Here is a 57,671-nt window from a genome sequence, read left to right as displayed (position 1 = left end):
CTTCGTCGTACGTTCGAGCAAGGCGTGAAAAATTTCTTCCTTGCTTTTGAAGTGGGCATAGATGCCAGCCTTGGACAAGCCCGCGCATTCCGCCAGGCGCTCCATCGACACTGCGTTGTATGTCCGATCCGCGAATTCGACCAGGGCCGCGTCGAGTATTTCCTCTTTCCTGGCGGCAGAGGACAGGTAGCGGCGCTTGTTGTCTGGCGCGTCATCTTTCTTGGGTGGCATTCAAAGGCTCTGTTCAAAGATCTGAGGGGTGTTCCCATGGGCCTGTCACCGGCTCTACCAAGAATCAGGGCCTTCCTTGAACCCAAGCCGGCAGCTCGAATTGACCTGCGGCAATGACCGACGAGCCCGCTGATTGCGGTTCTTGGATTGTAACGTATAATTGAAAGCAACCGCCCAGTTGTTTGTTTTCAGATTTCACAATGCAGATCAACACAGGGCGCGAGTGAACCTGGCACATCGGGTTACGACACAGGAAGAGCGCCCTATCAACCAGCCGGGGAACACGGGGATGCACATATCAACAAGGAGATGAAGTGGGCTTGACAGCACTTGCAAGCAAGAAAGTAGGGCCTGCGGACACCAGCCACGAACCCCGCATTGCGCGGGTGGCAGCCATTCCCTCCTCTGCGACCAGACCCTCTTCAGCCCGATACCTGTACGGAACGTGACCATGCTCCCAACTTCCCCGTTGTTTCCCGCGTTCAGATTGCGCGCTGCCTCGTTGGCCCTGAGCGCCGTCGTCTTGACCGGCTGCATGTCGCTCGCTCCGGCGCCAGACACCCCGCCATTGCCCGTGCCCGAAGCCTGGCCCGCGCATCTTGGATCAGGCACCGACGGCGCCCACGCGGGAGAGCTTGCCTGGCAGGCGTACTTCACCGACCCCCTGCTGCAACGCCTCATCGAGACTGCGCTGGAAAACAACCGCGACCTGCGCGTGGCCGCGCTGCGCGTCGAGGAAGCCAGCGCCACATTCCGCATTCAGCGCTCGGATCGTTTTCCTGCCATGGGCGTGGGCGCCCAAGGTGGACGCGCGCGCGTCCCTGGCGATCTGAACATGTCGGGCCGGTCGCAGGTGGGCGGCGAATATCGGGCCGAGGTGGGTTTGAGCACCTGGGAGCTGGATCTGTGGGGCCGGGTCCGCAACCTGGAAGACGCCGCCCTGCAAAGCTGGCTGGCTTCCGACGCGGCCCGCCAGGCCGTCCACCTGGCGCTGATCGCCCAGGTGGCCGACGGTTATCTTGGCTTGCGCGAGATAGACGAACGCGTGGCTATCGCCCGTCAAACCGTCGCGACCCGCGAGGAGTCCTATCGCATTTTCCGGCGCCGCGTTGAAGTCGGCTCGACCTCGAAGCTGGACCTCACTCAAGTCCAAACTTTGCTGAACCAGGCTCAGGCGCTGCTAACCCAGCTTGAGCAAGCACGCGCCACGCAACTGCACGCGCTGGCACTGCTGGTAGGTGCCGATCCTGGCCCGCTGCCCACCAAGGCACCCTTCGATGAAACAACGGTGCTGGCCGAACTCCGGGCCGGCCTGCCTTCGGAGCTGCTGGTCAGTCGCCCGGACATCATTTCCGCCGAACACCAATTGCGTGCCAGCAATGCCCACATCGGCGCGGCCCGCGCGGCGTTTTTGCCGCGCATTGCGCTGACCGGCAGCTTCGGCACGGCCAGCTCCGACTTGAATGGCTTGTTCGATTCCGGCAGTCGTGCCTGGACCTTCATGCCCACCCTGTCGCTGCCCATCTTCGATGGCGGGCGCCGCCGCGCCAATCTGGAGCTGAGCGAAGTGCGCCGCGACATCGCCGTCGCCGGATACGAAAAAACCATTCAAACGGCCTTCCGCGAGGTGGCCGATGCGCTGAGCGCAAAGCACTGGCTGGCTGAGCAGTTGACGATCCAGAGAGCCAACCTGGAAGCGCAAAGCGAACGCGCACGCCTGGCCAAGTTGCGCTACGACAACGGCTCGGCCGCCTTCTTGGAAGTGCTGGATGCCCAGCGCGATCTGCTGGGAGCCCAGCAACAACTGGTACAGGCGCGCCGCGCGCTGCTGTCCAGCCAGGTGGCGCTGTATGCCGCGCTCGGCGGCGGCACCCTCGCCGCAGCCGGCGAGGCACAGGGTGCGGCCTCGACTCCCGCTTCCACCCCATCAACCCGTTAAGGCACGCCGAACCCATGACTGTCTCCCCCTCTCTCAAGAAAAAACTCCTGGTCGCTTTCGCTGCAGCGGTTGTTGCCGCGCTGGCCTGGTGGAGCTGGACGAGGTTTACCGACAGCGGCCCGGGCGAAGGATTCGTCAACGGCAATGGCCGCATCGAAGCCACCGAGATCGACGTGGCCACCAAACTTCCCGGCCGCATCGAAGACATCCTGGTGCGTGAAGGCGATTTCGTCACAGCCGGCCAGCCACTGGCCAAGATGCGGCTGGAAACGCTGGAAGCGCAGCGCGACGAGGCCCTGGCCATGCGTCAGCAGGCTGAGCATTCGGTGACCGCGGCGCAGGCACAGGTGGCGCTGCGTGAAGCCGACGTGACTGCCGCCTTGGCTCTGGTTGGTCAGCGCGAGTCCGAACTGGACGCCGCGCAACGGCGCCTGACACGCTCCAGCACGCTGTCGAGTGAGGGAGCCGCCTCGATCCAGGAACTGGACGATGACCGGGCGCGCGTACGGGGCGCCCAAGCGACCCTCGCGGCCAGCAAGGCACAGGCCGCCGCTGCCCGCGCCGCGGTCGAGGCCGCCAAGGCGCAGCTCGTCGGCGCGAGGTCCAGCGTGTCCGCTGCCACGGCCAGCATCAACCGCATCGAAGCCGACATACGCGACAGCGAACTGCGGTCTCCGCGCGACGGACGGGTTCAGGTGCGTGTCGCGCAACCCGGTGAGGTGCTGGGATCGGGCGGACGCGTCCTGAATCTTATCGACCTGTCGGACGTGTACATCACCTTCTTCCTGCCCGAAACCGTGGCCGGCCGCGTTGCGCTGGGCTCGGAGGTTCGCATCATTCTGGATGCCGCGCCCGAGTATGTGATTCCAGCCACCGTTTCCTTCGTCGCCAGCGCGGCGCAGTTCACTCCCAAGACGGTGGAAACCGCCAGCGAGCGGCAGAAACTGATGTTTCGCGTGCGCGCGCAGATTTCGCAGGAGTTGCTGCGTGAGCACCTCAATCAGGTCAAGACCGGGTTGCCCGGCGTGGCCTGGATCAAACTCGACGCCAATGCCGAGTGGCCTCAAAACCTCTCCGTTCGCGTGCCGGAGTAAGGTATGAGCCACAGTGCGAGTGCGCAGCCCACGACCGTTGCAAGCGTCCGTCAGGTGCGCTTGCGTTACGGCGACGTCATCGCCCTGGATGGCATCGATCTGGACATTCCCGCCGGACGGATGGTCGGCCTGATCGGCCCCGACGGCGTGGGCAAATCCAGTCTGCTCTCATTGCTGGCGGGTGTGCGCATCATCCAGGAGGGCACGGTCGAGGTGCTGGGTGGCGACATGGCCAGCAAGGCCCATCGCAAGCAGGTATGCCCGCGCATCGCCTACATGCCGCAGGGACTGGGCAAAAACCTGTATCCGACGCTCTCGGTCGAGGAGAATCTGCAATTCTTCGCGCGCCTGTTCGGTCATGGCGCCGCAGAGCGCCGCCAGCGGATCGACGAACTGACTCAGGCCACTGGCCTGTTCAAATTCCTGGAGCGCCCGGCAGGCAAGCTGTCCGGGGGCATGAAGCAAAAACTCGGCCTGTGCTGCGCGCTGATTCATGACCCGGATTTTCTGATTCTCGATGAGCCGACGACTGGCGTGGACCCGCTGGCGCGCGCGCAGTTCTGGGATCTGATCGAGCGCATCCGCGCCGACCGCCCCGGCATGAGCGTGATCGTGGCTACCGCCTACATGGATGAGGCCCAGCGCTTCGACTGGCTCGCCGCCATCGACGACGGCAAGGTCCTCGCCACCGGTACGCCGAAGGAATTGCTGGAGACAACAAACAGCCCGAACCTGGAAGAGGCATTCATCCGCCTGCTCCCGGAAGAGAAAAAGCGCGGACACCAAGCGGTTGTCATTCCGCCTCTGCCTGAGGACGGCGCGGACGATATCGCCATCGAGGCCGAGGGGCTGACCATGCGCTTTGGCGACTTCGTTGCCGTCGATAGCGTGTCCTTCCGCATCCGGCGCGGTGAAATCTTCGGCTTCCTCGGCTCCAACGGGTGCGGCAAGTCCACGACGATGAAGATGCTTACCGGCCTGTTGCCGGCGAGCGAGGGTCGGGCCTGGCTGTTCGGCCATGAAGTGAACCCGCATGATCTGGGCACCCGCCGCCGCGTCGGCTACATGTCCCAAGCGTTCTCGCTCTACAGCGAAATCACGGTACGCCAGAACCTGGAGTTGCACGCCAAGCTCTTCAGTGTGTCCCCGAACGATATTCCGGGCCGCGTGGACGAGATGGTGGAGCGCTTCGGGCTGGTGGACGTCATCGACAGCCTGCCGGCCAGTCTGCCGCTGGGCATACGCCAGCGCCTGTCGCTGGCCGTTGCCATGGTGCACAAGCCCGAGCTGCTGATTCTGGACGAACCGACCTCCGGCGTCGATCCGGTGGCGCGCGACGCGTTCTGGCGGCTGCTCATCGAGCTGTCGCGGCGCGACCGGGTGACGGTCTTCATTTCCACCCACTTCATGAACGAGGCCGAGCGTTGCGACCGCATGTCGATGATGCATGCAGGCAAGGTGCTCGACAGCGATGTGCCTGCCAGGCTGGTCGAGAAACGCGGCGCCAAAACCCTTGAAGAGGCCTTCATCGGCTACCTCGTCGAGGCGGAGGGCGGCACGGTCGCTCCCGCCGGCCCCACCGAGGCCGCCAATACGGCGATTCAGACGCCAGCGACACACACTGAGCACATCGGGCACAACGCTGAAGGCTTCAGCCTGCGCCGCATGCTCAGCTATCTGTGGCGCGAAGCACTGGAACTGCAGCGCGATCCGGTGCGCGCCACCCTGGCGCTGGGCGGTTCGCTGCTCCTGATGTTCGCGATCGGCTTCGGCATCACCTTGGACGTCGAGGACCTGAGCTATGCGGTGCTCGATCGCGACCAGACCACGCTCAGCCAGAACTACACGCTGAACTTGGCCGGCTCGCGCTACTTCACCGAGCACGCGCCGATCATCGACTACGAGGACCTCGACCGGCGTATGCGCAACGGCGAACTGTCGCTGGCCATTGAGATCCCCCCTGGCTTCTCTCGCGATGTGTTGCGAGGCCAGAACGTGCAGATCGGTGCGTGGCTCGACGGCGCCATGCCGCAACGCGCGGAAACCGTCCAGGGCTACGTTCAGGGCATGCACCAGCACTGGCTGCTCGTACAGGCCAGCGAACGCAGCGGTGCCAGCGCCGCAGGCAATGCGAGCGTCGAGACGCGCTTTCGCTACAACCCCGATGTCAAGAGTCTGCCAGCCATGGTGCCGGCGGTGATCCCTCTGCTGCTGCTCATGCTGCCGGCCATGCTGACTGCGCTGGCGGTGGTGCGCGAGAAAGAAACCGGGTCGATCACCAATCTGTACGTGACGCCGGTCACGCGCATCGAGTTCCTGCTTGGCAAGCAACTGCCCTATGTCGGTCTGGCCATGGTGAACTTCCTGCTGATGAGCCTGCTCGCGGTCACCGTCTTCGGTGTGCCGGTCAAGGGCAGCTTCTTCACCCTGGCGCTGGCCGCGCTGATCTTCTCCTTCGCCGCGACAGGCATGGGGCTGCTGGCCTCGGCCGTTACACGCAGCCAGATCGCGGCCATGTTCTTCGCCATGATCGGCACCCTCATACCGGCCACCCAGTTCGCCGGCCTGATCGATCCCGTGTCCTCGCTCGAAGGCTCCAGCAAGTTCATCGGCGAGATCTACCCCGCCACGCACATGATTTCCATCAGCCGTGGCGTATTCAGCAAAGCGCTTGGCCTGGCCGACCTGACAGGGCCGCTGTGGTCGATGCTCATTTCGGTTCCGGTCATTCTCGGCGTGGCTGTTTTGCTACTCAAGAAGCAGGAGCGTTGAGATGCGCAGAAGAAACCTGGCCAACATCTACGACCTTGGTGTCAAGGAGCTGTGGAGTCTTTGGCGCGATCCGATGATGCTTGTGCTCATCGTCTACGTGTTCACCGCGTCGGTCTACACCAAGGCCACGTCCATGCCGGAGACGCTGCACAACGCGCCCATCGCCATCGTCGACGAGGATAATTCGGCGCTGTCCCAGCGGGTTGCCTCGGCCTTCTACCCCCCGCAGTTCACGCCACCGGCCATGATCGACTATGGGGACGTGGACCCGGGCATGGACGCGGGGCTGTACACCTTCGCTCTGGTCATTCCGCCCAACTTCCAGCGCGACGTGCTGGCGGGGCGATCGCCTGCCGTGCAGCTCAATGTCGACGCCACCCGCATGAGCCAGGCCTTCACCGGCAGTGGCCATGTTCAACAAATTTTCACCGGTGAAGTCAACGAGTTCGTCAAGCGTTATCGCAGCACCACCGCGCCACCCGTGGATCTGGCCTTGCGCGCGCGCTTCAACCCCGCCCTCGACAAGGCCTGGTTCGGCTCGGTGGTGCAGATCATCAACCACATCACACTGCTGTCCATCATCCTGACCGGCGCAGCGCTGATCCGCGAGCGCGAGCACGGCACCATCGAACACCTGCTGGTGATGCCCGTGACTCCCGCCCAGATCATGCTCTCCAAGGTCTGGTCGATGGCCCTGGTCGTGCTGATCGCCTCCTTCCTGTCGCTCACCCTCATGGTGCGCGGCGTCCTGGGCGTGCCCATCGAGGGCTCCATCGCGCTGTTCTTCGCCGGTGCAGCGCTCAGTCTGTTCGCCACTACGTCGATGGGCATCTTCATCGCCACGCTGGCGCGCAACATGCCGCAGTTTGGCATGTTGATGATGCTCACCATCCTGCCGCTGCAGATGCTGTCGGGTGGCACTACGCCACGCGAAAGCATGCCCGAGATCGTGCAGAACATCATGCTGGTCGCACCCACCACCCATTTCGTGGAACTGAGCCAGGCCATCCTTTATCGGGGCGCGGGGCTGGAGACGGTGTGGCAGCCCTTCCTGGCGCTGGCCTTGATCGGCGCGGTGCTGTTTTTCCTGTCGCTGGCACGCTTTCGCAAAACGATCGGCCAGATGGCCTGATCGTTTGACCGCCCGATTGGGCATTTCAACCCAAGCAAGGAGTTTGACCATGAGCAATGAAACCATCCCCCTCAACCTCTTCAAGGCGAACCTGGAACTGCAACTGCGCCTGCAGCGCCTGATGCAGGAAAACGGCCAGCAATGGCTGGAGAACGCCACGCGCGCGGGCAGCGAAAACATTGCCGAGTCCGGCACTGAGATCGAAAGCCTGCTCAAGGCCCAGAACTGGCAGGAGTTGGCCACGCTGCCCGCGCAGGCCTTCTGGCGTCAGTTTCAGCACCAGATGGGTGGCGCGCAGGCACTAACGCAAGTCGCAATCAAGAATCAGACCACCTTCACCCAAGGCCTGCAGCAAGCCATTCAGGACTGGCAGAAATCGGTCACGCAGGCCGTAGGCCAGGCAGATGCGATATTGCCGTTCCAGGATATTTTCAAGCAATGGGGAGCGGTGTGGGCCAAGGCACAGGACAAGGACGCACCAGCCAAGACAGGTGGTCGCAATGCCGGCTGAGCAACGCACTGCACTGGTCACCGGCGGCAGCGGCGGCCTGGGCGAAGCCATCGCCCGGGCCTTGCACGATGCGGGCCATACCGTGCTCATCGTCCATTCGCCGGGCAATGCCAGCATTGGCGCGTGGCTGAAAACCCAAGCCGGCGAAGGTTACGACTTCGCCGCCTACGGCGCGGATGTGGCCGACCATGCCCGTTGCCAGGAACTGGCTGACCGCATCCACACAGACGGGCATCGCATCGACATCCTGGTCAACAACGCGGGCATCACGCGCGATGCCACGTTCCGCAAGCTGAGCTACGCCGATTGGGATGCCGTCCTGCGCGTCAATCTCGATTCCGTATTCAACGTGACCCGGCCATTCATCGACGGCATGCTCGACAGGGGCTGGGGCCGGATCATCAACATCTCCTCCATCAACGGCTCCAAGGGGCAGTTCGGCCAGACCAACTACTCCGCCGCAAAAGCCGGCATGCATGGCTTCACAAAAGCCCTCGCACAGGAAGTGGCGCGCAAAGGCGTGACGGTCAACACCGTCTCGCCGGGGTATCTGGACACGAAGATGGTGACGAACATGACCGAGGGCGTGGTCAAGCAGGTGATCGCCGGTATCCCGGTAGGCCGCCTAGGGCGGCCTGCGGAAGTCGCAGCACTGGTGGCATTCATCGCCAGCGAGTCTGCGGGATTCATGACCGGCAGCAACGTCTCGATGAATGGTGGCCAGCACATGTACTGACTGCGGCAGGGCCGCCAGGGCGCTGTGTCGGCGGCTCCTTTCTATTCGTTTTCCTTTTCAGCATACAGGGAGTGCCCATCGCCATGAACCGAGACACCACGACATCTCCAACGACCGATTGGGGGCAGTTGCTGTGGGATCCATTGCGACTCCCGGCGAAGGCAACCGAGTATGTAGTGGATGCCTGGCAGCGGCTAATTCTGTATGCCGACGTTCGCCGCCAACGCGGCAACCAGTACCAGGCGCATTTGCAGGAGCGTATGCCGAACGTACTGGACTTCGCTTGCGAGATCGTCATGTCCGGGCTGGATCTTCCGCGGCCAGTCAACTATGGCCTCGTACGCATCCAGCCGCCAGCCGACACGCCGAGCGATCCCCGCAAGCGACCGTTCGTGGTGGTCGATCCACGCGCGGGCCACGGCCCGGGCATCGGCGGCTTCAAACCCGACAGCGAGGTCGGGGCAGCCCTCAAGGCAGGGCATCCCTGCTACTTCGTTGGCTTTCTGCCCGATCCCGTTCCCGGTCAGACCGTCGAGGACGTCATGCGAGCCGAAGCGGCCTTCGTGCGCAAGGTCGGCGAGCTGCACCCCGACAGCCGCGGCAAGCCGGCAGTCATCGGCAATTGCCAGGCAGGCTGGCAGATCCTGATGGCAGCCGCCGTCTGGCCCGAACTGTTCGGGCCGATCATCGTGGCCGGCGCGCCGCTGTCGTACTGGGCGGGCGACATGCCGATGCGCTACGCAGGCGGCCTCACTGGCGGTAGTTGGTTGACGGCATTGACCAGCGACCTAGGAGCTGGTCGGTTCGATGGTGCCTGGCTGGTTCAGAACTTCGAAAACCTGGACCCGGCCAATACGCTTTGGACCAAACAGTACAACCTGTACGCCAAGGTCGACACGGAAGGCCCGCGCCACCTGCAGTTCGAGAAGTACTGGGGCGGCCACGTCTTCCTGAACGACGTGGAGATGCAGTACATCGTCGACAACCTGTTCATCGGCAACAAGCTGAGTACGGCCCAACTGGTGACGTCCGATGGCGTGCGCATTGACCTGCGCAATATTCGCTCGCCGATCGTGGTGTTCTGCTCCTATGGGGACAACATCACTCCACCGCCCCAGGCCCTGGGCTGGATCACCGACCTGTACCGCAACGACCTGGATGTGGTGGGACATGACCAGACCATCGTCTACGCCACCCATGACAGCATCGGGCATCTGGGCATCTTCGTCTCCGGGAGCGTCGGGCGCAAAGAGCACCGGGAGTTCGCAGCCAACATCGACATCATCGACGTGCTGCCAGCCGGCATCCACCACATGCAGATCGACGAGCATCACGACGACGCCCAGGAAGGCGAACCAGCCAGTGACGCCTACCTGACCCGGATTCGCCGCAGCAACATCGATGAAATCCGTGAGATCGTTCGCCCCGATCCCGAGAGCGATCGCCGTTTTGCCGCCGCTGCGCGGATCTCCGAGATCAACTTGGCCTGCTACCGCAGCTTCGTGCAGCCGTGGGTCCGAGCCCTGGTCACGGATCAGGGGGCGAAGTGGCTGGAGCCGCTGCATCCACTGCGCATGGGTTATGAATTGTGGTCCGATCGGCACCCGCTGGCCGCCGCTGTACAAGAAGCGGCGCAACAGGTGCGCGAACATCGCCAGACCGTCTCCGAGGCCAATCCTTTCCTGCAACTGCAGACGGAGTTTTCCACCGCCGTCGAACAGATGCTGGATCAATTCCGTGATTGCCGCGACCAAATCTACGCACAGGCCTTTGACATGCTGTACAGCCTGCCGCTGGTTCAGGCCATGACAGGACAGAGCCTGCACGACGATGCGCCGCCGCGACCCCATCCTAGCGAGACGCCCGAACATCGCCAGTATCTGGCGCAAGAGTTGACACGGCTCGAAGCGGATATTCACAACGGCGGGATAACCGAAGCCGCCATACGGGCGCTGTTCTTCGTGCTCGCGGCGCGTGGGGAGGCCGACGGGCGGCACTTTCGGCACGCAGAGGAACTGGTGCGCCCTCATTTGACAAATGACTTCGACATGCAGGCTTTCCGCCACCTCGTGCGTCGGCAGGCTTTGCTCATGAGGCTCGATGAGGACGCCATGGTGTCCGCCATCCCCGGATTGCTCAACGGCATAGCGCCTGAGGACATCCGACAGGTAGCGGGAATGATCGTGCAGGTGATTGGCAGCGGTGATGTGCTGTCCGCACACGAGCAAACCCGACTGGAGCAGGTTTCCACCCTGTTCAAGCGGGCGGCGTGCGAGGCGCAGGCGGCTTCGGCGCTCGCGATGGCAAGTCCCGCCAATGAAACGTCCGCTGCAGCCGTGGACGGGAACTCGGCACCCGCCATGCCAAGCTCTGCCGGTGACACTTCCGCTGCGGTTATGGACACGAAACCCCAAACATCCTCGCCAAAGCCGAAGGCGCCTCAGAAGAAAACTGTGTCCAAGACGCCAGTCGCGCTGCGGACAAGTCAAACACGGCGAGGGAAAGGCAAATGACGACCTCGTCCACACCGGTCGATGCCACTGCCGACGCATTGCAGGTTCTGCGCAACCGCACCTTCGACGAGATCGCCATCGGCGACAGCGCCAGCCTCGAACGCGCGTTTTCGCCGCAAGACATCCACATGTTCGCGCTGCAATCAGGCGATGTGGACCCGGAACCTGCTGCGTCCTCAAGCGCTCGGGACACCACGGAGGCCATTTGTGCAAACGTCCTGATCTCGGCTGTGCTGGGAACACGGCTGCCGGGGCCTGGAACCCAATATGTCAGCCAGAGTCTGTGCTTCCTCGGAGCGGTTCGGCCCGGTGACAGGCTGACCGTGCAGATGCAGGTGACCAGCAAGGACACGGCCACCCACCATGTCACGCTGGCCTGCACCTGCACCAACCAGGAGGGGGTAGCGGTTTTCCAAGGCCAGGTAGAGGTCGTGGCGCCCACCGAACGCTTGGAACGAACGCGCACCGTGTTGCCGGAAATCCACCCGAATGCGCAGGGCCGTACAGGCCTGCAAAGCCTGCTGGCGCATGTCGCGCACTTGCAACCGATTCGTGTGGCTGTCGTCCACCCCTGCGATTCTCCCAGCCTGTCCGCTGCGCTCGAAGCGCGCCACGCGGGATTGATCGAGCCGGTGCTGGTCGGGCCACGGGTGCGGCTGGAAGCAGTCGCCGCGGAGGCCGGGCTGGATCTGGCCGACGTCGCCATTGTGGACGCACCCCACAGCCACGCCGCCGCGCAGCAAGCCGTCGCCCTGGCGGCCACAGGTGAAGTCGAAGCCCTGATGAAAGGGAGCCTGCACACCGACGAGCTGATGTCCGCGCTGGTTTCGACTGCGGCAGGGTTGCGCACCAAGCGTCGGGTCAGCCATTGCTTTTTGCTACAGACACCGGCCTATCCGCGCCCGTTCATCGTCACCGATGCGGCGATCAATATCGCCCCGACTCTGGAACAGAAGGCGGACATCATCCGCAACGCCATCGAGCTGGCGCAGGTAATCGGCGTGCGCGAACCCAAGGTCGCGATCCTGGCCGCGGTCGAGACGGTGAGCCCGACGATGACGGCCACGCTGGACGCGGCGGCGCTGTGCAAGATGGCTGATCGCGGCCAGATCACTGGCGGCCTGCTCGACGGGCCGCTCGCCTTCGACAACGCGGTCTCCATCGCCGCTGCGCGTACCAAGGGGATCGTCTCCGAGGTTGCCGGGCAGGCTGACATCCTCGCCGTGCCTGACCTGGAGAGCGGCAACATGCTTGCCAAGCAGTTGATCTTCCTGGGCGGAGCAGCCAGCGCCGGGATCGTCCTTGGAGCCAAGGTGCCGGTCATTCTGACCAGCCGTGCCGACTCGCGCGATACGCGCATCGCCTCATGCGCGATTGCACTGATGCTGGCCCATCACTATCGGCTGTCGCCCCCTTGAGCGGACTTGTTAGCAACTTAACCACCCCTTTGGAGAAAACACCATGCAGTATTCATTCTCTGGCCGCGTAGCCCTGGTCACCGGTGCAGGATCCGGCATTGGCGAGAGCATCGCCCGGCTTCTTGCGAGCAACGGTCTGAATGTCGTGGTCTCGGACGTCAGCGCCGACAATGCGCAGCGCGTCACCAGTCTCATCAACGCCGAGGGCGGCCACGCCGTGGCCAATGTGGCCGACGTGGCACGCATCGATGAGGTCCAGGCTGCCGTGGCCTGCGCGGTCGATGCGTTTGGCGACCTTCATTTTGCCGTCAATAACGCCGGTATCAGTGGCGACCAGAGTCCTGTGGGGGAACTGGACCCTGCCGCCTGGAGCCGGGTGATCGATGTCAACCTGAACGGCGTGTTCTATGGCCTGCGCCATCAGATTCCCGCCATCCTGCGCTCTGGAGGCGGCGCCATCGTCAACGTCTCCTCCATCCTCGGAGTGGTGGGCGACGCAGCGAACCCCGCGTACGTCGCAGCCAAGCATGCTGTTACCGGGCTGACCCGGTCGGCAGCGCTGGCCTATGCCCCCAAGGGAATCCGGATCAATTCGATCCATCCCGGTTACGTACGTACGCCCATCCTGGATTTCCTGGATGAATCGGCCCTCCAAGAGGCCGTTGGCCTGCATCCGATCGGTCGCCTGGGTACACCGGACGAAATCGCCCATGCCGTGGCGTTTTTGCTATCGGAAGGAAGCAGCTTCCTTGCTGGCACCCAGCTCATCGCCGATGGCGGCTACACAGCGCGCTAAGTCTGAAGACGATGAGACCGCAGACAACCGCGCACACCTTGGCGAGGTCGCACGGACGGCGCGCAGAGAGGACGACCTGATGGACGTCACCATGGCCCGCTCTAGGCGCCACGAACACAGACTGATCCTTGTGCTGAACTGCGGCTCATCCAGTATCAAGTTCGCGGTGTTCGATTCCTCGGCCGCGCCACTGCCGCGCCAGGCATTGTGGAATGGCAAGGTGCAGGGAATCGGTGGCGCCAACCCGGATTTCGGAGAGACGGGGGTTGCGCCGTTCCCGATCGAACTCGAAACGGCACATCCGTATCGCGCCGCACTGCGCCTCATCCGCGATCGTGTCAGCCAGCGGCTCGACGGCCGCCGGATCGGTGCGGTCGCCCATCGTATCGTCCACGGCGGCAGTAAATACTTCATGCCCGTGCGCGTGGACGCGAATGTCCTGGCCGACCTCAAGGGCTACATTCCTCTGGCCCCGCTGCACCAGCCATTCGCGCTCGAAGCCGTGGAGATCCTGCTGCGGGAGCAGCCCGATCTGCCACAGATGGCCTGCTTCGACACGGCCTTCCACCACACTTTGCCCCAGGTCGAGAAGGTCCTGCCGTTGCCCTATGCCGCATGGGAGCGCGGTCTGCGTCGGTACGGGTTTCACGGCCTGTCGTATGAGTACATGGCAGTGGCCTTGCCCGAACGCCATGGCGACGCCGCGCGCGGTCGCACCGTCGTTGCCCATCTGGGCAGTGGCGCCAGTCTGTGCGCCATGCGTGGACTCAAAAGCGCGGCCACCACCATGGGCTTCTCCGCGCTTGACGGCCTGATGATGGGCACCCGCACCGGCGCGCTCGATCCGGGTGCGGTGCTCTACCTGATGGAAATCGAGAAGCTCTCACTGGAGCAAGTGGGGCGCGTCCTCTATCACGAGTCCGGCCTGCTCGGCGTTTCGGGAATCTCGGCCGAGCCGCGCGTCATTGTCGGACACGAGAACGATGCAGGCGAAACGGGGGAGCGAGCGCGCTTGGCACTGGCCCTTTACGTGCGCCGCATCGTACGCGAGATCGGGGCCTTGGTCGCCGTGCTGGGTGGCCTGGACATGCTGGTGTTCACGGCGGGTGTCGGTGAACACAATGCGTTCATTCGCGAGCGCATCTGTGCGGCGCTGGGCTTTTTGGGCATTGCCTTGGATACCGATGCCAACGCCAGCCACGCGGCGACGATTTCCAGCGATCACAGTCAGGTCACCGTGGCGGTCGAGCCCACCAACGAAGAGTGGATAGCCGCCAGCCATGCGCTGTCCTGCCTGGACAGGGAGAAGGCGCGATGACGATCGATGCCTTCCATGGATTCACGCTCGCCATCCTGCTGTTGTTCGTGGGCAAGGGCTTGGTTGCGCGTTGGCGCATCTTGCGTCGATACAGCATCCCGGAATCCCTGGTGGGCGGCTTGGCCTGCGCCCTGGTTGTCTTCGCCCTGTACTACGGTGCGGGGATCGTCATCAGTTTCGATCTCGAAGCGCGTGACGCGCTGCTGCTGTACTTCTTTGCGGCCATTGGCCTGGGTACCGACGCCCGCACGCTGCGCCATGGTGGACGGCCCTTGCTGATCCTGTCGGGGTTGGCCATCGGGTTCATGGTGCTGCAGAACCTGGCCGGGATGGAGATGGCACGCGCCTTCGGCCTGGATCCGCGCACCGGGCTGATGGTGGGATCGATTTCCCTGACAGGAGGCGTGGGCACCACCTTGGCCTGGTCCGATCACTTCGTTCACAACCTCGGCATTGCGCAAGCGCAGGAACTGGGATTGGCAGCGAACATGATCGGCCTGATCGCGGCCTGCACCATCGGGGGCCCAGTCGCAAGCTTGCTCATGCGTAGGCATCGGCTTCAAGCCTCTGGGGACAGCGCCCTGGAAATTGGCACGCTGCACAGGGATGAGCAGCATGCCCGCCTGGACTACTACGGCCTGCTGCTGGCATTGCTCTGGCTCAACTTCGCCTTGATGTTGGGATACGGAATCAATGCCTTGGTCGCGCGTACCGCCGTCACGCTGCCCGCCTTTGTGGGCTGCCTGCTGGCCGGAATTCTCCTGCGCATGGCGGCCGACTGGATGAGGCCAAGTGGGCGCGGACGTTTATGGAACTGGCCGAGCATGCAGCCAGGCATCGCCCTGGTTTCCGACATGTCATTGGGCCTGTTTCTGACCATGGCGCTGATGGGACTCAGGCTCTGGGAACTGCAGCCCGTGCTCGCCTTCATCACGGCGGCGATGCTGGTGCAGATTGCCTTGGTCATCGCATTCGTTTTGCTGATTGTTTTTCGGGCAATGGGCAAGGATTACCAAGCCGCCGTGGTGTGCGCGGGTTTCGGCGGTATTGCGCTGGGATCTACCGCCACTGCCATCGCCAACATGACGGCGGTGACTCGGGAGCATGGTGCGGCACGCGAGGCGTTCATTGTGGTGCCCTTGGTATGTGGGTTCGTCATCGATATTGCGAACGCACTGGTAATCAGCCTGATGGCCGGTTAGGCGAAGCGAAACAGCGGAGCGAGCTGGCAGATGGATACATCGCTGACGCGCTGGCGAGGCGTCGTCGCCCAGGAAATCGCAATCGACTCCCGTTTTCAAGCAAGGGGCTCTTTCTACTTGTGCAGAAATAGAGGTAATACGCTTTGACGAATAAAAAGAACGGCAATATCGACTCAGCCATCAATCCGAAGTTGGATGGGGATGCCCATGTCGCTTGGGCACAGGCTTGGTCGTCTATTTCGCCGGAGACATCGTTGCTCGCGTGGGTGGACTGGGCGAGCCATTTAGCAAACAGTCCTGGCAAGCAAGCCGAGCTTTTGGCGTTTGCAGCCTCCCTGTCCGAGCAATGGATGGCCGTATTGAAGAAGAATCCGGCCAACCCGGACCGGGGAGCCACCGCTCCTGACCGGTCACCTGTCAATGACCGCCGCTTCAACGATCCTGCATGGGATCAATGGCCCTACGACCTTTTCCGCAGTTCATTCGTCAATCAGACCAAATGGTGGGAGCAGGCCACGCAGGGGGTGTGGGGAGTGGATCCGAAACACCAACGCCTGCTGGCGTTTGGCGCCAAACAGTGGCTGGAAATGCTTTCGCCCGCCAACGCTGCGGTTTTCAACCCCGTTGTCCTGAAAAGAACCATCGCAGAGCAAGGCGCCAATCTAGCGCGGGGGACGTCCAACTTTCTCGACGACTTGCGTCGGCAACTATCCGGCCAGCCTCCCGCGGGAACGGAGAACTTCGTCGTTGGGCGCGACGTAGCGGTCACGGAAGGAAAAGTCGTTCTGAGAAATCGACTGATCGAACTGATTCAGTACACGCCCACTACCGAGAAAGTCCATCCCGAACCGATCCTGATCATTCCTGCCTGGATCATGAAGTACTACGTACTGGATCTGTCACCGCATAACTCGCTGATACGGTATCTGGTTGCGCAAGGGCATACGGTTTTTTGCATCTCCTGGAGAAATCCGGATGCTGAGGATCGAGATTTGGGCATGGATGAGTACCTGGAGTTCGGCCTGCATGCAGCGCTGGACGCTGTGACTTCCGTCGTCCCCGGGCATGGAGTCCACGCGGCTGGTTATTGCCTGGGCGGAACGCTACTGGCCATTGGTGCTTCAGCCATGGCGCGTGATGGCGATACGCGGCTGGTGTCGGTAAGCCTGCTTGCCGCACAGACGGACTTCAGCGAACCGGGCGAGCTGAGTCTTTTCATCAACGAGAGTCAAGTGGCGCTGTTGGAAGCCAGCATGGCTCAAACCGGTTATTTGACCTCCGACCAGATGAGCGGAGCTTTTCAGCTACTGCGTTCCTACGATCTCATATGGTCTCGCATGATTGACGAATACCTATTGGGCGATCGCCGGGCAATGACCGACCTGATGGCTTGGAATGCCGATGGGACTCGCCTCCCCGCGAAGATGCATTCGCAGTATCTCCGACGCCTTTACCTGAATAACGATCTCAGCGCGGGGCGTTATCCCGTCACGGGTCGCCCCGTTTCAGTGGGAGACATCGCTGTACCGGTGTTTTGCGTCGGCACTGCCTCGGATCATATTGCGCCTTGGCGCTCGGTTTACAAGCTGCATCTCCTGTCTTCGGCCGAGCTGACTTTCGTGCTGACCACTGGAGGACACAACGGCGGCATCGTGAGCGAGCCCGGCCGAGGTAACCGCCAATATCAAATCCATACCCGCGCGGCCGGTGATGGATACATGGCGCCGGATGAGTGGCAAGCGACGATGCAGACGCATCCGGATTCCTGGTGGCCCGCATGGTCGGCGTGGCTGCGAGAGCGTTCCGGTGATGTTGTTGCGCCTCCGCTCATAGGTGCTGAATCCAGTGGATACCCCACTGTTTGCGACGCCCCAGGGGAATATGTACGCAACTGAATAAGCGTATCCCGCGTCCGCTATTGCGACACGGTATACGCAATATCTGTTCGTCATCCCGTTCTACTCTGATAACTGGAGACATTCATGTACTCAAGAATCCTGGTTCCGCTCGACGGAAGTCCTACTGCCGATTTGGCGCTCCACCACGCTGCGGTGCTGGCACGCCTGAATGGCGCAACCATCGTCTTGCTGCACGTCATCGAGGAGATGAAGCATAGCAACGGCTTCGAGAGGCCGAGGATCTATATTGAAGAAGTGAGGCCGGGCTTCCTGGCGGCCGGGCAGAAGCTGCTGGACGAGGCGGCGCTGCGGCTGAGGCAGGGAGGCCTGGTGGTTGAGACCGTCCTTCTGGAAAGCAACGGCGAGCGCGTCTCGGTGCTCATCGCTCAGCAGGCACTGACTACTCAATGCGAGTTGGTGGTGTTGGGTACCCACGGACGCCGGGGCGTGGACAGGCTGCTGATGGGAAGCGATGCAGAGCAGCTCGCTCGCATCGCACCAGTTCCAGTGATGCTGGTGCGCCAGTCCCAATCGGTCATTGTGACTGCAACCCCTGGGCAGGGTGGCACGCCAGCGTGATGAAAGTTCAGTCCAGCGACCCCGCTGAATGGAGGCTGGAAGTCGCAGCCTCCTTGCTGCTGCTATTGCTGAGCGCCTCCGCACAGGCCCAGTCCTGCCACCAGGACAACCCGCTGCGCTCAACGGGAACGCTCAATCTGCGGATCGACAACGACATGTTCGGCGGCATTGGACAAGATCAAGGCTACTCCAATGGATTTCTCGTCAGCTGGGTCTCCCCCAACCTTGTGGACTATCGCGATGACCCTTGCCTACCCCGTCTCGTCCGTGGGCTGAATCGTTTTCTCACGGTGCTGCAACCCGAGGGTTTTGACGAACAGAACATGACCATCGGCTTCGGACAGATGATGTACACCCCCAGCGACAAAACGCGCAGCGATCTGATCAAAGACGACCGCCCTTTCGCCGGCGCAATGATGTTGAGCTTCGGCTACAACGCGCGGCGCGGCGATACGCTGCGTACCTCACAAATCCGCGTCGGTGTTGTGGGCCCCTCCTCCTTGGCCAGGCAAACCCAGAACTGGTGGCATGACACCATCGGCGTCGACAAATTCAATGGCTGGCGACACCAACTGCGCGACGAGCCTGTGCTGCAGTTGCTGCACGAACGCCGAACACGAGTCTTCAGGCAAGAAGACGTCAGCGGTTGGGGCTGGGATCTGACCCGCCACTGGGGTGGCAGCTTCGGCAACTTCGCCACCTACGCGAATGTCGGTGGAGAACTGCGCTATGGGCTGCGCCTGCCTGATGATTTAGGCACGGCACCGCTACGGCCTGCCGGAGAGAACACCTCGCCCGTGCGCACGACCGCTGGCAGCAACTGGAACGGCCACCTCTTCGTGGCGCTAGACGCTCGCTGGGTTCTGCACGACATCACGTTGGATGGCAATACCTTCAAGTCCGGCCATAGCGTTGATAAGCGGCCACTCGTGGCGGATGTCGGCTACGGCGTCGCGATTACCCAAGGCAACTGGCGCATCGCGATAGCCCGCTACCACCGCACACGCGAATTCCGGGGACAAAAAGAAATCCCGGTCTACGGAACGATCACTGTAGGAAGGAAATTCTGATGCCGGTCGATTCCTTCCTCGACTCCATACGGGCCGTCCTGTCGTTGTTCGTCGGCATGGGACTGATTGTTCGTGTAGAGCACCGACACCAACCAAGCATCCGAGTTCGATAAGTAAACAAGGACGACCAATAAGAAAGGAGACAACCGCATGCAACGACTCGCACTTGCCCTTCCAGGCAACGAAGATTTCGCCGGTCGCCTCGCGCAGGCATATGGCAGCGATGTCGGCCGCGTCGAAACACGCCGATTTCCCGATGGCGAGAGCTATGTCCGATTGCATGGCGAACCCGTTGGCCAGATCGTGGATCTGATTTGCACGCTGACCCATCCAGATCCGCAATTCCTGCTTCTGGTTTTTGCCGCGGACGCCGCGCGCGAGCTTGGTGCGCTCGAGGTGAACTTGGTTGCACCCTACCTGGCCTACATGCGCCAGGACAAGCGATTCCATGACGGCGAAAGCGTGACGTCGCGGACTTTCGCACGCCTGGTCTCATCGACGTTCGACAAGCTGCTTACGGTGGATCCACATCTGCACCGCTATCCGACGCTCTCCGCGCTCTACACGATTCCCACCACTACCTTGCATGCCGCGCCGCTGCTGGCCGACTGGATCGCCAATCATGTCGAAAAGCCCTTGATCGTCGGCCCCGATGAGGAAAGCGAGCAGTGGGCCGGCTCCATCGCCTCCCGCATCGGCGTGCCGCACGCCGTGCTTCGCAAGACACGCCATGGCGATCGCAGCGTGGACATCGATGTTCCCGACCTGTCGGTCTGGCGTGACAGAACGCCGGTGCTGGTGGACGACATCGCATCCTCGGGCCGCACGCTCGCTGTCGCGGCGCACAAACTCGCCGAACAAGGAATGCGCAAGCCGGAGTGCGTAGTGGTGCATGCCCTATTCGCCGAAGACGCCTGGAGCCAATTGACGCCGCTGTTCGCTCGGATCACGTCCACCGACGCGGTGCCGCATCCGAGCAACCGGATCGGTCTGGCTTCGCTGATTGCCGGCGCGCTTTCCAGCGGCCAGACCGATCCGCGAGCCTGATCTTCCACCTATCCCGCTATTTTCAAGGAACCCGAAATGCCCTCTCAGGCTAACCTCGCAATCGATTGGCGTGCCGGTTACGGGCCCATCGCGCACCAGTCCGAAACCATCGAACGTATGCAGACCCTCGTGCACCGCATGGTTGCGCAAGGGCGTGTGGCAGATGAAGCCTCGGCCCATGCGCTGCTGGCCGCAGCCGACCGGGTGGCCTGCATGGCCATGAGCGTAGTGGCGCATATGACCTATGCCCGGCGCATCGACCGAAGCGGCCGCCCTCTGGGCTCCGATGATTTCAAACAAACGCCCGAAGGCCACACCGGCGGTTCGCTCGACATGGTGCCGGCTTTCGTGGGTTATCTGTTGGCCAATGCACTGACCGGGACGACACGCGGCTGGCTAATGGGACAAGGGCACTGCGTGGCCGCGATCGAAGCGGTGAACGCACTGACCGGCGATGTGTCCGCCGCCCAGCGTGGACGCTACGACCGCAGCGAGGCAGGCCTGTCACGCCTGATCGAGGATTTCTACTCCTATGCCATCGATAAGCAGGGGCGGCCCGCGGTACCGCTGGGCAGCCATGCCGGGCCGAACACGGCCGGCGCGATCTCCGAAGGCGGCTATCTGGGGTTCGCCGGGCTGCAGTATGTGCACACGCCGTTGCCGGGAGAAAGCCTGGTGGCATTCCTCAGTGATGGCGCTTTCGAGGAGCAACGTGGCTCGGACTGGGCACCGCGCTGGTGGCGCGCCGAGGACTGCGGCTTCGCCGTCCCGATCATGATTCTCAACGGGCGACGCATCGAGCAGCGCACCCAGATCGTGCAGGAAGGTGGCGCTGCCTGGTTAGCCGAAGATCTGCGCCACAACGGCTTTGATCCCGTCATCATCGATGGACGCGATCCAGTGGCGATCGCATGGGCCATTGTCGAATCTGAAGACACGCTGAGCGCTTTCGCCGCACAATCGAACCGGCGCTATCCCGTCAAGTTCCCCTACGTGATCGCCGAGACGGAGAAAGGTTTCGGCTTCCCGGGCGCGGCGACCAATGCCGCCCACAACCTGCCGTTGGACGGCAATCCGCGCGAGCACGCGCAGGCACGCGAGGCCTTCAACGCAGGGGCTGCGGCGCTGTTCGTGCCCGAGAGCGAACTGGAAAACGCGCTCACCGTCCTTGCGAATCACGGCCAGAGCCAGCGCTCGCGCGAAAGCGAGCACCCCATGGCCCTACGCCATCCAGCGAGCCCTCATCTGCCGATGCCGGCCTGGGCGCCAACGGAGGTATCGGGCAGCGCCATGTCCGCACTGGACCGTTGGTTCGTGGAGCTGGTGCAGGCAAATCCACAGTTGCGCATCCGGATCGGCAATCCCGACGAACTGGCCAGCAACAAGATGGGGGCCACTCTGGCGCTGCTCAAGCACCGCGTCAACGTGCCCGAACCCGGCGTCCCGGAATCGACGGATGGCTCGGTGGTCACCGCACTCAATGAAGAAGCCGTTGCGGCCGCCGCCCTCGCCAACAAAGGGGGGCTGAACCTGATCGTCAGCTACGAGGCATTCGCGGTCAAGATGCTTGGATTGATGCGCCAGGAGATCATCTTCGCGCGTCGGCAGAAGGAGCTGGGCCAGCCGCCAGGCTGGATCTCCGTCCCGCTGATCGTCACATCCCACACCTGGGAGAACAGCAAGAACGAGCAGTCACACCAGGACCCGACCATTGGCGAAGCATTGCTGGGGGAGATGTCGGACACCGCACGCGTGTTGTTCCCGGTGGATGAAAACACGGCGTGCGCCGCGTTGCGAGCGGTCTACGCCAGCCGCGGCCAAGTGGCTTGTGTGGTGGTCTCCAAGCGCGACACGCCGAATCACTTCAGTGCCGCCGCGGCTCAATCGCTGATCGAGCATGGAGCAGCCCATGTAGCCGGCGATCCGTCCACCGCACAACTGCAATTCGTAGCGATTGGCGCCTACCAGTTGGAGGAAGCGCTCAAAGCCCATGCCCGCCTGGAGCACCATGGGCTTGCGTCGTGCATCACCGTGGTGGTCGAGCCCGGCCGTCTACGCATTCCGCGAGACGAACTTGAGGCCGCCTTCGTGCTCGGTGACGAATCCCTGCAAGCGCTCTTCCCGCCTCACCTGCCGCGCGTGTTGATAAGCCATACCCGCCCTGAGCCGATGCTGGGCGTGCTTCGCCGCATTGACAGCGGCCCTTCGAAGACGCGGGCTTTGGGCTACATCAACCACGGCGGCACCCTCGATGTGGCTGGAATGCTGATCGCCAATCGATGCACCTGGGTGGATGCCATCTATGCCGCTGCGCAAGTGACCGGCTGGAACAGTTCGCAGGCTGCTGCTGCCGCGACCGACGCGTGAATTTCAAGTGGTTCTGACACGGTCCGCAGTGACCGCGCCAGCTCCTGATTTCACAACCCACCAACAAGCGAGGAGACAACTTCATGCTCTCACTGACCAGCCTGGGCGGTGCCGGTACCGTCACCGGCTCCAAACACCTGATCACATATGGCAGTACCCGCATCCTGATCGACTGCGGACTTTTCCAAGGACTGAAGAACCTGCGCGAGCTGAACTGGCAGCATCTTGTCGTTGAGTCCAAGGACATCGATGCGGTTGTACTGACGCACGCGCACCTGGATCATTGTGGATATCTCCCCCGATTGGTGCTGAACGGGTTCCGCGGGAAGATTTTCTCGACGCCAGCCACACGGGACGTCGCCGAACTCATCCTGCTCGACAGTGCTTGGTTGCAGGAGAAGGATGCCGAGTTCGCCAACCGGAAGGGATTTTCCAAGCACAAGCCAGCCCTTGCCCTGTATCGGGTCCGAGATGCCGAACGCACGCTCTTGCAGTTCAAGCCCGTGCCACTGCATCAGGAGACGGTATTGCCGGGCGGTGCACGCCTGGTTCTACGCAGGGCCGGCCACATTCTTGGAGCGGCGACGGCGCAGATCGACATCGGCGGCAAGCGTTTGGTGTTCTCCGGCGACCTGGGCCGCTATGACGATGCGGTCATGCCTGATCCTGAACCCGTCACGGAAGCGGACTACATCATCATCGAGTCCACCTATGGCAATCGTCATCATGACCGTTCCGATGCCGTCGAAGCGCTAGGCGACATCATCGAGCGTACGACTCGCCGCGGAGGCACCGTAGTGATTCCCGCTTTTGCCGTAGGACGCGCGCAGTCGTTGATCTATGACCTATGGCTGTTGCGACAGCGCGGTCGGCTCCGCAACGTGCCCGTCTATCTGGACAGTCCCATGGCCACCAGCGCAACTGCGCTGCTGCACCGCCATGCCGACGACCACAAGCTCGCTCAACACGATTTCGAGACGGCATTCTCAGAAGTCACATACGTGCGCGACGTTGAAGAGTCCAAGGCGCTATCGGCGAATCGATACCCCAAGGTGATTATTTCCGCCAGCGGCATGGCCACCGGCGGCCGCGTGCTGCATCACATAGAAGCGTTTGGCGGTAGCCATCAGAACACGCTGCTGTTCTCTGGATTCCAAGCAGCAGGTACGCGCGGGCGCAAGCTGCTTGAGGGCGCTCGCGAAGTCAAGATCCATGGACGCTGGATGCCGATCAAGGCAGAGGTCGCCGAGCTTGCGATGTTGTCGGCTCATGCCGACAGCGATGAGCTGATGCGATGGCTGCGCGGCTTTACCAAGGCGCCGGAAAGAGTGTTCATTGTTCACGGTGAATCTGATGCCTCTGAGGCGCTGCGCGAACGTATCCAGCGCGAACTCAATTGGCACGCATCGGTGCCCATGCAAAACCAGGAGTTCGCCCTGTGAGTGCCCGCATCACGCCCCAGACACCCGCCTTGCAAGCATTGCGCATGCGACTGCATGCCCAGCATCAACCCGTCGTCTTGATGCGTACCGATTGCCATGTCTGCCGTGCCGAAGGGCTGGCACCGCGGTCACAGGTACTGATCATTGCCGGCGACCGCACTGTGCAAGCGCTACTGTACCAAATCGACAGCGATCTGCTCAAAACCGGACAGATCGCTCTGTCCGAGGCCGCCTGGGATGCCCTGGACATTCATGAGGGCGATCTTGTGCAGGTTCGGCATCCTCCGCTGCTCGAATCGTTGTCGGCCGTGCGTGCGCGAATTCACGGCCACCGACTGCAAACGACGGAGTTGCAGGCGATCGTCCGTGATGTGGTCGATGGTCGCTATACCGATGTCGCACTTTCGGCCTTCCTGACCGCAACGGCGGTACTGCCTCTGGATATGCAAGAGACCATCCATCTCACCCGTGCGATGGTCGATGTCGGGGATCACCTGCAATGGCAGGCTCCGATTGTTGTGGACAAGCATTGCGTGGGCGGATTACCGGGAAATCGCACCACGCCGTTGGTGGTTGCCATCGCCGCAGCCAATGGATTGGTGATGCCCAAGACCTCATCACGCGCCATCACCTCTCCCGCTGGCACCGCGGACACCATGGAAACGCTGGCTCCTGTAGACCTGGACCTGGATACGCTCAGAAAGGTCGTGGAGAAAGAGGGTGGATGCGTGGCGTGGGGCGGCGCGATGCACCTCAGCCCCGCGGACGACATCTTCGTGCGTATTGAGCGTGAACTGGATATCGACACGCAAGGACAACTGATTGCCTCGGTGTTATCCAAGAAGATTGCAGCAGGGGCGACCCACATCGTGATCGATATTCCGGTTGGGCCAACCGCAAAAGTCCGCAGCCGGGAAACTGCCGAGCATCTTGCGCATCACCTTTCGGAAGTCGCCGCGTCATTTGGCCTTGTATTGCGTTGCCTGTTTACAGACGGGAATCAGCCTGTCGGCAGAGGTATCGGCCCGGCGTTGGAGGCGCGCGACGTGTTGGCCGTATTGCGCAACGAGGCGGATGCGCCGCAAGACCTATGTGACCGCGTGGCGTTGGTGGCGGGCGCGGTGCTTGAGCTTGGCGGCGTCGCCAAAGAAGGGGAGGGACTTCGGTTGGCTCATGAGACGATCAGCAGTGGCCGCGCGTGGGAAAAATTTCAGAGAATCTGCGCGGCTCAGGGGGGATTTCGTGAGCCGCCCCAAGCTCTCTATGTCGAACCGCTTTTGGCAACCACTTCAGGCCGAGCAGTACACATCGACAACCGTAAGCTTTCTCGTTTAGCCAAATTGGCCGGTGCGCCTGAGAGTCCAGCCGCAGGGATTCAATTGCAGGTGCGCTTAGGTGACGAGATAACACGCGGACAACCATTGATGTTTTTGCATGCGCAAACCTCTGGAGAGATGGCCTATGCACTCGCATACGTACAAGGCATTGGGGACATTGTAAAGATTGAACCTTAGCGCCGTGGATAAACAGGGCTCTTGAATGCTCGGTCAAACACAGCCCGGCCTCTCGTTTGGAAAAGTTGAACGCCTACATCTCATGCTCAAGAACATATGAAAAAACATCGCTTAAAAGAAGTTTTCAACCTGCATCGCGTGGAGCAAACAGAAGGAGGTCGTCAGCGCCTGAATAGGAACATTGCTCATGGAACTGCGGCACCTGCGTTGCTTTATCGTTTTGGCCGAAGAACTTCATTTCACACGGGCGGCTGAGCGTCTTCACATTGAGCAACCTCCTCTGTCCCGCGCCATCAAGGAGCTTGAGGACGAGTTAGGCGCTGTGCTCTTCGACCGGGACCGCCGGGGCACCCGACTGACCGCTGCGGGTGCCGTGTTCCTGCAGGACACTCGCCGGCTATTCACCGTCCTGGAGCAGGCCCGCGAGAACGTCAAGGCTGTCGCGGCGGGCTTGCGAGGCACCCTGCGCATCGCCGTATCCGACGGCGCGCTCGATCCCCGGCTGTCGGCGTTTCTAGCCCGTTGCCGTGCCGAAGAACCCGAGATCGAGATACGGATGTCCGAAGTGCCTTTGGCCGAGCAGTTGCGCGGCCTGCGCTCGGGCGACTTCTGCATCGGATTCGCTCATACCGCCGACGTCGGTGATGGCATCGTCGCCGAACCTATCTGGCAGGACCCGCTGGTGGTCGCCTTGCCAGCCCGGCACGCACTGCTCGTCCACAAGGAGGTTCCACTCCATGAACTCCGGGGGCATCCTCTTGTCCTGTGCGATCCCCAGGTGTGCGAAGGCTACTGCCGCGAGTTGGCGCGCCTCCTGCAGACCCAGGAACACAAACTGAATGTCGTTGAGGAGGTTTCCTCGCTGGACATGATGCTCACCTTGGTCGGTGCCGGCTACGGCGTGGGCTTCATGACGGCGACCAAGATTCCGGTCAGCCAGCGACCGGACGTGGTGATCCGTCCATTGGCGCTGGATACAGCCGTGATCACCACCTACCTGCTTCGACTCGAAAGCAGCAACTCATCGGCTTCGCTGGTGCGATTTATCGACCGCCTCCGGGACCCTTCGAGCGACTGACGCAACGGACCGCACCACTTAAGATTGGGCATCGGCACGAAGATTGCGTTCCGTTGCACTCATCAGCTCTGCCGCACTTATGCTGAGGGCAGCGGAGATTTTCAGTATCAATGCGAGCGTGGGCATGTGCTCCCCACGCTCGATCTTGCCCATATGCGAGCGAGCTATACCAGCCATGGACGCGAATTCATCCTGAGCGACTCCCTGCGCCAAGCGGGCAGCACGCACCGCTTGGCCGAAGGCCAGTGCCGGCTCGGCTTCATAGGTGGTTGTGCCAGGGGGGCGGCCCGGTTGAACGCTGCGCTTCTGCATCACCAGAAGCGTCGATCAATCGACCGAATTTAACCACGTTAAAGATATCTCTTTTGGCTATCATGGTGGCTCGCCTTTTTGATCCGATCGCTTTGTGGGGGCTCTCATGCACGACGCCACCAGCCAGTTTTCCTTTTCCAATTTCAGGCTTGCCATAGCGCCTGGCGTACCGTCATCGCATCTTTCGGCATTGCTTGCGTTGCAGCGTGCGGAAGAGCCGGAAGTCACCATTTCGTTTCATGAGGTCACAGCCGATGATTTGATTGCGGGACTTCGGGAAGGCCGCTACGACGCGGGCATGACGCTTGAAGGATCGAGCGATCCGTCGCTGAAAAGCCAACCTCTATGGACCGAGAACATGGCCGTCGCCATGCCGTTGCGCTTTCCCTTACTTGACCAGGCGAAGCTCACGATCGCCGAACTGTTGGACTACTCCGTCTTTCGCTGGCCTGCAGAGAATTGCCCTTTGCTGGATCAGCGGCTGCCTTCTCTTCCCGCGGTGAGTCAACAGAACATTCAGCGTGTCTCTTCCTTCGAGATGATCGCGCTATGGGTCGCTGCCGGCTACGGCGTCGGGGTATCCGCGCAATCGCGCATTGAGCATGCGCAGGGATGGGGCATTCACACACGGCCGCTGTCTGACGGACCCTACGAGATCGTGACCCACCTGCAGCGGCCCTGCGGACAAGCCGACGTTGTTTCAGAGCGGTTCGAGCGCAGAGCACTGCAGGTCGCCAAGAATGCTCCAACCTAGTCGAGTGCCAATGTCCTCGTTCTGCGTCTTCAGTTCAAGGTGCTACACGTGCATTAGGCATTCCACTCGCCAAGCAGCAGACATCACTCGCGCTCTATGACACGGAGCAGCGCCGTTCTACGCTTCGACATGGGGCCAAACGCCTTCGTGACCCCTTCAACGGGTTTCCCTGCCTGCAATGAGTCAAGGATGTCAGCCCAGTCCTGCATGATTACCTTGCGGGACTCCACAAACTTCGTGTGATCGTAGGGCGCGCGCGATGAGTCCTTGCTCTTTTTGGAATGAGCGAGTTGAAGATCGACCCGCTTCTCCGGATATCCCAACAGTCCAAGGATCGTCGTTGCGGTCGAGCGGAAGCCATGGGACGAAAACCGTCCGCCATAACCCATGCGCTTGAGTGCTTGATTGAGCGTCGTTGCCGACATCACTTGTCCCGGCTTTCTGTAGCTCGGGAACAATACTTTGCCGCCGCCAGTTAGAGCATGTAGTTCCCTAAGAGCGGCCACCGCCTGCCGTGACAGGGGAACCAGATGGGGGCGTCGCATCTTCATGCGCTCGGACGGAATCGACCACATGGCGTTGTCCAGGTCGAACTCTTCCCAGGAGGCCTTGCGCAGTTCTACGGTGCGCACGTAGGTCAAAGCCATCAGCTTGAGGGCGAGGACTGTCGTCTGGTAACCCCCTTCGTTGTCCACACGATTGAGAAAGTCCGGGATCTCTGCCCATGTCAACGGAGGGTTGTGGCGGACCTGAGGGCGCTTGACCAGTCCCTTGAGCAAGGCGGCAGGATCGTATTCGCAGAGACCTTGGGCAGCCGCATAACTGAAGATTTGCCCACACCACTGGCGGATGAGGATCGCCACAGTCTTCGCGCCACGAGCCGCCACATCCTTGATGATGGGGCGCAGATGTGGAGCCCTGATGCTGCTGATCGGCAACTTGCCAATCCGGGGGAAAACATCCTTCTCAAGGTAGCTGGTGACCTGGTTGGTGTAGTACTCGCTCCAGTGAGCATTGCTGACGATCCACTCCCGAGCAACGGTCTCGAACGTGCGTTCGTATGTGTCGGCCTGGAGGGCGATCGCCGCCTTTTTCTCCACGATGGGGTCGAGGCCCTTCTTGACCAACGCCTTTGCCCGGTCCCGTTCCGCACGGGCTGCCTCCAGCGTGACCTTTGGGTACACCCCGATTGAGTACACCTGTTCAGCGCCGCCCAGCCGGTAGCGGTACCACCAGAGCTTGGAGCCGTTGGGCTGAACGCGCAAAAAGAGGCTGCCTCCGTCCCGGAGTTGGTACACCTTGGGCCTGGGCTGCGCCGTTTCCACTTTGCGCGCCGAGAGAAGATTGAGTGCTGTGAGTGCCATGTGTATAACGCCTCCAGTTTGGCCCGTTACACACTCCATTACACACATGAGCACTGGATTTGTCCAGCTTTCAGAATCGCTCGATGGACGATCAACCCTTTAAAAACATAGACTTAGAGTTGTTCCATGGAGGTTGATAGACGCCAGTAGACCTCAATCGTAGTTATCGACCATCAGCAGCATGACGAAGCATCCTTTCGCTGGGCGCCGGCGCCGCTCCGGGCGGGCGCATTGGCTTGTTCTGACTTGATGCCGGCCCGGCGCAGTGCGGCGCGGGCCCGGCAAATGTTTGTAACCTTGGTTACCGACAGGCGGTCGGCGGGTGTGGAAAGATCGGACCACATTCCAACAACACCCGAGGAAGAACGATGAAAACGACCCGCATCCTGACGATCGCCGCCGCCCTTTCGGCCCTCACCGCCCCGGCCTTCGCCGGCGACTGGCAGTTCCTGCCGATTGCCGACAAGGGCTACGCCCCGAACTTCGTGGCGTCGGTGACCGGCGGCATCATGGACCCGCAGCACGCCAAGAGCGGCGACGCCTGGGGCCTGGAGCTGGCCATGAACTGCGGCCTGATCCAGACGCCCACCGGCGTGGTGCGCACCAAGCTGTCGGTGAACAAGTTCGACAAGGGCGGGCTTGACCTCACCACCGTCGAACTCAACCCGCGCTGGACGATCCCCGTCGCCAAGGACGTGACCTTCGGCATCGGCCCCGGCATCGGCTGGGTGAAGGCCGACGCGGGCAACCGCACCGTGGACATGTTTGCCTGGCAGGCCGGCGCCGATCTGGACTACCGCATGGGCCAGCTCAACCTGGGCCTTGGCGCGCGCTGGCAGGACACCGTCGGCAAGACGATCGCCACCGGCCAGCACGGCGCCGACAACTGGCTGGTTCAGGCCAAGGTCGGCATCGCGTTCTGACCCTCTCGCCCACCGCGTTGCACCAGGCCGCCTGCGGGCGGCCTTTTGCATGGTGTTCACAGCGCGGTGTCGAGGCCGGCTTCGGCGATCTCGGCCGCACGCAGCATGGCGCGGGCCTTGCTCTGGGTTTCCTGCCACTCGGACTGGGGATCGGAATCGGCGACGATGCCGGCGCCCGCCTGGACGTGGATCTTGCCGTCCTTGACCACCGCGGTGCGGATGGCGATGGCCAGATCCATGTCGCCGTGGAAGCCCAGATAGCCGACCGAGCCGGCGTAGATGCCGCGCTTGGTGGGTTCGAGCTCGTCGATGATCTCCATCGCCCGCAGCTTGGGCGCGCCCGACACGGTGCCCGCCGGGAAGGTGGCGCGCAGCACGGCCAGGGCGTCGAGCCCGTCCTTGAGCTTGCCCTCGACGTTGGAGACGATGTGCATCACGTGGGAGTAGCGCTCGACGGTGAAGCGCTCGGTGACCTTGACGCTGCCGGTGGTGGCCACGCGACCGCAATCGTTGCGGCCCAGGTCGAGGAGCTGGAGGTGCTCGGCGCGCTCCTTCTCGTCGGCCAGCAGTTCTTCTTCGAGGGCGAGATCCTCGTCGTGGGTGGCGCCGCGCTTGCGGGTGCCGGCGATGGGGCGCACGGTGACGTTGTTGTCTTCGAGGCGCACCAGGATCTCCGGCGAGGCGCCGACGACCTGGAATTCCTCGAAGTTGAAATAGAACATGTAGGGCGACGGGTTGAGGCTGCGGATCGCCCGGTACAGGGCCATCGGGGACGCCCCGAAGGGCTTGCTCATGCGCTGGCTGAGCACCACCTGCATGATGTCGCCCTCGACAATGTAGTCCTTGGCCCGCTGCACGGCAGCCTTGAAGGCCTCCTCGCCGAAGCTGGAGACCGCCTCGGTGGGCGCGGCGCGCACATCGGCCGGCACATTGACCGGCTCGCGCAGCTTGCCGAGCAGCTCCTTCAGGCGCTTCTGGGCGCGCTTGTAGGCGTTGGGCACCTCGGGCTCGGCGTACACCACCAGGGTGAGCTTGCCGGAGAGGTTGTCGACGATGGCGATCTCTTCGGACAGCAGCAGCAGGATGTCGGGCGTGCCGAGCTCGTCGGTCTTCTCGGTTTTGGCGAGACGCGGCTCGATGTAGCGCACGGTGTCGTAGCCGAAGCAGCCGACGAGGCCACCGGCAAAGCGCGGCAGGTGATCCCGCGGCGGCACCTTGATGCGCTGCATGAACTCGCCCACGTAGGAGAGCGGGTCGCCGTAATCGCGGCGTTCGACAAGCCGATCGTTGGTGAGCAGCAGCACGGTGCGGCCGTGCACCTCGATGCGCGTCGGCGCGGCGAGGCCGATGATCGAGTAGCGGCCGAAACGCTCACCGCCCTGCACGGATTCGAGCAGGTAGGTGTTGGGCGCGTTGGCCAGCTTCAGGTAAACGGAGAGGGGGGTATCGAGATCCGCAAAGGTTTCGAGCGTAACCGGAATGCGGTTATAGCCCTGGTCGGCCAGGGCCTGGAATTCGGCTTCGGTCATGGAGACTCCGGAAGGACATGATGCTTTTTCGCGAGGGTATCACGAGGGCTGCTCGTGACAGGTTCAGACGGGGCTCAGCAGCCCAGCCATGACCGGCCGCCGCATCCACCGGAGGTGGGGATACGAACGGCAGGGAACTCCTGTACGAAAGTCATGCGCTTCGGGGTCACGATGGAATCGGGGTGGTCCGATGAATCAGCGGATGCGCGGGAGCGCATCGACGAGGCTCGATAGTAGCCCGTCGCATTCGATGCTGTCCACCGGCATGCCTTCGCTGTAGCCATAGGTGACGAGCAGCACCGGCATGCCGGCGGCGCGGGCGGCTTCGGCGTCGTTGGCCGAGTCGCCGATCATCAGCGACTCCGCCACCGTCACTCCCAGCAGTTCGCAGGCGTGGATGAGCGGCGCCGGATGGGGTTTCTTCTCGGGCAGGGTGTCGCCGCTCACCGTGGCGCCAAAGTAACCAGCGATGCCCATCCGCTCCAGCAGCGGCCCGGTGAAGGCCGCCGGCTTGTTGGTGACGCAGGCCATCGCCACGCCCTGCGCCTGCAGCGCCGCCAGCGCCGGCACCACGCCCTCGTAGAGGGTGGTGGCGAGGCCATTGACCTCGGCGTAGTGGCGCTGGAAGGCCGCCACCGCCTCGGCCATCTCGGCGTCGCTGGCGGTGCCGTGCTCGGCCAGGCAGCGACGCACGAGGTTGAGCATGCCCTTGCCAACAAACGTGCGGATAGTGTCGATGGAATGTGGCGCGCGGCCCAGCTCGACCATCATCCGGTGACAGGCTTCGGACAGATCGGGGATGGAATCGAGCAGGGTGCCGTCCAGGTCGAACAACACGGCGCGCACCGGGCGGCCAGGGGTGTGGGCAGTCATGGCAGGGCGAGGCATCTGAAACGGAAGCCGCGCAGGATACGGGACTTCACCGGGCCGACGCCAGCATGCCGCGCCGCCAGCCGCCCATTGCGATCGCCGCCATCAGTAGCACCACGGGCAGCGCCGCCAGCAGATTGACCCGCTCCCAGCCGAGACCATCCACCAGCCGCCCGGCGAACAGCGTGGCCAGCGTGACGGTGAGGAACACCGTGCTGTCGTTGAAGGCCTGCACCGCGGGGCGCTCCTCGTCGCGGCAGGCGTCGGTGAGGAGCGTGGTGGCGCCCACGTAGAGGAAGTTCCAGCCCACGCCCACCAGGGCCAGCGCGATGCCGAAGTCGCGGATCGCGTCGCCGCCCAGCGCCCAGGCGATGCCCGCCAGATTGAGCGCCCCGCCACCGAACATCACCGCCGGCGCACCAAAGCGGCGGACCAGCGCGCCGGTGACGAAGCCCGGCGCGAACATCGCCACCAGATGCCACTGGATCACCGCGGTGGTGGCGCCGAAGTCGTGCTGCGCGCACAGCATGGCCAGCGGCGTGGCCGTCATCAGCAGGCCCATCACCCCGTAGGCGATGGCGCCGCCCGCCACCGCCAGCCGGAAGCGCCCCTGTCGGGCGATCTCGACCAGCCGGCGCGGCGCCCTGCCCCCGGCCACCGGCTGCGGTACGGCCAGCGTGAGCCGCGACCCGAGCAGCGCCGCCAGCAGGGCCACGCCCACCAGCACCGCAAAGCTGGCGGCAAAGGGCGTCGTGGCCAGATCGCGGGTGTGGCGGGCGATGATCGGCCCGAGGAAGGCCGCCAGCACGCCGCCGGCGAGGGTCAGGGAGATCGCCTGGCCTCGCCGCTCGACGGGCACGGCCTCGGCCGCCGCAAAGCGGTAGAACTGGCTGGCCGCCCCCAGCACACCCACGCCCAGCCCGGCCAGCACGAAGAGCGCGAAGCTGCGGGTCGCGATGCCGGCCATCGCCAGCGCGAGCCCGGCGGCGCCCACCAGCGCGCTGCCGACGAACACCGGCCGCCGCCCCAGCCGCGCCGACAGGCGGGCCAGCGGATGCAGCGCCAGCATGGTGGCGAGGTATTGGGCCGCCAGCGGCAGGGTGGCCCAGCCGGGCGTGGCGGCGAGATCGACGCTGACCAACGCCGAGGAAGACAGCATCAGGCTGACGACGGTCATCGCCAGCGCCTGGCTCAGGGCAAGCAGCAGGACGTTGCGGTTCATGACGGACTCCGGAAGGTTTTGACCCGCCCATCGTCGCCGGCTAGAGTGATGGCGTAAATGACACAGTTACCTCATTTCATGCCATGACTCGCACCATCCGCTTTCTGGTCTATCCGGATTTCCAGATCCTCGACGCCGCCGGCCCCCTGTCGGCCTTTGAGGCCGCCAACGGCGCGGTGCCCGGCGCCTACGCGCTGCAGCTGGTATCGCGGGATGGCGGCCTCGTGGCCAGCTCCGGCGGCATCCGCCTCGCCACCGAGCCGATGGCGGACGAGGCCGAGCCCGACACGCTCATCGTGGTGGGCGGCGACGGCGTGTATCCGGCCACCGGCTGCGCGGCCACGGTGGATTTCGTGGCCCGCAGCGGCGCGCGCCTGCGCCGGGTGGCGAGCGTGTGTTCCGGGGCCTTTCTGCTCGCCGCGGCGGGCCTGCTGGATGGCCGCCGCGCCACCACCCACTGGCAGCGCACGCCGGCCTTTGCCAAGCGCTTTCCGCAGGTGAAGCTGGAGGCCGACCGGATCTTCATCCGCGACGGCAAGGTGTGGACGTCCGCCGGCATCAGCGCCGGCATCGACCTGGCCCTGGCGCTCATCGCCGACGACCTGGGCGAAGCCGTCGCCCGCCACGCGGCGCGCCAGCTGGTGGTGTATTACCGCCGCCCGGGCGGGCAGTCGCAGTTCTCCGAACTCGCCGCCCTGCAGCCCGCCGACGGGCGCTTTGCGGCGCTGCTCGACCACATCCGCTGCCATCTCGACGCGCGGCTGGACGTGGATGCGCTGGCGCAAAAGGCGTGCATGAGCCCGCGCCACTTTTCGCGGCGCTTCACGGCGGAGGTGGGGGTGTCGCCCGCGCGGGCGGTGGAACGGCTGCGGGTCGAGGCGGCCGCGGCGCTGCTTGAGAGCGGCGGCGATTCGGTGCAGGCGGTGGCCCGGCGCTGCGGTTTCGGCGATCCGGAAAGGATGCGCCGGGCTTTCGTGAAGCTCCTGGGCGTGCCGCCGTCGGCCCGACGGCGCGCCGCAGGATGAAGCCGGATCAGCCGGCCAGGGCCTTGCGGAACTTGCCCATCACGGTGTCGTAGCGGTTCGGGTCGGAGTCGCAGGGCGCGCCGAACACGGCCGAGCCGGCCACGAAGGTGTCGGCGCCGGCGGCGGCGATCTGGGCGATGTTGTCCACCTTCACGCCGCCGTCCACTTCCAGCAGGATCTGGCGGCCGGTGCGGGCGGTGTAGGCGTCGATCTTGGCGCGGGCCTCGCGCAGCTTGTCGAGGGTGCCGGGAATGAAGGACTGGCCGCCGAAGCCCGGGTTCACGCTCATCAGCAGCACCACGTCGAGCTTGTCCATCACGTAGTCCATCCAGTTGAGCGGCGTGGCCGGGTTGAACACCAGGCCGGCCTTGCAGCCGCTGTCGCGGATCAGGCCGAGGGTGCGATCCACGTGCTCGGAGGCTTCCGGGTGGAAGGTGATGATGTCGGCGCCGGCCTTGGCGAAGTCGGGCACGATGCGGTCCACGGGCTTGACCATCAGGTGCACATCGATGGGCGCGGTGGTGTGGGGGCGGATCGCCTCGCAGACCAGCGGGCCGATGGTGAGGTTGGGCACGTAATGGTTGTCCATCACGTCGAAGTGGATCCAGTCGGCACCGGCGGCGATCACCTGGGTGACCTCCTGGCCAAGTTTCGCGAAATCGGCGGAAAGCAGGCTGGGGGCGATGCGGTAGCTCATGGGAAAGGCCCGTTTGCGGGTCGGATGACGGAGGGAGGCCGGCAGTTTACCGCTCGCAACCCGTCACGCCAACGCTGCCGGCGGTTGCAGCGCAGCGGCGATTGGGCTTCAATGAATAACCCCAACCCCGAAACGTACCCCGCACAATGACCACGACACCCAACCGGGAATCCATCCAGGTTACGGCCGTAGCCCGCTTCATCCCCGAGCAGTCCGACGTGGAGGCCAACCGCTACGTCTTCGCCTACCACATCACCATCCGCAACACCGGCAGCGTGACGGCCCAGCTCATCAGCCGCCACTGGATCATCACCGACGCCGAAGGCAAGGTGCAGGAGGTTCAGGGGTCCGGCGTGGTGGGCGAGCAGCCGGTGCTCCAGCCCGGCCAGCAGTTCGAATACACCAGCGGCTGCACCATCGACACCCCGGTGGGCACCATGAAGGGCAGCTACCAGATGGTGGCCGGCGACGGCGCCCGCTTCGACGCCCCCATCGCCGAATTCACCCTGGCGATGCCGCGCACCCTTCACTGACGCCTTACAGCGGCCGGCGCAGCCCGCCCAGCCGGCCGATCAGGCGATCCTGCCAGCGCCCCAGCAGCACCTGCCCGACGATGGCGCCGACCAGCGCCATCGCCATGTCGCTCTGGGTGTCCCACGGATCGCCCTGGGTGCCCAGGAAGGCGTCCGCGCCCTGTCCCAGCGCCACCGCGGCGCCCCACTCGATCAGCTCGTAGAGTGCCGAGATCGCCAGGCAGAGGCTGGTGACGATGTAGAACAGCCAGCCGCGCCCGCGCACCACCCGCAGCCGCAGCAGGATCTCCCGCGCCACCATCGCCGGCACCAGGCCCTGCATGAAGTGCCCGATGCGGTCATAGGGGTTGCGATCGAGCGCCAGCACATCCTGCAGCCAGAAGCCGAAGGGCACTTTGGCGTAGGTCCAGGCGCCGCCAACGATCAGCACCAGCGCGTGGGCGGCGATCAGCACCTGCAGCAGCGGCGTGAGCGGAAAGCGCCGGTGGGTGGCCACCAGCAGCGGCGCCGCGATCATCACCGGCGCCACCTCCATCCACCACGTCGCCCGGTCGAAAGGCGCGCGCGCCGACCACGCCAGCGCCGCACCCACGATCCCCAGAAGCACGAGGGGCAGCCGTCCGGCGGGCGTCGTCATGGAACGATCCGATACATGAAAGCCCCGCAGCCGGGGCAAAAGAAATCAATCGACATGCCGTTAATAGTCCGCTTTTGATAATAACTCTCGGTGGCCTGCCAGCCCGACACCTGCAGCCCCGATCCGGAGACGAGACATCATGTGGTTCAACGGTACGAAACTCCGCCAACTGGAAACCGAACTTCAGACCGCCCTGGCGCGCGAAGAAGCCCTGAAGGCTGAAGTCGCCGCCCTGCGGGACGAAATTGCCATGCTGCAGCAATCCAGCACCGAACACCAGCAGGCCGCCGCCGGGCAGCTGGCGGTCGTCGAGCGCATGAGCGCCTTCGGAGACTCGCTCACCAACGCCCAGGGCAGCCTGGCCGAAATGGCCAACCTGCTGCGCGCCGAGAAGGACAAGGCCATCGAGGCCGCCCACGTCTCCCACGCCAGCGGCCAGGCCACCACCGAGATCGCCCAGAGCCTGTCCCACCTGGCGGCCGAATCCGAAGTCTCCGCCCATCAGGTGGAAAACCTGGCCCAGCGGGCCGACGAGATCAGCACCATCGTCAAGCTGATTCACGACGTGGCCGACCAGACCAACCTGCTCGCCCTCAACGCCGCCATCGAGGCCGCCCGCGCGGGCGAAGCCGGCCGCGGTTTTGCGGTGGTGGCCGATGAAGTGCGCAAGCTCGCCGAACGCACCTCCACCGCCACCCGCGACATCTCCACCCTCGTCACGCGCATCCGCGACGACTCCACCTGCGCCCGCGACAGCATGGAAACCCTGGCCCGCACGGCCAGCGAGTTCAGCGTCCGCGGCCAGACGGCCACCGGCGACATGCAGCGCCTGATGGCCCTCTCCGGCGCCATGGAAGGGGTGATCGCCGGCAGCGCCATGAAGAGCTTCGTCGAGGTGGCCAAGATCGACCACATCGTCTTCAAGTTCCGCATCTATCTGGCCATCTTCGGCATGCTCGACCTGAAGGCCGGCGACGTGGCCAGCCACACCGGCTGCCGCCTCGGCAAGTGGTACTACGAAGGCGAAGGGCAGGCCTGCTTCAGCCGGCTGCCCGGCTACCGGGAGATCGAGCCGCCCCACGTCCGCGTGCACGCCGCCGGCATCGCCGCCCTCGAAGCCCATGCAGCCGGCGACCAGAACGCGCTCCTTCGCCACCTGGACGAAATGGAGAGCGCCTCGATGCGGGTGCTCGACAACCTCCAGAAGATGGGCGAGACCGCCGCGAGCGATCCGTCCCTGCTCTGCAACGAGCACACGCACACACATTGACGCCCCGGCCATGGCCGCCCAGAATCGGGCGCCATGCCCACCATCGATACGCTCCTCGCCTTTCTCGGCATCTCGGTCCTGATCACCCTCGCGCCGGGGCCGGACAACCTGATGGTCATCGGCCAGAGCCTGGCCCGCGGCCGCCGCGCCGGGCTGGCCTTCGGGCTCGGCTGCGCGGCCGGCTGCCTCACCCACATCGCCTGGGCCACCCTCGGGGTGGCGGCGCTGATCCGCGCATCCGCCGGGCTGTTCACGGCCTTCAAGCTGGCCGGCGCGGCGTGGCTGGTGTGGCTGGGCATCCAGGCCCTGCGTAGCGGCGGTGCCCTTTCCCCGGCGGCCGGCACGCCGCCCCGCCCGTGGCAGCGCGACGTGGCCCGGGGTTTCGTCGCCAACGCCCTCAACCCCAAGGTCGGGCTGTTCTTCCTGGCCTTCCTGCCCCAGTTTGCCGACCCGGCCCGAGGCAGCGTCTCGCTGCAGATGCTCGTCCTCGGCCTCGTGTTCATCGCCCAGACCGTCGTGATCTTTGGCTCGATGGCCTTCGCCGCCGGCCACATCGGCCGCCTGCTCGCCCGCCGCCCCCGCCTCGGCCCCTGGCTCGACCGCCTGTGCGGCGTGCTGTTCATCGGGCTGGCAGTGCGGTTGATGAGGAGTGAAGGGTAAGACGCAACGAGGCCACACCCTGCCCTTCTGCTTCCTTCCGCCCCACCCACACCCCATCGCCAGCGCACCCTCGACCAGCAAGGCCCTCCTCACTCCTCACCCCTTACTCCTCACTGCCCCCAAATGCGTCGCTCCCCTTCCGGCCCCCCTCCCGTCCCCGCCAGCGGCGAACGCCACGACTGGCAGACCATCAAGAAGCTGCTGCCCTACCTGTGGGCCTACAAGTGGCGGGTGCTGTTCGCCCTCAGCTGCCTGATCGGCGCCAAGTTCGCCAACGTGGCGGTGCCGCTGGTCTTCAAGCAACTGGTGGATGGCCTCGACCTCTCCCGGGACCAGGCCTTCATCGTGGTCCCCGCGGCGCTGCTGGTGGCCTACGGGGCGCTGCGCTTCTCCACCTCGGCCCTCACCGAGCTGCGCGAGCTGGTGTTCGCGCGGGTGACGCAGGAAGCCGTGCGGGAGATATCCCTGCAGGTGTTCCGCCACCTGCACGCCCTGTCGCTGCGCTTTCACCTGGAACGCCAGACCGGCGGCCTGACCCGTGACATCGAGCGCGGCACCCGCTCCATCGGCTCGCTGATCAGCTACACCCTGTATTCGATCCTCCCCACCTTCGTCGAGATCGGGCTGGTGGTGGGCATCCTGCTGGTGAAGTACGAACCCAGCTTCGCCCTCATCACGGTGTTCACCCTCACGCTGTACGTCACCTTCACCTTCAAGGTCACCAACTGGCGCACCGCCCTGCGCCGCCAGGCCAACGAGCTGGATTCCGCCGCCAACGCCCGGGCCATCGACAGCCTGATCAACTTCGAGACGGTGAAGTACTTCAACAACGAGGCCTTCGAGACCCGCCGCTACGACACCGAGCTGGCCAAATGGACGGCCGCCCAGATCAAGAACCAGAAGTCCCTGTCGCTGCTCAACGTGGGCCAGGCGGCGATCATCGCCTGCGGCGTCACCGCGATGATGTGGCGCGCGGCGCTGGGCGTGGCCGACGGGCGGATGACCCTCGGCGACCTGGTGCTGGTCAATGCCTTCCTGATCCAGCTCTACATCCCCCTCAACTTCCTGGGCGTGCTGTACCGGGAGATCCGCCAGGCCCTCACCGACATCGAGCGCATGTTCGGCCTGATGGGCACTCACCGCGAAGTGGCCGACGCACCCGATGCCGAGCCCCTCGCCCGCGGTGCCGCCGACGTGCGCTTCGACCACGTGGGCTTTGCCTACGACCCGGCCCGCAAGATCCTCCACGACGTGGATTTCGCCATCCCCGCCGGCCACACGGTGGCGGTGGTGGGGCACTCCGGCTCGGGCAAATCCACCCTCGCCCGGCTGCTGTTCCGCTTCTACGACGTGCAGACGGGCGCCGTGCGCATCAACGGCCAGGACATCCGCCAGCTCACCCAGGACAGCCTGCGCGCCGCCATCGGCATCGTTCCGCAAGATACCGTGCTGTTCAACGACACCCTGTTCTACAACATCCAGTACGGCCGCCCCGACGCCAGCCGCGACGAGGTGGAAGCCGCCGCCCGCGCCGCCCAGCTGTCGAGCTTCATCGAGCGCCTGCCCGACGGCTGGGAGACCCGCGTCGGCGAGCGCGGCCTCAAGCTCTCCGGCGGCGAGAAGCAGCGCGTCGCCATCGCCCGCACCCTGCTCAAGAACCCCGACATCCTGATCTTCGACGAAGCCACCTCGGCGCTGGATTCGCAAACCGAGAAGGCCATCCAGGCCCAGCTCGACGCCGCCGCCCGGGGCCGCACCACGCTGGTCATCGCCCACCGACTGTCCACCGTGATGAACGCCGACGAGATCATCGTGCTCGATCAAGGCCACATCATCGAGCGCGGTCACCACACCGACCTGCTCGCCAGGGGCGGCGCCTACGCCCGCATGTGGCAGCTGCAGCAGCAGGAAGAAGCCGGCGCCGAAGCCGCAGCCTGAGCCCGCCGGATGAAGGGCGGAGGCCCGTAGATCAAGCACCTGGCGCCTTCCATCCTTCATCCGATAGTCTCCACCCTCGATGGGAAGCGTCCCATTGATGGTTTGGACTATCGGATCAGCGATGGCGCCGGCGAGATCGATCATGGCGCGCGCCAGATGATCGATGGCACGACGCCCATCGGTCATCTACCGACGCCCGTGGATCATCGGGTCCGCCCGATACCTCATCCTGGCGTGGCGGATGTCGGACTGAAGTCCGACCTACAGGGAGCACCGCCGCCCCATTCCCCACGACCAAGAGCACCACCGCCCTGTAGGTCGGACTTCAGTCCGACACCGCCCATCCCCACCGGACAACAGAATCACCGGGCTTAACCCCGCCGTAACAGTCCTTGCGTAGTGTTTCCCGGATTTGCATCCACCGCCTTGCAAGGAGTTGCCCCCATGTTGTTCGCCAAACGTCTGCTGGCCGTCGTCGTGCCGGCCCTGCTCGCCACCCCCGCGGCCCACGCCGGGGTTTCCCTCATCGGCATCGGCCAGCTCGCCGGTTCCGATCTGTCCGGTCTCAGCGGCACCCTCGAAAACGGCGCTGCCGCCAACATCCTGGGCGGCATGGGCTCGGCCATCGCCTGGGCCGGCGGCGACACCTTCTACGCCACCCCCGACCGCGGCCCCAACGCCAGCAGCTGGAACGCCGCGGTGGATGAAACCACCTCGTGGATTCCCCGCTACCAGACGGTAAGCCTCGGCCTCGCCAGCGCCAGCTTCACCACCGGCGCCGTCGCCACCCTCAGCCCCAGCCTCACCGCCACCACCCTGCTCTCCAGCACCAGCGCGCTCAACTACGGCAGCGCCCCGGTGCTCACCGGCAGCAGCGGCCAGCACTACTTCACCGGCCGCTCCGATGCCTTTGGCGCCGGCCTCTCCACCAACAGCAACAACGCCCGCTTCGACCCCGAAGGCATCCGCGTGGCCGCCAACGGCCAGAGCGTCTTCATCACTGACGAATACGGCCCCTACGTCTATCAGTTCGACAAGACCACCGGCAACCGCATCAACGTGTTCACCCTGCCCGAGAAGTTCGCGGCGAGCACCCTGTCGGCCCAGGGCGCCACCGAAATCAGCGCCAACACCAGCGGCCGCGTGGCCAACAAGGGCATGGAAGGCCTCGCCATCACCCCCGACGGCAAGACCCTGGTGGGCGTGATGCAGAGCCCGCTGCAGCAGGACGGCGGCACCGACGCCAGCACCGTGCGCATCGTCACCATCGACATCGCCAGCGGCCAGATCACCCACGAATACGCCTACAAGCTCGACAACATCGGCACCGTCGCCAAGCCCAAGTACGGCAGCATCAGCGAGATCGTCGCCATCAACGACCACGAGTTCATCCTCGACGAGCGCGACGGCAAGGGCCTGGGTGACGACTCCAAGGCCGTCCAGAAGAAGCTCTATCGCGTCGACCTCGCCGGTGCGGCGGACGTCTCGGCCCTCACCGGCGAAGCGGCGCTGGCCCCCAAGGCCGTCGCCAAGAGCCTGTTCGTCGATCTGGTCACCCTGCTCAAGGCCAACGGCTTCACCGACCGTACGATCCCCGCCAAGATCGAAGGTCTCGCCTTCGGCCCCGACGTGCTGGTGGACGGCGTGCTCCAGCACACCCTGATCGTGGTGAACGACAACGACTTCCTGGATACCGTGTCGGTGCAGGGCACCCCCACCGCCAACCCCAACCAGTTCTTCGTGCTCGGCATCACCGACGACGTGGTGGCCGGCTTCCAGGCCCAGCAGATCCCCGAGCCCGCCACCCTCGCCCTCGCGGCCCTGGGCGTCGGTGGCCTCGTGCTGCGCCGCCGCCAGCGCTGATCCACCCGCCTCAAAAAGCAAAAGGCCCGCTCCGGCGGGCCTTCTTCATGGGGCGGACGAAACCTCAGCAGCGCCCGGTGAGCAGGAACACCGGGTAATCCCGCTGGGGCTTCCTCACCACGCTGGCGGACACCACCGCCACCTCGCCAAAGCCCGCGGCTTCGGCAATCCGGCTGATCTCGGCCCGGTCGAAGCCGTTGTGGAAGACGCCGGTGTCTTCAGAATGGAAGCTGCCGTCCTCGCTGTCGAGGTCGGCCAGGGCGATGAAGCCGCCGTCCTTCAGCATCGCCCGGAAGCGCCGAAAGAGCGCGCCGATGTCTTCCACGTGGTGCAGGGTCATCGACGAGATGATCCCGTCGAAGGGCCCGTCGATCGCCTCGCGCACCAGATCCACCGGCCGGATGTCCACCGGGCAGCCCAGCTTCGGGATCTTCTCGGCCAGCTGGCGGTTCATGGATTCGGATACATCCACCGCGGTGATCTTCCCCACCAGCGGGGCGATGCGCTCCAGCAGCAGGCCGGTGCCGGAGCCGAAATCCATCAGGTGCATCGTCCGGTCGAGGCGGAGGGTCGCCTGCAGCGCCTCGGCGATGGCCGCCACGTTGTCGACGCGGGCGGTGTTCTGGTCAAAGCTCGCCGCCTTGTGGGCAAAGTAATCCCTGGACATGGTCTTCCTGCAATCAAGTGCGCGCTGCGCGGGAGCGCCGATTGTCGCCCGACCGGGCCGGTGGAGGAAAGTCAGCCCGCCTTGGGCTTCTTCGGCTTCTTGGGTTTGGGCAGGGGCAGCGCGTCGGCGGTCAGGCGGATCAGCCGCGCAAACCAGTCCCGCTCGTCCAGCTCATCGGCGATCAGCATCCAGGGCTTGGCGCCGGGATACGGAAAGCCCTCGGTCACCGTGCCCACCCACGCCGCGCCCGGCGCGGTGGGTTTGACGAACACCTGGTTGTCGCACACCAGCGCCACCACCTTGCCCTCGCAGTACAGCGCGTACTCGCCGAACATCCTGCGAAAGCTCATGCTCCCCGCCGATGCAGCCTGATCCGCCACGTATTCGATGAATTCCCGCTCGGTTGCCATGCGCAGCCTCTTCCTCGATCACACCGGGCGCAGCTTGCCCGCACTCGCGCCCCATTCCAAGCCCTGTACGCACCCTTTGTAGGTCGGACTTCAGTCCGACACCACTGCTCGATCCGGCCAGGTCTGTCGGACTGAAGTCCGACCTACAATGGCGCCCTCCGCGCCTTGGGGCAAAATAGCCCCGCCGACACCCGCCGCCTGCTCATGCCCGCCCTTTCCCGCAGCATCGCCCACCTGGACATGGACGCCTTCTTCGCGTCGGTGGAGTTGCTGCGCTACCCGCAACTGCGCGGCCAGGCGGTGGTGGTGGGCGGGCGCCGGGCCGGCGGCGACGGCGGGGATTTCCCGCGCCTTGCCACCTACGTGGGCCGCGGCGTCATCACCACCGCCACCTACGAGGCCCGGGCGCTGGGCGTGCATTCGGGCATGGGGCTGATGAAGGCCGCCCAGCTGGCGCCCGAGGCCATCCTGCTGTCGGCCAACTTCGACGCCTACCGGCATTACTCGCGGCTCTTCAAGGCCGCCGTGCGCAACCTTGCGCCCCAGGTGGAAGACAGGGGCATCGACGAGATCTACATCGACCTCTCCGCCCTCAACCCGGACGGCAGCGTCGATGGCGCCCGGCAGATCGCCCTGCAGCTCCAGCAGGCGGTGCGGGACGCCACCGGGCTCTCCTGCTCCCTCGGCGTCGCCCCCAACAAGCTGCTCGCCAAGCTGTGCTCCGACCTGGACAAGCCCGCCGGGATCACCGTGGTCACCGCCGACGACCTGCCCGCGCGCATCTGGCCGCTGCCCGCCAAGCGCATCAACGGCATCGGCCCCAAGGCTGCCGCGCGGCTGGAGGAACTCGGCATCGTCACCATCGGCGAGCTCGCCGGCGCCGACCCGGCCTGGCTGCAGGATCACTTCGGCGAGCGCTACGGGGTGTGGCTGCATCGCGCGGCGCGGGGCGAGGACGAGCGCCCGGTGGTCACCGAGAGCGAGCCCAAGAGCCTCTCCCGCGAGACCACCTTCGAGCGCGACCTCCACCCCAAGGGCGACCGGCCCGAGCTATCCACCCGCTTCACCCGCCTGTGCGAGCAGCTCGCCGACGATCTCGCCCGCAAGGGCTACGTGGGCAAGACGGTGGGCCTCAAGCTGCGCTTCGACAACTTCCACACCGTCACCCGCGACCAGACCCTGCCCCTGCCCGTGGGCGACGCCGCGGCGATCCGCCGGGTCGCCGGCGAATGCCTCAAGCGCGTGCCGCTCGATCGGCGCATCCGCCTGCTGGGGGTGAAGGTGAGCAGCCTGATCCGTCGCGACGCCGTGCGCCTCCCCGACGAGCGGCCCACCCAGGGCGAACTCTTCGACTGACGACGGCCCCGGCCGGCTTACGCCCCCCGGAAAAACCCCAACACCACCCACCCCGGCCAAAGTCGGACTAAAGTCTGGCCTTCAGCACAACAAGACCTCAGGAGTACGGCATGACCCACCCGACGCTCGAAACCGCCCTGCCCGCAGCCATCGAGCCCTGGCGCCAGAATCTCCGCGGCGAACACGACGCCCTGCTGCGCGGCCCGCGCGCCGACTGGTGGTGGACCGGCCTCGCCCCGTCCGCCTGCCCCGGCTGCCAGCCCGGCGGCACCCTCACGGCCTTGCCCGCGCCCAACCTCGCCACCTGCACCCGCAACCAGGTGCTGGCCGTCTTCGACAACGGTTGGACGCTCACCGAGACCCTCTTCTCCGCGCTGCAGGGCGAGGAAGCCTTCTACCGGCCGCCCTACCACCACCTGCGCCACCCGATGATCTTCTACTACTGTCATCCGGCGGCGCTGTACATCAACAAGCTGCGGGTGGCCGGGCTGATCCCGGCGCCGCTCAACCCCTACTTCGAGCGGATTTTTGAAACCGGCGTGGACGAGATGCGCTGGGACGACATGTCGAAGAACGAGATGCTGTGGCCCAGCTTCGCCGAGGCCCACACCTATCGCCAGCAGGTCTACACCACCGTCCGCAACCTCATCGAGACCCACCCGGATCTCGCCGACGGCCACGCCCCGATCACCATGAACCACCCCCTGTGGGCGTTGTTCATGGGCTTCGACCACGAGCGCATCCACCTCGAAACCTCGTCGGTGCTGATCCGCGAGCTGCCCGTCGCCTTCCTCGCCCGCCCCGCCGGCTGGCCGGCACTCCACGCCGGCGCCGGCACCGAGACCGGCTTTCCGCCCAAGGCCGGGCAGGATTACCCGACGCCGCGACTCGTCGATATCGCCACCACCGCCGTGCGCATGGGCAAGCCGGTGGACTGGCCCAGCTTCGGCTGGGACAACGAATACGGCGAGCGCCGCGTGGGCGTGCAGGCCTTCAAGGTGGAAGACCAGCTGGTGAGCAACGGCGCCTTCCTGGAATTCATCCAATCCGGCGGCTACCTCGAACCCCGCTGGTGGACCGAAGCCGGCTGGGCCTGGCGCGGCTTCCGCAACAGCAAGTGGCCGTGTTTCTGGGTGCCCGAAGGCCCCGCCGGCCTGCACCGCTACCGCCTGCGCACGCTCTTCGAGACCATCCCGATGCCCTGGAACTGGCCCGCCGAGGTCAACGCCCACGAGGCGATGGCCTACTGCGCCTGGCGCAGCCATCGCGACGGCGCGCCCTGTCGCCTGCCCACCGAGGCCGAGCACCAGGCCATGCGCGACGCCGCCTGGGCCGACACCGACCCGGCCTCCCGCGCGGACGGCGCCACCCTCGGCCGCGAGACGGGCTGGAACACCCAGCTCGCCTGCGGATCGCCCTGGCCGGTGGATGCCGGCAAGCCCGCCGCCAGCGGTGTGCGCGATGTCTTTGGCAACCTGTGGCAGTGGATCGGCGACGACTTCAACCCGCTGCCCGGCAGCAAGGTCCATCCCTACTACGACGACTTCTCCACCCCCTGCTACGACGGCCAGCACCAGATGATGCTGGGCGGCTCGTGGGTATCCTGCGGCGACGAGGCCAGCGTGTGGGCGCGCTTCCACTTCCGCCCGCACTTCTTCCAGCACGCCGGCTTCCGGGTGGTGCAGGCCGACCACGACGGCGGGGTGGTGAAGCTCGCCGCCGCCGACGCCGGCCGGCAGGTGTATGAAGACGCCCGCGTCGTGGACGAATACATGCTCCTCCACCACGGCGCCCCGGCCACCCAGATGCCCTGGCCCGGCGGCCCCCAGTGTTCCACCGCCTTCCCCCAGCGCTGCGCCCACTGGCTGCTGGAAGGCGCCGAACGCTACGGCAGCGGCACCGCCCGGGCGCTGGACATCGGCTGCGCGGTGGGTGGTGCCAGCTTCGAGCTCGCCCGCAGCTTTGAAGCGGTGCTGGGCGTCGATCTCTCCCGCGCCTTCATCGATGCCGCCGAGCAGCTCCAGAAAACCGGCAGCCGCGACTACTTCCGCCGCGACGAGGGCGACCTGGGCGACACCGTCACCGCCCGCATCGACCCCGCCATCGACCGCAGCCGGGTGAGCTTCCGCCAGGCCGACGCCTGTTCGCTGCCCGCCGAGCTGGTGGATTTCGACGCCGTGATGCTGGCCAACCTGCTGTGCCGCCTGCCCAGCCCCAAGTCGCTCCTCGGCCGGCTCGGCGGCCAGCGCGGGCTGGTCAAGGTGGGCGGTCTCGTCGCCCTGTTCTCGCCCTACTCGTGGCTGGAGCAATTCACCCCGCGGGAGGCCTGGCTTGGCGGCTACAGCAACAACGGCGCCGCCATCAAGAGCGCCGACGCCCTCAAAGCCTTCCTGCGGGACGAAGGCTTCGTGCTGCGCCGCGAGGAGGAAGTGCCGCTGGTGATCCGCGAACACCGCCGCAAGTACCAGTTCATCGTCACCCACGGGATGCTCTGGCAGCGGGAACAGTAGGCCGGACTTCAGTCCGACATCGATGCGCCCCGGAGTCTGCCCCGGTTTGTCGGACTGAAGTCCGATCTGCAGGCTCCGCGGGCTGCACCGAGCCCCCTACGCAATCCAACGTATTTCCCGCCCAGCGGTGGCCACCTAATCTGCGGACTTCCCTTCCAGGAGTCCACGATGAACCGCGAAGAAGTCACCGACCTGATCGTCACCCGCAAGATCGAGAAGAAGCTGACCTGGGCCCAGCTGGCCGAGGTGGTGGGCCACAGCAAGGAATGGAGCACTGCCGCGCTGCTGGGCCAGATGACCCTCACCGAGGCCGAGGCGAAGGCCGTCGGCGCGGCGCTCGATCTGCCGGAAGCGGCGATCACCCAGCTGCAGGTGGTGCCCTACAAGGGCTCGCTGCCAACCGCCGTGCCCACCGACCCGCTGATCTACCGCTTCTACGAGCTCATCAACGTGTATGGCACCACCTTCAAGGCGCTGATCCACGAGGAGTTCGGCGACGGCATCATGAGCGCCATCGACTTCAACATGGATCTGACCCGCGAGCCCGACCCGAAGGGCGACCGGGTGCGCATCACCATGAGCGGCAAGTTCCTGCCCTACAAGACCTACTGAAAGACCGAGTGAACGCACGAAGCCCCGGCCTGCCGCAGCGGGACGGGGCTTCGGGCGTACCGTCGGCGCTCAGGCGCGCAGCAGGGCCTTCACCAGCCGCTCGGAGAGCTGGTCTTCGGTGAATTGCGGCTCGTTGGGCGGGTAGAGCGAGTTCTCCTCGATCTCGAAGCCTTCGGCCAGGGCCAGGGCGCGCAGCTCCTTGATCTTCTGGCAGGCCTTCAGTTGGGCGCCCAGTTCGGCAGTGGCGCGGGCTTTGTCGGAAAAGGCTTTGATGGGTGCGACGGACATGCTGACTCCTTGTGGGTGGTGAGCACCGGCATTCACGAAACCCGCCTCACGCCGGGTAGTCGAGGCATTCCTCTTCCCCGTTGGCGTCGTGGATGAGGGCCTGCGCAAGCCGGCCATCGGCGTGATACCGGTACTCGTGACACACCTCGATCTCGCCATAGACGACCTTCTCGCACCGCACCAGCCGGCCGTCGGCATCGAAGCCGCCCCGGTAGAAGGTGTTGCGGTTGCGCATGTCCTCGCTCGCCAGCTCGCCGACGAGCTTGAGGGGCAGGCGCACGCCGCTGTAGCTGGTGAAGTAGCGCGTGGTGACGTTGTTGGCCGTCATGGTGGGATGAGCCGTGTCGGGTTGTTGACAAAAACCCCGGAAATCACGGGGGCGTGGACCCTCACAGCAATTTCGGTGCCAAACAGCCCGGCGGCGACACGTCAGGGGGCGCCCTGTAGGTCGGACTTCAGTCCGACATTCGGAGGTGGGGCGCGAGCGGTGCGTTTCTCGGCGTGCGTTGTCGGACTGAAGTCCGACCTACATCCGACCTACAGGAGAATCCGGCCTCTCAGCCCAGCCCGTACTTGCGGATCTTGTCGTGGAGCGTGGTCTTGGCCACGGCCAGCGCCTCGGCCGCGCGGGCGAGGCTGCCGTGGCGGCGCAGGGCGTCGGCGATGAGGGCGCGCTCGAAGGCCTCGACGGTCTCGGCGAGCGGCTGGGGGCCGTCCGGGCGGGCCTCGCCGAAGGGCGGCGAGCCGCCTTCGATGCCCAGCACGCAGCGGTCGGCCACGTTGCGCAACTCGCGCACGTTACCCGGCCACGGGTAGCCCATCAGCTGCTGGATGCGCCCGGCCGGCGTGTCGGGCACCGGGCGGTTGTGGCGGGCCGCCGCCTGGAGCAGGAAGTGCTCGAAGAGCAGCGGGATGTCGTCGCGGCGCTCCCGCAGCGGCGGCAGGTTGATGGTGGCGACACTCAGGCGGTAGTACAGGTCGTTGCGGAAGCCGCCCTTGGCGGAGAGCGCCAGCAGATCGCACTTGGTGGCGGCGATCACCCGGCAGTCGATGGGGATGGACGTGTTGGAGCCAAGGCGCTCCAGGGTGCGCTCCTGCAGCACCCGCAGCAGCTTGATCTGCATGGCCACCGGCATGGTCTCGATCTCGTCGAGGAACAGCGTGCCGCCGCTGGCGTGCTCGATCTTGCCGATGCGGCGCTTGGCGGCGCCGGTGTAGGCGCCGGCCTCGTGGCCGAAGATCTCGCTGTCGAACAAGGTTTCGGGCAGGCCGCCGCAGTTGATGGCGACGAAGTTGCCCTTGCGGCGGGCGCTGGCCTCGTGGAGGCAGCGGGCCACCAGCTCCTTGCCGGTGCCGGTCTCGCCGTGGATCAGCACGTCGGCGGCGCTGTCGGCGAGGCCGCTGACCAGCGCGCGCACCTTCTCCATGCCCGGGCCACGGCCAATCAGCCGGCCTTCGAGCTGGTCGCGCTGCTCGAGCTGGTGGCGCAGATCGCGCACCTCCATCACCAGCCGGCGTTTCTCCAGTGCGCGGCGCACCACGTCCACCAGGTATTCGGGCGCGAAGGGTTTCTGGATGAAGTCGTAGGCGCCGTCCTTCATGGCCTGCACGGCCATGGTCACGTCGCCGTGGCCGGTGATCATCACCACCGGCAGCTGCGGGTCCAGCGCCAGCAGCTCGCGCAGGAAGGCCATGCCGTCGAGGCCCGGCAGGCGGATGTCGCTCACCACCACGCCGGGAAAATCCCGCCCCAGCCGGCGCCGGGCGGCTTCGGCGCTGCCGGCGCATTCGGCGGCGATGCCTTCGAGCTGCAGGGCCTGCTCGCAGCCCAGAGCCACGTCCGGGTCGTCCTCGATGATCAGCACCTTGGGGGTTTCACTCATGGCGGGCGGTCTCGTCGGCAAGGGGGATGTCCAGCGTGAACACGGCGCCGCCTTCCGGGTGGTTGGCCCCGGTGAGCGTGCCGCCGAAGTCGCGCACGATGCCGGCGGAGATGGTGAGCCCGAGGCCCAGCCCGGCGCCGGCCGACTTGGTGGTGAAGAAGGGCTCGAACAGGTGGGCCAGCGCCTCGTCGGCGAGGCCCGGGCCGTGGTCGCGCACCGACAGGCGCACCCGGTCGCCGGACACGGCCACGTCGAGCTCGATGCACGGTTCGGGCACGTCGTCCATGGCGTCGAGGGCGTTGCCGATCAGGTTGACCAGCACCTGCTCCAGCCGGTTGGCGTCGCACAGGGCGAAGGGTTCGGGCAGCGGGCAGTGGCGGCGCACCTCGGCGCGGCTCTGGCGCAGGCGCTGTTCGAGCAGCGCCTGGGCGTTGTCGATGGCACGGCACAGGGCCACCGGCTGGGCCTGGCCGCTGGACTTGCGGGCGAAGGCGCGCAGCTGGCCGGTGATGTTGCCCATGCGGTCCACCAGGTGACCGATGCGTTCGAGGTTGGAGCGGGCGGTATCGGTGTCGCCCCGCTCCAGAAAGCGCGCGGCGTTGCCGGAGAGCGTGCGCAGCGCGGCCAGAGGCTGGTTGAGCTCGTGGGCGATGCCGGTGGCGAGCTGGCCGATCACCGCCAGCTTGCCGGCCTGCACCAGCTCGTCCTGGGCGGCGCGCAAGGTGCGCTCGGCAGCGGTGCGCTCGACCACCTCGCCCTGTAGCTGCTGGTTGGCGGCGGAGAGGTCGGCGGTGCGCTCCTCGACCTTGCGTTCGAGCTCGTCGTGGGCTTTCTGCAAGGCGGCGCGGGCGGCGAGCTTGGCCTTCAGGTGGCGGCGGCGCTCATCGAGCATCATGCCCAGCATGAAGATGAAGGCCGCGCCCACCACCGCCAGCGCGGTGCGGCTCTGGACCATGTCGTCTACCTGTTCCAGGTGCGACAGCACGGTGAGCGTCCACGGCGTGCCGGGCAGCGGGCGCGATTGCGCCAGGAAACGCCCGGCCACCGGATACACCGACACCGGCTCGGGCGAGGCGCGGGCGATGCGCACGAGGCGCGCGCCGTGGTCGAGCTCGGCAATTTCCTGCAGGCCCAGGGGCTTGAGGGCGCGGCGGTTGTACTGCAGGGTCTGGTCGAAGGCGCTGCGGGTGGCGTCGTCCAGCGGGCGCAGGGTGGTGAACTTCCAGTCGGCCACCGAGCCGAGGATCACCACGCCGTTCTCGTCGCTGACCATCGCCGGCGCCTCGACGGTGCTCCAGGTTTTCTCCAGCTGGTCGAGGCTGACCTTGATGACCGCCACGCCCAGGGTACGGCTGTCGTCCACCAGGGTGGAGGCCAGGTAGTAGCCGGGCTCGCCGCGGGTGGTGCCGATGCCGAAGAAGCGCCCGCTGCCGGTGGCCATGGCGTCGCGAAAATACGGGCGGAACGACAAGTCCTCGCCCATGAAGCTGTCGGCCCGGCGCCAGTTGCTGGTGGCCACCACGTGGCCTTTGGCGTCGATCACGTAGATCGACAGGGTGCCGGCGCGCTCGTTGAGCTGTTCGAGATAGGCATTGACCTGGGGCGCGAGGTGGGCGCCGTCGGACTGGCGCAGCAGGTCGAGCACGTCGCGCTCCAGCCCCAGCGTGCCGGGCAGGAAGGCGTACTTGCCGATCTCGCGCTCCAGGCTGGCGGAGTACAGGTCGAGCCGGTGCAGCCCGGTGGCCTGCAGCTCGGCCAGGCCCAGCTGCTCGGCGAGCCGGTGGGCCACGAAGCCGGTCAGGCTCATCAGGGCCAGCATCAGCAGGAAGATCGGCAGGCTGTGCAGGAATCGGCGGGACATGGTGGTCAATGCGGGGGGTTGATCCTATGGTAGCAGCGGCGGCGCGCGGGCTCAGAGCAGATCGTGGAGCTGCTTGACGATCAGCACCGCCACCACCAGCAGGAAGGCCTTGCGGATGAAGCCCGCCCCGTGACGCAGCGCCAGATGGGTGCCGAGCTGGGCACCGGCGAGGTTGCACACCGCCATTGTCAGGCCCACCGCCCACAGGATGGGCCCGTGGCTGGCGAAGAAGGCGATGGCCGACACGTTGGTGGCGCTGTTGATGACCTTGGCGCTGGCCGAAGCGCGCACAAAGTCCATCCCGAAGAGGCGCACGAAACCGAAGATCAGGAAGCTGCCGGTGCCCGGCCCGAAGAAGCCGTCGTAGAGCCCGATCACCAGCCCGAACAGCGCGCCACGCCAGGCGTCGCCGGGACGCGGCTCGTGGGTCTCCGTCTGGCCCAGATCCTTGCGCAGGAAGGTGTAGATCGCCACCGCCAGCATCATCACCACCACCAGCGGGCGCATCGCCTCGCGGGACAGCCAGGCCACCACCGCCGCACCGAGCCACGCGCCCACCAGCGCCGCGCCGGTGGCGGGCAGCACCAGCCGCCACGGGATCTTCACCGCCCGGGCGTAGCGCCACAGGGCGGCGCCGGTGCCGGCGATGCTCGACACCTTGTTGGTGCCGAAGAGGGTCGGGATGGCTGTCTGAGGGAAGGACGTCAGCAGCACGGGAATCTGAATGAGCCCGCCGCCGCCCACCACGGCATCGACCATGCCGGCGAAGAAGGCTGCGGGAGCGAGGATGAACCAGTCGATAGTCATGATCCGGAAGGGAAAAAAGCCCGGCGCGGGGGAGCGCCGGGCAAGGAGATGGGGCGGATGGGAGGGCCGCCCTCATCAGGGAGGATCGTTGGTGGGTGGGTGGGTGGGTGGGTGGGGAGTGGGGAATGGGAAGTGGGAAGTGGGCCCCACTCCCTACTCCCCACTACCCACCTTCCCATCAAGCCAAGGCCGGGACGCTGTCGTCGCCTTCCACCGGCAGGGCCTCTTCGATGTCGGCGAGGGCCGGGTCCACCGGGTCGATGGCGCCTTCCCACTTGGCCACCACGGCGGTGGCGATGGCGTTGCCGAGCACGTTGGTCACGGTGCGGCCCATGTCGAGGAAGTGGTCGATGCCCAGCACCAGCAGCAGGCCGGCTTCCGGCAGGCCGAACATCGGCAGCACGGCGGCCACCACCACCAGGGATGCACGCGGCACGCCGGCGATGCCCTTGCTGGAGACCATCAGCACCAGCAGCATGGTGATCTGGGCGCCGAGGGTGAGCGGGATGTCGTAGGCCTGGGCCACGAACAGCGCGGCGAAGGTGGTGTAGATCATCGAGCCATCCAGATTGAAGGAGTAGCCCAGGGGCAGCACGAAGCTGGTGACGCGGTTGCGGATGCCGAACTTCTCGAGCTGTTCCATCAGCTTCGGATACACCGACTCGCTGCTGGCGGTGGAGAAGCCCACCAGCATCGGGCCGCGCACCAGCTTGAGCAGGCGGAAGACATCCTTGCCGAGCACGAAGTAGCCGGCGGCGATGAGCACGCACCACAGGGCGGCCAGCGCCACGTAGAAGCTCACCAGCAGCTTGCCGAACACCAGCAGCATGCCCAGGCCCTGGGTGGTGATGGCACCGGCCACGGCGCCGAACACGCCCACCGGGGCAAAGCGCATCACGTAGTCGGTGACCTTCAGCATCACGTGCACCACCTCTTCCATCGTGCACACCAGGCTGCGGGCGGTCTGGTTGTGCAGGTGGCCGAGGGCCAGCCCGAAGAACACCGAAAACACCAGGATCTGCAGGATCTCATTGGCCGCCATCGCCTCGAAGATGTTCTTCGGGAAGACGTGGGTGATGAAGTCCTTCAGGTTGAGGGCGCCGGTCTTCAGGTTGGTGGCGGAACCCACGTCCGGCAGCGGCACGCCCAGGTGGGCGCCCGGCTGCAGCAGGTTGGCGAACACCAGCCCGAGCAGCAGCGAACAGAACGACGCGCCGACGAACCAGCCCAGCGCCTTGGCGCCGATGCGCCCGACGGTCTTCGAGTCACCCATCCCGGCCAGGCCCGCCACCAGGGTGGCAAACACCAGCGGGGCGATGATCATCTTGATGAGGCGCAGGAAGATGTCGGTGAGGATGCCGAAGTAGCTGGCGATCTCCTTCGCCTGGGCAGGACTACCGGCCAGCGTGTTGCACGCGTAGCCGACGATGACGCCGAGCAGCAGGGCGATGCCGATCAGGGTCGTGAGCCGGTTCATTTTCATGATGAATTCCTCGAGGTCGGATGCGGGTGGGGATCAGGCGGCGTGGGCGGTCGTCGCGTTGGCGGGAAGGGTCGGAATCGGCTGGGGCCGGGTGAGCACTTCGGGGCGCAGCACCTCGGCCAGCTGGCCGGCGCTCATCAGGCCGCGCTCCAGCACGATCTCGGCAACACCCCGGCCACTGGCGTGGGCCTCGGCGGCCACCTCGGTGGCGTTGGCGTAGCCGATGTAGGGGTTGAGGGCGGTGACGATGCCGATGGAGCGGGCGACGCTCTCGCGAAGGGCGTCGCGGTTGGCGGTGATGCCCTCGACGCAGTGGCTGGCCAGCGCGCGGCAGGCGTTGGTGAGGTGCAGCACGCTCTTGAAGAGGCTGTGGGCAATGATCGGCTCGAAGGCGTTGAGCTGGAGCTGGCCGGCTTCGGCGGCGAAGGTGACGGTCATGTCGTTGCCGATCACCTCGAAGGCCACCTGATTGACCACTTCCGGGATCACCGGATTGACCTTGCCCGGCATGATCGACGAGCCGGCCTGGCGCGGCGGCAGGTTGATCTCGCCGAAGCCCGCGCGGGGGCCGGACGACAGCAGGCGCAGGTCGTTGCACACCTTGGAGAGCTTGACCGCGACGCGCTTGAGCACGCCGGAGAGCTGCACGAAGCTGCCGCAATCCTGGGTGGCCTCGACGAGGTTGGGCGCGGTGACCACCGGGATGCCGCTGATCTCGGCGAGCTTGCGGCACACCAGCGGGGCGTAGTCCGGGTGGGCGTTGATGCCGGTGCCGATGGCGGTGGCGCCGAGGTTGATTTCGCGGATCAGCAGCGCGGCCTCCTGCAGGCGGGCTTCGTCCTCGCCGAGCATCACGGCGTAGGTGGAGAACTCCTGGCCGAGGGTCATCGGCACGGCGTCCTGCAGCTGGGTGCGGCCCATCTTGAGCACGTCGGCGAACTCCACCGCCTTGCGCTCGAAGGCGCCCCTCAGCCCGGCCATCGCGTCGATCAGCCGGAAGATGCCCACGTAGGTGGCGAGCTTGAGGGCGGTGGGATACACGTCGTTGGTCGATTGACTCATGTTGACGTGCTCGTTGGGGTGCAGCTTCGCGTAATCGCCGCGGGCGTGGCCGAGGAGCTCCAGCGCACGGTTGGCGATCACCTCGTTGGCGTTCATGTTGGTGGAGGTGCCGGCACCGCCCTGGATCACATCCACCACGAATTGATCGTGCAGGTTGCCGTCGATCACCTCGCGGCAGGCGGCGACGATGGCGTCGGCGCGGGTCGCGTCGAGCAGGCCCAGCTTCTGGTTGGCCCGGGCGGCGGCCTGCTTGATCTGGGCGAGGGCGCGGATCAGGTCGGGATAGACGACGATGGAGATGCCGGTGATGTCGAAGTTCTCGCGGGCCCGCAGGGTGTGCACGCCAAAGTAGGCGTCGGCGGGGACTTCGCGGTCGCCAAGCAGATCGTGTTCGAGGCGGAAGCTGGGGGTGGTCATGTTTTTTGTCTCCGGTTTTATTGGCAGCGCCACTGCGGGCGCCATGCCTTATCCATTGCACGGCGCGTGCCAGCCTGCCGGAGACAGCAACACACTGATCGGATTGGATTTTTTATTTGAGGGCGCGAGACGGAAAACGGATTTCCGGATTTGCGCCGGAAAAGGCGTTCGGAAATCCGAACGATCGGGGACGAATCGGAGCGGGGAATGTCGGACTGAAGCCCGACCTGCACGGCGTGAGGGCCGGCGAACCTGTAGGTCGGGCTTCAGCCCGACAAGAGCAGGCGCGAAACGAAAAAAACGGCAGCAGCGCCTTGCACGCTGCTGCCGTCATCCGGGATGGGGTCAGCTCATTCTTCGAGCAGGCTGCGCAGCATCCAGGCGGTCTTCTCGTGGACTTCCAGCCGCTGGGTGAGCAGGTCGGCGGTGGGCTGGTCATTGGCCTTGTCCACCAGCGGGAACAGGCCCCGGGCGGTTCGGGCGGTGGCTTCCTGGGCGGCCACCAGCAGACGGACCATGTCGAGCGCCGCCGGCACGCCTTCGGGCTCGTCGATGGAGGTGAGCGAGGCGAACAGCTTGCCGGTGCCCGGCGCCGGGTGGCCGAGGGCGCGGATGCGCTCGGCGATCACGTCCAGCGCGTTCCACTGCTCGGTGTATTGGGCCATGAACATCTGGTGCAGGGTGTTGAACATCGGCCCCTTCACGTTCCAGTGGAAGTTGTGGGTCATCAGGTAGAGGTTGAAGCTGTCGGCCAGGAGGCGCGACAGGCCGGCGGCGATCTCGGTCCGGTCGTCGGCGCTGATGCCGATGTCCATCACGGGGCCGGCGGTCTTGGTGGCTTTCTTTTTCATGGTCGTCTCCTTGTCGGTCGTTCGTCGTCGATGGAGAGAGTATAGGCCTGGCCGGGGGCAGCGTCCAATTGTCATGTTCGCTGCTGACGATTGGAAAAACCAATCGTCCGGCGGATGATGGGCGGCGTCATCCCGGAACGAGCGCGCCCGCCATGACTCTCCATCACCACGCCTTCATCTCCTACAGCCACGCGGCCGACGCCCGGCTCGCGCCGGCCTTCGAGGACGGGCTGGAACGCATCGGCAAGCCGCTGCTCAGGCTGCGCGGGCTGGACGTGTTCCGCGACGGCTCCGACCTCAGCGCCAGCCCCGGCCTGTGGTCGGGCATCGTCGCCCACCTGGAAGCCGCCGAATGGCTGCTGTTCTTCGCCAGCCCCCAGTCGGCCGCGTCGCCCTGGTGCGGCGAGGAGGTGGCATGGTGGCTGACCAACCGCAGCGTCGATCGCCTGTTGATCGTGCTCACCGCCGGCGAGATCGTGTGGGACAAGCAGGCCGGCGATTTCGACTGGACCCACAGCACCGCCCTGCCCCGCTGCCTCGCCGGCCGGCTGACGGAAGAGCCCCTGCACGTGGATCTGCGCTGGGCGGCCGATGCCGAGTCACTCACCCTCGACAACACGCGCTTCCACGAGGCGGTGACGAGCGTCGCGGCGCCCCTGCGCGGCATGCGCCGCGACGAGCTGGACAACGCCAACGTCCGCCAGCTCCGGCGCAACCGGCTGTTCGTGCAGAGCGGCGTCACCGCCATCGCCATCGCCGCGGTGCTGGCGATGTGGCAGGCCAAGGTGGCGCGGGATGCCGAAGCGGTGGCCGTCGAGCAGCGCCAGCGGGCCGAGGTGGCCCTCGCCGCCACCCAGCGGGAACTCCTCCATGCCCGCAGCGCCGAGCTGCGCGCCCTCGCCCTGCGGCTCGACCAGCTGGCCGCCGCCGCCCGGGCCCGGCCCGATGGCGCGTCGGATCTGGCCGGCATCGAGATTGAGCAGCGCGGCCTCGCCGAGCGCCTTGCCGACATCACCCGCCAGCATCAGGCCACGCTGGCGGCGCAGATCGGCTTTCGCGGCGATCTGGATTTCCTGATGAAGCGCGAAGGGGTAGCCGGCACCGTGAAGCTGCTCGGCCGCTCCGGGTGGATCGACCCGGCCACCGATCTGGCCACGGCCCGGCCGGAGGTGATCCGCCGCCGATATGAGTTCCTGCTCACCCCGGCCGA

At 65.2% G+C, this 57,671-nt stretch carries 49 protein-coding genes (2 of these 49 only partly in view); 31 read left to right on the top strand and 18 right to left on the bottom strand.

Features of this window, described 5'->3' with window-relative positions; all coding sequences use genetic code 11:
• Nucleotides 1-231, bottom strand: the beginning of a protein-coding gene (locus tag GH681_RS03765; protein ID WP_068679673.1) for a TetR/AcrR family transcriptional regulator. The gene continues 408 nt to the left of window position 1, outside the view; the window shows 231 of its 639 coding nt (coding positions 1-231); its start codon is at nt 229-231; the stop codon falls past the left edge of the window.
• Nucleotides 232-682: 451 nt separating this feature from the next.
• Here GH681_RS03765 and GH681_RS03760 point away from each other — a divergent pair, with 451 nt between their 5' ends.
• The 19 genes from GH681_RS03760 to GH681_RS03670 all read left to right on the top strand — a co-directional run bounded on the left by GH681_RS03760 (nt 683) and on the right by GH681_RS03670 (nt 26,657).
• Nucleotides 683-2,170, top strand: coding sequence for an efflux transporter outer membrane subunit (locus tag GH681_RS03760; RefSeq protein ID WP_153160110.1), 1,488 nt, complete (start codon nt 683-685; stop codon nt 2,168-2,170).
• 14 nt (nt 2,171-2,184) lie between these two features.
• Nucleotides 2,185-3,264: an HlyD family secretion protein gene (locus tag GH681_RS03755; protein ID WP_153160109.1), complete on the top strand. Its 1,080-nt coding sequence runs from the start codon at nt 2,185-2,187 to the stop codon at nt 3,262-3,264.
• Nucleotides 3,265-3,267: 3 nt separating this feature from the next.
• Entirely contained in the window at nt 3,268-6,036 is a 2,769-nt protein-coding gene (gene rbbA / locus GH681_RS03750; protein WP_153160108.1) for a ribosome-associated ATPase/putative transporter RbbA, read from the top strand.
• A gap of 1 nt (nt 6,037) precedes the next feature.
• A complete protein-coding gene (locus GH681_RS03745; protein ID WP_153160107.1) occupies nt 6,038-7,168 on the top strand; it encodes an ABC transporter permease in 1,131 nt (376 codons plus the stop codon).
• Between the two features lie 49 nt (nt 7,169-7,217).
• Nucleotides 7,218-7,679 carry a phasin family protein gene (locus GH681_RS03740; RefSeq protein ID WP_044396478.1) on the top strand — a complete coding sequence of 154 codons (462 nt, stop codon included), beginning with the start codon at nt 7,218-7,220 and terminating at the stop codon, nt 7,677-7,679.
• Nucleotides 7,669-8,415 carry an acetoacetyl-CoA reductase gene (gene phbB, locus GH681_RS03735; RefSeq protein ID WP_153160106.1) on the top strand — a complete coding sequence of 249 codons (747 nt, stop codon included), beginning with the start codon at nt 7,669-7,671 and terminating at the stop codon, nt 8,413-8,415. Before GH681_RS03740 ends, phbB begins: the two co-directional genes overlap by 11 nt.
• An 83-nt stretch (nt 8,416-8,498) precedes the next feature.
• The gene (locus GH681_RS03730; RefSeq protein ID WP_153160105.1) at nt 8,499-10,928 is read left to right on the top strand and encodes a DUF3141 domain-containing protein; all 2,430 of its coding nucleotides are present in this window, start codon (nt 8,499-8,501) and stop codon (nt 10,926-10,928) included.
• Nucleotides 10,925-12,346, top strand: coding sequence for a bifunctional enoyl-CoA hydratase/phosphate acetyltransferase (locus GH681_RS03725; RefSeq protein ID WP_153160104.1), 1,422 nt, complete (start codon nt 10,925-10,927; stop codon nt 12,344-12,346). The genes GH681_RS03730 and GH681_RS03725 overlap by 4 nt, the downstream gene beginning before the upstream one ends.
• Before the next feature lie 43 nt (nt 12,347-12,389).
• A complete protein-coding gene (locus GH681_RS03720) occupies nt 12,390-13,142 on the top strand; it encodes an SDR family NAD(P)-dependent oxidoreductase (RefSeq protein WP_018715730.1) in 753 nt (250 codons plus the stop codon).
• Nucleotides 13,143-13,221: 79 nt separating this feature from the next.
• Nucleotides 13,222-14,460, top strand: a complete 1,239-nt coding sequence (locus GH681_RS03715) for an acetate/propionate family kinase (RefSeq protein ID WP_051084431.1) — start codon at nt 13,222-13,224, stop codon at nt 14,458-14,460.
• Nucleotides 14,457-15,662, top strand: coding sequence for a sodium/glutamate symporter (gene gltS, locus GH681_RS03710; protein ID WP_153160103.1), 1,206 nt, complete (start codon nt 14,457-14,459; stop codon nt 15,660-15,662). The genes GH681_RS03715 and gltS overlap by 4 nt, the downstream gene beginning before the upstream one ends.
• Nucleotides 15,663-15,805: 143 nt before the next feature.
• Complete coding sequence (locus GH681_RS03705; RefSeq protein WP_020307805.1) at nt 15,806-17,557, top strand: alpha/beta hydrolase; 1,752 nt, start codon at nt 15,806-15,808, stop codon at nt 17,555-17,557.
• An 87-nt stretch (nt 17,558-17,644) separates the two neighbouring features.
• The gene (locus GH681_RS03700; protein WP_003050031.1) at nt 17,645-18,139 is read left to right on the top strand and encodes a universal stress protein; all 495 of its coding nucleotides are present in this window, start codon (nt 17,645-17,647) and stop codon (nt 18,137-18,139) included.
• The gene (locus GH681_RS03695; protein WP_228111768.1) at nt 18,139-19,209 is read left to right on the top strand and encodes a lipid A deacylase LpxR family protein; all 1,071 of its coding nucleotides are present in this window, start codon (nt 18,139-18,141) and stop codon (nt 19,207-19,209) included. Before GH681_RS03700 ends, GH681_RS03695 begins: the two co-directional genes overlap by 1 nt.
• Nucleotides 19,210-19,359: 150 nt before the next feature.
• Complete coding sequence (locus GH681_RS03690; protein WP_153160102.1) at nt 19,360-20,256, top strand: ribose-phosphate pyrophosphokinase; 897 nt, start codon at nt 19,360-19,362, stop codon at nt 20,254-20,256.
• 36 nt (nt 20,257-20,292) lie between these two features.
• Nucleotides 20,293-22,623 (top strand): xylulose 5-phosphate 3-epimerase, encoded by a 2,331-nt coding sequence (locus GH681_RS03685; RefSeq protein ID WP_153160101.1) that lies wholly within the window; start codon nt 20,293-20,295, stop codon nt 22,621-22,623.
• Between the two features lie 83 nt (nt 22,624-22,706).
• A complete protein-coding gene (locus tag GH681_RS03680) occupies nt 22,707-24,065 on the top strand; it encodes an MBL fold metallo-hydrolase RNA specificity domain-containing protein (protein WP_020307801.1) in 1,359 nt (452 codons plus the stop codon).
• The gene (locus GH681_RS03675) at nt 24,062-25,579 is read left to right on the top strand and encodes a thymidine phosphorylase family protein (protein ID WP_020307800.1); all 1,518 of its coding nucleotides are present in this window, start codon (nt 24,062-24,064) and stop codon (nt 25,577-25,579) included. Before GH681_RS03680 ends, GH681_RS03675 begins: the two co-directional genes overlap by 4 nt.
• A 187-nt stretch (nt 25,580-25,766) precedes the next feature.
• A complete protein-coding gene (locus GH681_RS03670) occupies nt 25,767-26,657 on the top strand; it encodes a LysR family transcriptional regulator (protein WP_153160100.1) in 891 nt (296 codons plus the stop codon).
• An 18-nt stretch (nt 26,658-26,675) separates the two neighbouring features.
• On the opposite strand, the gene GH681_RS03665 is transcribed toward GH681_RS03670, so the two are convergent.
• A complete protein-coding gene (locus GH681_RS03665; RefSeq protein ID WP_003050003.1) occupies nt 26,676-26,969 on the bottom strand; it encodes a helix-turn-helix domain-containing protein in 294 nt (97 codons plus the stop codon).
• 106 nt (nt 26,970-27,075) lie between these two features.
• Here GH681_RS03665 and GH681_RS03660 point away from each other — a divergent pair, with 106 nt between their 5' ends.
• Nucleotides 27,076-27,723 (top strand): substrate-binding domain-containing protein, encoded by a 648-nt coding sequence (locus GH681_RS03660; RefSeq protein ID WP_020307796.1) that lies wholly within the window; start codon nt 27,076-27,078, stop codon nt 27,721-27,723.
• A gap of 83 nt (nt 27,724-27,806) precedes the next feature.
• On the opposite strand, the gene GH681_RS03655 is transcribed toward GH681_RS03660, so the two are convergent.
• Complete coding sequence (locus GH681_RS03655; protein WP_003060765.1) at nt 27,807-29,087, bottom strand: integrase arm-type DNA-binding domain-containing protein; 1,281 nt, start codon at nt 29,085-29,087, stop codon at nt 27,807-27,809.
• Between the two features lie 368 nt (nt 29,088-29,455).
• Between GH681_RS03655 and GH681_RS03650 the strand changes: the two genes are divergently transcribed.
• The gene (locus tag GH681_RS03650; protein WP_153160099.1) at nt 29,456-30,010 is read left to right on the top strand and encodes a hypothetical protein; all 555 of its coding nucleotides are present in this window, start codon (nt 29,456-29,458) and stop codon (nt 30,008-30,010) included.
• Between the two features lie 56 nt (nt 30,011-30,066).
• Here the strand turns inward: GH681_RS03650 and trpE are convergent, their stop codons facing one another.
• From trpE to GH681_RS03635, 3 genes are all read right to left on the bottom strand, one after another.
• Nucleotides 30,067-31,539: an anthranilate synthase component I gene (trpE, locus tag GH681_RS03645; RefSeq protein ID WP_153160098.1), complete on the bottom strand. Its 1,473-nt coding sequence runs from the start codon at nt 31,537-31,539 to the stop codon at nt 30,067-30,069.
• A 195-nt stretch (nt 31,540-31,734) separates the two neighbouring features.
• Nucleotides 31,735-32,412: a phosphoglycolate phosphatase gene (locus tag GH681_RS03640; protein ID WP_153160097.1), complete on the bottom strand. Its 678-nt coding sequence runs from the start codon at nt 32,410-32,412 to the stop codon at nt 31,735-31,737.
• Between the two features lie 46 nt (nt 32,413-32,458).
• Nucleotides 32,459-33,631 carry an MFS transporter gene (locus GH681_RS03635; protein ID WP_153160096.1) on the bottom strand — a complete coding sequence of 391 codons (1,173 nt, stop codon included), beginning with the start codon at nt 33,629-33,631 and terminating at the stop codon, nt 32,459-32,461.
• Between the two features lie 83 nt (nt 33,632-33,714).
• On the opposite strand from GH681_RS03635, the gene GH681_RS03630 reads away from it, so the two are divergent.
• Nucleotides 33,715-34,656, top strand: coding sequence for a GlxA family transcriptional regulator (locus GH681_RS03630; RefSeq protein WP_153160095.1), 942 nt, complete (start codon nt 33,715-33,717; stop codon nt 34,654-34,656).
• 7 nt (nt 34,657-34,663) lie between these two features.
• On the opposite strand, the gene rpe is transcribed toward GH681_RS03630, so the two are convergent.
• Nucleotides 34,664-35,353 (bottom strand): ribulose-phosphate 3-epimerase, encoded by a 690-nt coding sequence (gene rpe, locus GH681_RS03625; protein WP_153160094.1) that lies wholly within the window; start codon nt 35,351-35,353, stop codon nt 34,664-34,666.
• Between the two features lie 146 nt (nt 35,354-35,499).
• Here rpe and apaG point away from each other — a divergent pair, with 146 nt between their 5' ends.
• Nucleotides 35,500-35,886, top strand: a complete 387-nt coding sequence (gene apaG / locus GH681_RS03620; RefSeq protein WP_153160093.1) for a Co2+/Mg2+ efflux protein ApaG — start codon at nt 35,500-35,502, stop codon at nt 35,884-35,886.
• 4 nt (nt 35,887-35,890) lie between these two features.
• Here apaG and GH681_RS03615 read toward each other — a convergent pair whose 3' ends face one another.
• The gene (locus GH681_RS03615) at nt 35,891-36,523 is read right to left on the bottom strand and encodes a DUF2238 domain-containing protein (protein WP_153160092.1); all 633 of its coding nucleotides are present in this window, start codon (nt 36,521-36,523) and stop codon (nt 35,891-35,893) included.
• Nucleotides 36,524-36,662: 139 nt separating this feature from the next.
• Between GH681_RS03615 and GH681_RS24030 the strand changes: the two genes are divergently transcribed.
• The 4 genes from GH681_RS24030 (at nt 36,663) to GH681_RS03595 (ending at nt 42,254) form a co-directional block, all read left to right on the top strand.
• Complete coding sequence (locus GH681_RS24030; RefSeq protein WP_153160091.1) at nt 36,663-37,793, top strand: methyl-accepting chemotaxis protein; 1,131 nt, start codon at nt 36,663-36,665, stop codon at nt 37,791-37,793.
• A 33-nt stretch (nt 37,794-37,826) separates the two neighbouring features.
• Entirely contained in the window at nt 37,827-38,453 is a 627-nt protein-coding gene (locus GH681_RS03605; protein ID WP_153160090.1) for a LysE family translocator, read from the top strand.
• A gap of 123 nt (nt 38,454-38,576) precedes the next feature.
• The gene (locus GH681_RS03600; protein WP_153160089.1) at nt 38,577-40,391 is read left to right on the top strand and encodes an ABC transporter ATP-binding protein/permease; all 1,815 of its coding nucleotides are present in this window, start codon (nt 38,577-38,579) and stop codon (nt 40,389-40,391) included.
• Between the two features lie 444 nt (nt 40,392-40,835).
• Nucleotides 40,836-42,254, top strand: coding sequence for an esterase-like activity of phytase family protein (locus tag GH681_RS03595; protein ID WP_153160088.1), 1,419 nt, complete (start codon nt 40,836-40,838; stop codon nt 42,252-42,254).
• 64 nt (nt 42,255-42,318) lie between these two features.
• Here GH681_RS03595 and GH681_RS03590 read toward each other — a convergent pair whose 3' ends face one another.
• Nucleotides 42,319-42,921 (bottom strand): class I SAM-dependent methyltransferase, encoded by a 603-nt coding sequence (locus tag GH681_RS03590; protein WP_153160087.1) that lies wholly within the window; start codon nt 42,919-42,921, stop codon nt 42,319-42,321.
• 71 nt (nt 42,922-42,992) lie between these two features.
• Entirely contained in the window at nt 42,993-43,331 is a 339-nt protein-coding gene (locus GH681_RS03585; RefSeq protein ID WP_153160086.1) for a TfoX/Sxy family protein, read from the bottom strand.
• A gap of 204 nt (nt 43,332-43,535) precedes the next feature.
• Here GH681_RS03585 and dinB point away from each other — a divergent pair, with 204 nt between their 5' ends.
• The 3 genes from dinB (at nt 43,536) to cynS (ending at nt 47,809) form a co-directional block, all read left to right on the top strand.
• Nucleotides 43,536-44,687 carry a DNA polymerase IV gene (gene dinB / locus GH681_RS03580; protein ID WP_153160085.1) on the top strand — a complete coding sequence of 384 codons (1,152 nt, stop codon included), beginning with the start codon at nt 43,536-43,538 and terminating at the stop codon, nt 44,685-44,687.
• Nucleotides 44,688-44,797: 110 nt separating this feature from the next.
• Nucleotides 44,798-47,197 (top strand): 5-histidylcysteine sulfoxide synthase, encoded by a 2,400-nt coding sequence (gene ovoA, locus GH681_RS03575; protein ID WP_153160084.1) that lies wholly within the window; start codon nt 44,798-44,800, stop codon nt 47,195-47,197.
• A gap of 168 nt (nt 47,198-47,365) precedes the next feature.
• Nucleotides 47,366-47,809 carry a cyanase gene (cynS, locus tag GH681_RS03570; RefSeq protein ID WP_153160083.1) on the top strand — a complete coding sequence of 148 codons (444 nt, stop codon included), beginning with the start codon at nt 47,366-47,368 and terminating at the stop codon, nt 47,807-47,809.
• 69 nt (nt 47,810-47,878) lie between these two features.
• On the opposite strand, the gene GH681_RS03565 is transcribed toward cynS, so the two are convergent.
• The 8 genes from GH681_RS03565 to GH681_RS03530 all read right to left on the bottom strand — a co-directional run bounded on the left by GH681_RS03565 (nt 47,879) and on the right by GH681_RS03530 (nt 56,461).
• Entirely contained in the window at nt 47,879-48,097 is a 219-nt protein-coding gene (locus tag GH681_RS03565) for a Nif11-like leader peptide family natural product precursor (protein WP_153160082.1), read from the bottom strand.
• Nucleotides 48,098-48,143: 46 nt separating this feature from the next.
• The gene (locus GH681_RS03560; protein ID WP_153160081.1) at nt 48,144-48,425 is read right to left on the bottom strand and encodes a DUF6156 family protein; all 282 of its coding nucleotides are present in this window, start codon (nt 48,423-48,425) and stop codon (nt 48,144-48,146) included.
• 229 nt (nt 48,426-48,654) lie between these two features.
• Nucleotides 48,655-49,980, bottom strand: a complete 1,326-nt coding sequence (locus GH681_RS03555) for a sigma-54 dependent transcriptional regulator (protein ID WP_153160080.1) — start codon at nt 49,978-49,980, stop codon at nt 48,655-48,657.
• The gene (locus GH681_RS03550; RefSeq protein ID WP_153160079.1) at nt 49,973-51,841 is read right to left on the bottom strand and encodes an ATP-binding protein; all 1,869 of its coding nucleotides are present in this window, start codon (nt 51,839-51,841) and stop codon (nt 49,973-49,975) included. Before GH681_RS03550 ends, GH681_RS03555 begins: the two co-directional genes overlap by 8 nt.
• A gap of 51 nt (nt 51,842-51,892) precedes the next feature.
• Nucleotides 51,893-52,648, bottom strand: coding sequence for a TSUP family transporter (locus GH681_RS03545; protein WP_153160078.1), 756 nt, complete (start codon nt 52,646-52,648; stop codon nt 51,893-51,895).
• A 178-nt stretch (nt 52,649-52,826) separates the two neighbouring features.
• Complete coding sequence (locus tag GH681_RS03540; protein ID WP_153160077.1) at nt 52,827-54,131, bottom strand: dicarboxylate/amino acid:cation symporter; 1,305 nt, start codon at nt 54,129-54,131, stop codon at nt 52,827-52,829.
• Nucleotides 54,132-54,164: 33 nt separating this feature from the next.
• Nucleotides 54,165-55,610: an aspartate ammonia-lyase gene (gene aspA, locus GH681_RS03535; protein WP_153160076.1), complete on the bottom strand. Its 1,446-nt coding sequence runs from the start codon at nt 55,608-55,610 to the stop codon at nt 54,165-54,167.
• A gap of 350 nt (nt 55,611-55,960) precedes the next feature.
• Nucleotides 55,961-56,461, bottom strand: coding sequence for a Dps family protein (locus GH681_RS03530; protein ID WP_153160075.1), 501 nt, complete (start codon nt 56,459-56,461; stop codon nt 55,961-55,963).
• A 152-nt stretch (nt 56,462-56,613) separates the two neighbouring features.
• Between GH681_RS03530 and GH681_RS03525 the strand changes: the two genes are divergently transcribed.
• Nucleotides 56,614-57,671: the 5' portion of a TIR domain-containing protein gene (locus GH681_RS03525; RefSeq protein WP_153160074.1), read on the top strand. Its footprint extends 409 nt past the window's final position; only the first 1,058 of its 1,467 coding nucleotides appear in the window; it begins with the start codon at nt 56,614-56,616; the stop codon falls past the right edge of the window.

The sequence above is a fragment of the Zoogloea sp. 1C4 genome (assembly GCF_009469605.1).
Classification (GTDB): domain Bacteria; phylum Pseudomonadota; class Gammaproteobacteria; order Burkholderiales; family Rhodocyclaceae; genus Zoogloea; species Zoogloea oryzae.
This window is presented reverse-complemented; position numbering and strand designations above follow the sequence as displayed.

Bases quoted from the DNA above. Each gene is read 5' to 3' on its own strand.
- GH681_RS03595 (WP_153160088.1), top strand. From the start codon at position 40,836: ATGTTGTTCGCCAAACGTCTGCTGGCCGTCGTCGTGCCGGCCCTGCTC.
- GH681_RS03550 (WP_153160079.1), bottom strand. From the start codon at position 51,841: ATGTCCCGCCGATTCCTGCACAGCCTGCCGATCTTCCTGCTGATGCTG.
- GH681_RS03740 (WP_044396478.1), top strand. From the start codon at position 7,218: ATGAGCAATGAAACCATCCCCCTCAACCTCTTCAAGGCGAACCTGGAA.
- rpe (WP_153160094.1), bottom strand. From the start codon at position 35,353: ATGAGCTACCGCATCGCCCCCAGCCTGCTTTCCGCCGATTTCGCGAAA.
- GH681_RS03615 (WP_153160092.1), bottom strand. From the start codon at position 36,523: ATGACGACGCCCGCCGGACGGCTGCCCCTCGTGCTTCTGGGGATCGTG.
- GH681_RS03630 (WP_153160095.1), top strand. From the start codon at position 33,715: ATGACTCGCACCATCCGCTTTCTGGTCTATCCGGATTTCCAGATCCTC.
- GH681_RS03530 (WP_153160075.1), bottom strand. From the start codon at position 56,461: ATGAAAAAGAAAGCCACCAAGACCGCCGGCCCCGTGATGGACATCGGC.
- GH681_RS03730 (WP_153160105.1), top strand. From the start codon at position 8,499: ATGAACCGAGACACCACGACATCTCCAACGACCGATTGGGGGCAGTTG.
- GH681_RS03655 (WP_003060765.1), bottom strand. From the start codon at position 29,087: ATGGCACTCACAGCACTCAATCTTCTCTCGGCGCGCAAAGTGGAAACG.
- gltS (WP_153160103.1), top strand. From the start codon at position 14,457: ATGACGATCGATGCCTTCCATGGATTCACGCTCGCCATCCTGCTGTTG.
- GH681_RS03635 (WP_153160096.1), bottom strand. From the start codon at position 33,631: ATGAACCGCAACGTCCTGCTGCTTGCCCTGAGCCAGGCGCTGGCGATG.
- GH681_RS03600 (WP_153160089.1), top strand. From the start codon at position 38,577: ATGCGTCGCTCCCCTTCCGGCCCCCCTCCCGTCCCCGCCAGCGGCGAA.
- GH681_RS03755 (WP_153160109.1), top strand. From the start codon at position 2,185: ATGACTGTCTCCCCCTCTCTCAAGAAAAAACTCCTGGTCGCTTTCGCT.
- ovoA (WP_153160084.1), top strand. From the start codon at position 44,798: ATGACCCACCCGACGCTCGAAACCGCCCTGCCCGCAGCCATCGAGCCC.
- GH681_RS03660 (WP_020307796.1), top strand. From the start codon at position 27,076: ATGCACGACGCCACCAGCCAGTTTTCCTTTTCCAATTTCAGGCTTGCC.
- GH681_RS03560 (WP_153160081.1), bottom strand. From the start codon at position 48,425: ATGACGGCCAACAACGTCACCACGCGCTACTTCACCAGCTACAGCGGC.
- GH681_RS03665 (WP_003050003.1), bottom strand. From the start codon at position 26,969: ATGCAGAAGCGCAGCGTTCAACCGGGCCGCCCCCCTGGCACAACCACC.
- GH681_RS03555 (WP_153160080.1), bottom strand. From the start codon at position 49,980: ATGAGTGAAACCCCCAAGGTGCTGATCATCGAGGACGACCCGGACGTG.
- dinB (WP_153160085.1), top strand. From the start codon at position 43,536: ATGCCCGCCCTTTCCCGCAGCATCGCCCACCTGGACATGGACGCCTTC.
- GH681_RS03685 (WP_153160101.1), top strand. From the start codon at position 20,293: ATGCCCTCTCAGGCTAACCTCGCAATCGATTGGCGTGCCGGTTACGGG.
- GH681_RS03640 (WP_153160097.1), bottom strand. From the start codon at position 32,412: ATGACTGCCCACACCCCTGGCCGCCCGGTGCGCGCCGTGTTGTTCGAC.
- apaG (WP_153160093.1), top strand. From the start codon at position 35,500: ATGACCACGACACCCAACCGGGAATCCATCCAGGTTACGGCCGTAGCC.
- GH681_RS03700 (WP_003050031.1), top strand. From the start codon at position 17,645: ATGTACTCAAGAATCCTGGTTCCGCTCGACGGAAGTCCTACTGCCGAT.
- GH681_RS03715 (WP_051084431.1), top strand. From the start codon at position 13,222: ATGGACGTCACCATGGCCCGCTCTAGGCGCCACGAACACAGACTGATC.
- GH681_RS03670 (WP_153160100.1), top strand. From the start codon at position 25,767: ATGGAACTGCGGCACCTGCGTTGCTTTATCGTTTTGGCCGAAGAACTT.
- aspA (WP_153160076.1), bottom strand. From the start codon at position 55,610: ATGACCACCCCCAGCTTCCGCCTCGAACACGATCTGCTTGGCGACCGC.
- GH681_RS03695 (WP_228111768.1), top strand. From the start codon at position 18,139: ATGAAAGTTCAGTCCAGCGACCCCGCTGAATGGAGGCTGGAAGTCGCA.
- trpE (WP_153160098.1), bottom strand. From the start codon at position 31,539: ATGACCGAAGCCGAATTCCAGGCCCTGGCCGACCAGGGCTATAACCGC.
- GH681_RS03650 (WP_153160099.1), top strand. From the start codon at position 29,456: ATGAAAACGACCCGCATCCTGACGATCGCCGCCGCCCTTTCGGCCCTC.
- GH681_RS03760 (WP_153160110.1), top strand. From the start codon at position 683: ATGCTCCCAACTTCCCCGTTGTTTCCCGCGTTCAGATTGCGCGCTGCC.
- GH681_RS03725 (WP_153160104.1), top strand. From the start codon at position 10,925: ATGACGACCTCGTCCACACCGGTCGATGCCACTGCCGACGCATTGCAG.
- GH681_RS03720 (WP_018715730.1), top strand. From the start codon at position 12,390: ATGCAGTATTCATTCTCTGGCCGCGTAGCCCTGGTCACCGGTGCAGGA.
- cynS (WP_153160083.1), top strand. From the start codon at position 47,366: ATGAACCGCGAAGAAGTCACCGACCTGATCGTCACCCGCAAGATCGAG.
- GH681_RS03690 (WP_153160102.1), top strand. From the start codon at position 19,360: ATGCAACGACTCGCACTTGCCCTTCCAGGCAACGAAGATTTCGCCGGT.
- GH681_RS03590 (WP_153160087.1), bottom strand. From the start codon at position 42,921: ATGTCCAGGGATTACTTTGCCCACAAGGCGGCGAGCTTTGACCAGAAC.
- GH681_RS03540 (WP_153160077.1), bottom strand. From the start codon at position 54,131: ATGAAAATGAACCGGCTCACGACCCTGATCGGCATCGCCCTGCTGCTC.
- GH681_RS24030 (WP_153160091.1), top strand. From the start codon at position 36,663: ATGTGGTTCAACGGTACGAAACTCCGCCAACTGGAAACCGAACTTCAG.
- GH681_RS03680 (WP_020307801.1), top strand. From the start codon at position 22,707: ATGCTCTCACTGACCAGCCTGGGCGGTGCCGGTACCGTCACCGGCTCC.
- GH681_RS03585 (WP_153160086.1), bottom strand. From the start codon at position 43,331: ATGGCAACCGAGCGGGAATTCATCGAATACGTGGCGGATCAGGCTGCA.
- GH681_RS03545 (WP_153160078.1), bottom strand. From the start codon at position 52,648: ATGACTATCGACTGGTTCATCCTCGCTCCCGCAGCCTTCTTCGCCGGC.
- rbbA (WP_153160108.1), top strand. From the start codon at position 3,268: ATGAGCCACAGTGCGAGTGCGCAGCCCACGACCGTTGCAAGCGTCCGT.
- GH681_RS03565 (WP_153160082.1), bottom strand. From the start codon at position 48,097: ATGTCCGTCGCACCCATCAAAGCCTTTTCCGACAAAGCCCGCGCCACT.
- GH681_RS03745 (WP_153160107.1), top strand. From the start codon at position 6,038: ATGCGCAGAAGAAACCTGGCCAACATCTACGACCTTGGTGTCAAGGAG.
- GH681_RS03605 (WP_153160090.1), top strand. From the start codon at position 37,827: ATGCCCACCATCGATACGCTCCTCGCCTTTCTCGGCATCTCGGTCCTG.
- phbB (WP_153160106.1), top strand. From the start codon at position 7,669: ATGCCGGCTGAGCAACGCACTGCACTGGTCACCGGCGGCAGCGGCGGC.